At 37.7% G+C, this 57671-nt stretch carries 49 protein-coding genes and 2 tRNA genes (2 of these 51 only partly in view); 20 read left to right on the forward strand and 31 right to left on the reverse strand.

Translation table 11 applies throughout. The features are described 5' to 3' along the window. Positions 1-982 carry the 5' portion of a tetratricopeptide repeat-containing sensor histidine kinase gene (locus tag ASG38_RS13515; RefSeq protein WP_056072024.1) on the reverse strand. The gene continues 1007 nt to the left of window position 1, outside the view, so only the first 982 of its 1989 coding nucleotides appear in the window; its start codon is at positions 980-982; the stop codon falls past the left edge of the window. Then, a complete protein-coding gene (locus ASG38_RS13520) occupies positions 979-1686 on the reverse strand; it encodes a LytTR family DNA-binding domain-containing protein (RefSeq protein WP_056072027.1) in 708 nt (235 codons plus the stop codon). The genes ASG38_RS13515 and ASG38_RS13520 overlap by 4 nt, the downstream gene beginning before the upstream one ends. 169 nt (positions 1687-1855) lie before the next feature. Here ASG38_RS13520 and ASG38_RS13525 point away from each other — a divergent pair, with 169 nt between their 5' ends. The 3 genes from ASG38_RS13525 to ASG38_RS13535 all read left to right on the forward strand — a co-directional run bounded on the left by ASG38_RS13525 (position 1856) and on the right by ASG38_RS13535 (position 3738). Then, positions 1856-2434 carry a DUF4082 domain-containing protein gene (locus ASG38_RS13525; RefSeq protein WP_056072029.1) on the forward strand — a complete coding sequence of 193 codons (579 nt, stop codon included), beginning with the start codon at positions 1856-1858 and terminating at the stop codon, positions 2432-2434. Between the two features lie 217 nt (positions 2435-2651). After that, positions 2652-3578 carry a DUF58 domain-containing protein gene (locus ASG38_RS13530; RefSeq protein ID WP_056072031.1) on the forward strand — a complete coding sequence of 309 codons (927 nt, stop codon included), beginning with the start codon at positions 2652-2654 and terminating at the stop codon, positions 3576-3578. A gap of 86 nt (positions 3579-3664) precedes the next feature. Beyond that, positions 3665-3738, forward strand: a tRNA-Asp gene (locus tag ASG38_RS13535). Between the two features lie 168 nt (positions 3739-3906). On the opposite strand, the gene ASG38_RS13540 is transcribed toward ASG38_RS13535, so the two are convergent. Beyond that, positions 3907-4407, reverse strand: a complete 501-nt coding sequence (locus ASG38_RS13540; RefSeq protein ID WP_056072034.1) for a DUF456 domain-containing protein — start codon at positions 4405-4407, stop codon at positions 3907-3909. A gap of 58 nt (positions 4408-4465) precedes the next feature. Between ASG38_RS13540 and ASG38_RS13545 the strand changes: the two genes are divergently transcribed. Beyond that, a complete protein-coding gene (locus ASG38_RS13545) occupies positions 4466-4942 on the forward strand; it encodes a hypothetical protein (protein ID WP_056072527.1) in 477 nt (158 codons plus the stop codon). Between the two features lie 5 nt (positions 4943-4947). Here ASG38_RS13545 and ASG38_RS13550 read toward each other — a convergent pair whose 3' ends face one another. Together ASG38_RS13550 and ASG38_RS13555 are read right to left on the reverse strand one after the other, a co-directional pair. Continuing rightward, positions 4948-6069 (reverse strand): glycosyltransferase, encoded by a 1122-nt coding sequence (locus tag ASG38_RS13550; RefSeq protein ID WP_235498595.1) that lies wholly within the window; start codon positions 6067-6069, stop codon positions 4948-4950. Then, positions 6057-7001, reverse strand: a complete 945-nt coding sequence (locus ASG38_RS13555) for a lysylphosphatidylglycerol synthase domain-containing protein (RefSeq protein WP_056072037.1) — start codon at positions 6999-7001, stop codon at positions 6057-6059. Before ASG38_RS13555 ends, ASG38_RS13550 begins: the two co-directional genes overlap by 13 nt. A 22-nt stretch (positions 7002-7023) precedes the next feature. On the opposite strand from ASG38_RS13555, the gene ruvC reads away from it, so the two are divergent. The 8 genes from ruvC to ASG38_RS13595 are packed head-to-tail and all read left to right on the forward strand — an operon-like array spanning position 7024 to position 13108. After that, positions 7024-7578, forward strand: a complete 555-nt coding sequence (gene ruvC / locus ASG38_RS13560) for a crossover junction endodeoxyribonuclease RuvC (protein ID WP_056072040.1) — start codon at positions 7024-7026, stop codon at positions 7576-7578. Positions 7579-7602: 24 nt separating this feature from the next. After that, the gene (gene hemW, locus ASG38_RS13565; protein WP_056072043.1) at positions 7603-8739 is read left to right on the forward strand and encodes a radical SAM family heme chaperone HemW; all 1137 of its coding nucleotides are present in this window, start codon (positions 7603-7605) and stop codon (positions 8737-8739) included. A gap of 44 nt (positions 8740-8783) precedes the next feature. Continuing rightward, on the forward strand, positions 8784-9548 hold the full coding sequence (locus ASG38_RS13570; protein WP_056072049.1) for a cyclase family protein: 765 nt from the start codon (positions 8784-8786) through the stop codon (positions 9546-9548). Beyond that, complete coding sequence (locus ASG38_RS13575) at positions 9545-9946, forward strand: GNAT family N-acetyltransferase (RefSeq protein WP_056072051.1); 402 nt, start codon at positions 9545-9547, stop codon at positions 9944-9946. The genes ASG38_RS13570 and ASG38_RS13575 overlap by 4 nt, the downstream gene beginning before the upstream one ends. A gap of 5 nt (positions 9947-9951) precedes the next feature. Next, a complete protein-coding gene (locus ASG38_RS13580; RefSeq protein ID WP_056072053.1) occupies positions 9952-11481 on the forward strand; it encodes a hypothetical protein in 1530 nt (509 codons plus the stop codon). Between the two features lie 34 nt (positions 11482-11515). Next, complete coding sequence (locus ASG38_RS13585) at positions 11516-11887, forward strand: MmcQ/YjbR family DNA-binding protein (RefSeq protein ID WP_056072056.1); 372 nt, start codon at positions 11516-11518, stop codon at positions 11885-11887. A 45-nt stretch (positions 11888-11932) separates the two neighbouring features. Beyond that, positions 11933-12679 carry a PH domain-containing protein gene (locus tag ASG38_RS13590; RefSeq protein ID WP_056072059.1) on the forward strand — a complete coding sequence of 249 codons (747 nt, stop codon included), beginning with the start codon at positions 11933-11935 and terminating at the stop codon, positions 12677-12679. 6 nt (positions 12680-12685) lie between these two features. After that, positions 12686-13108: a 3-hydroxyacyl-ACP dehydratase FabZ family protein gene (locus tag ASG38_RS13595; RefSeq protein ID WP_056072062.1), complete on the forward strand. Its 423-nt coding sequence runs from the start codon at positions 12686-12688 to the stop codon at positions 13106-13108. A 74-nt stretch (positions 13109-13182) separates the two neighbouring features. Here the strand turns inward: ASG38_RS13595 and ASG38_RS13600 are convergent, their stop codons facing one another. The 7 genes from ASG38_RS13600 to ASG38_RS13630 all read right to left on the reverse strand — a co-directional run bounded on the left by ASG38_RS13600 (position 13183) and on the right by ASG38_RS13630 (position 20033). Then, positions 13183-14283, reverse strand: a complete 1101-nt coding sequence (locus tag ASG38_RS13600) for a DUF4407 domain-containing protein (protein ID WP_056072065.1) — start codon at positions 14281-14283, stop codon at positions 13183-13185. Between the two features lie 218 nt (positions 14284-14501). Continuing rightward, on the reverse strand, positions 14502-15971 hold the full coding sequence (locus ASG38_RS13605; RefSeq protein ID WP_056072067.1) for a M56 family metallopeptidase: 1470 nt from the start codon (positions 15969-15971) through the stop codon (positions 14502-14504). Positions 15972-15996: 25 nt separating this feature from the next. Continuing rightward, positions 15997-17259: a M56 family metallopeptidase gene (locus ASG38_RS13610; protein ID WP_056072071.1), complete on the reverse strand. Its 1263-nt coding sequence runs from the start codon at positions 17257-17259 to the stop codon at positions 15997-15999. Then, positions 17256-17627 (reverse strand): BlaI/MecI/CopY family transcriptional regulator, encoded by a 372-nt coding sequence (locus ASG38_RS13615; protein WP_056072074.1) that lies wholly within the window; start codon positions 17625-17627, stop codon positions 17256-17258. Before ASG38_RS13615 ends, ASG38_RS13610 begins: the two co-directional genes overlap by 4 nt. Before the next feature lie 6 nt (positions 17628-17633). Then, the gene (locus tag ASG38_RS13620) at positions 17634-18065 is read right to left on the reverse strand and encodes a toxin-antitoxin system YwqK family antitoxin (RefSeq protein ID WP_056072077.1); all 432 of its coding nucleotides are present in this window, start codon (positions 18063-18065) and stop codon (positions 17634-17636) included. 109 nt (positions 18066-18174) lie between these two features. After that, positions 18175-18639 carry an energy transducer TonB gene (locus ASG38_RS13625; RefSeq protein WP_056072080.1) on the reverse strand — a complete coding sequence of 155 codons (465 nt, stop codon included), beginning with the start codon at positions 18637-18639 and terminating at the stop codon, positions 18175-18177. 2 nt (positions 18640-18641) lie between these two features. Continuing rightward, positions 18642-20033 (reverse strand): dipeptidase, encoded by a 1392-nt coding sequence (locus ASG38_RS13630; protein WP_056072082.1) that lies wholly within the window; start codon positions 20031-20033, stop codon positions 18642-18644. Positions 20034-20172: 139 nt separating this feature from the next. Between ASG38_RS13630 and ASG38_RS13635 the strand changes: the two genes are divergently transcribed. Together ASG38_RS13635 and ASG38_RS13640 are read left to right on the forward strand one after the other, a co-directional pair. Further along, positions 20173-20254: transfer RNA gene (locus ASG38_RS13635), tRNA-Leu, on the forward strand. A 185-nt stretch (positions 20255-20439) separates the two neighbouring features. Further along, a complete protein-coding gene (locus ASG38_RS13640; RefSeq protein WP_056072084.1) occupies positions 20440-22581 on the forward strand; it encodes a M3 family metallopeptidase in 2142 nt (713 codons plus the stop codon). Positions 22582-22619: 38 nt separating this feature from the next. On the opposite strand, the gene ASG38_RS13645 is transcribed toward ASG38_RS13640, so the two are convergent. From ASG38_RS13645 to ASG38_RS13665, 5 genes are all read right to left on the reverse strand, one after another. Further along, positions 22620-22982 (reverse strand): nuclear transport factor 2 family protein, encoded by a 363-nt coding sequence (locus ASG38_RS13645; RefSeq protein WP_056072088.1) that lies wholly within the window; start codon positions 22980-22982, stop codon positions 22620-22622. Between the two features lie 71 nt (positions 22983-23053). Continuing rightward, a complete protein-coding gene (locus ASG38_RS13650) occupies positions 23054-23965 on the reverse strand; it encodes a pseudouridine synthase (RefSeq protein ID WP_056072092.1) in 912 nt (303 codons plus the stop codon). Between the two features lie 62 nt (positions 23966-24027). Beyond that, on the reverse strand, positions 24028-24987 hold the full coding sequence (locus ASG38_RS13655; protein ID WP_056072095.1) for a geranylgeranylglycerol-phosphate geranylgeranyltransferase: 960 nt from the start codon (positions 24985-24987) through the stop codon (positions 24028-24030). A gap of 89 nt (positions 24988-25076) precedes the next feature. Beyond that, a complete protein-coding gene (locus ASG38_RS13660; protein WP_056072098.1) occupies positions 25077-26015 on the reverse strand; it encodes a mevalonate kinase in 939 nt (312 codons plus the stop codon). Positions 26016-26039: 24 nt separating this feature from the next. Further along, on the reverse strand, positions 26040-27122 hold the full coding sequence (locus tag ASG38_RS13665) for a diphosphomevalonate/mevalonate 3,5-bisphosphate decarboxylase family protein (RefSeq protein WP_056072100.1): 1083 nt from the start codon (positions 27120-27122) through the stop codon (positions 26040-26042). A 97-nt stretch (positions 27123-27219) separates the two neighbouring features. Here ASG38_RS13665 and ASG38_RS13670 point away from each other — a divergent pair, with 97 nt between their 5' ends. Then, the gene (locus tag ASG38_RS13670; protein WP_056072534.1) at positions 27220-27699 is read left to right on the forward strand and encodes a TspO/MBR family protein; all 480 of its coding nucleotides are present in this window, start codon (positions 27220-27222) and stop codon (positions 27697-27699) included. Between the two features lie 16 nt (positions 27700-27715). Here the strand turns inward: ASG38_RS13670 and ASG38_RS13675 are convergent, their stop codons facing one another. The 9 genes from ASG38_RS13675 to ASG38_RS13715 all read right to left on the reverse strand — a co-directional run bounded on the left by ASG38_RS13675 (position 27716) and on the right by ASG38_RS13715 (position 39774). Further along, the gene (locus tag ASG38_RS13675) at positions 27716-28942 is read right to left on the reverse strand and encodes an NAD(P)/FAD-dependent oxidoreductase (RefSeq protein ID WP_056072103.1); all 1227 of its coding nucleotides are present in this window, start codon (positions 28940-28942) and stop codon (positions 27716-27718) included. Further along, positions 28939-29625 carry a glycerophosphodiester phosphodiesterase family protein gene (locus ASG38_RS13680; protein WP_056072106.1) on the reverse strand — a complete coding sequence of 229 codons (687 nt, stop codon included), beginning with the start codon at positions 29623-29625 and terminating at the stop codon, positions 28939-28941. Before ASG38_RS13680 ends, ASG38_RS13675 begins: the two co-directional genes overlap by 4 nt. 235 nt (positions 29626-29860) lie before the next feature. Continuing rightward, positions 29861-30727: a cupin-like domain-containing protein gene (locus tag ASG38_RS13685; RefSeq protein WP_056072108.1), complete on the reverse strand. Its 867-nt coding sequence runs from the start codon at positions 30725-30727 to the stop codon at positions 29861-29863. A 77-nt stretch (positions 30728-30804) separates the two neighbouring features. Next, positions 30805-32241, reverse strand: coding sequence for an alpha-amylase family glycosyl hydrolase (locus tag ASG38_RS13690; RefSeq protein ID WP_056072115.1), 1437 nt, complete (start codon positions 32239-32241; stop codon positions 30805-30807). A 79-nt stretch (positions 32242-32320) separates the two neighbouring features. After that, positions 32321-34165, reverse strand: a complete 1845-nt coding sequence (locus ASG38_RS13695) for a glycoside hydrolase family 13 protein (RefSeq protein WP_056072119.1) — start codon at positions 34163-34165, stop codon at positions 32321-32323. 60 nt (positions 34166-34225) lie between these two features. Further along, complete coding sequence (locus ASG38_RS13700; RefSeq protein WP_056072122.1) at positions 34226-36535, reverse strand: glycoside hydrolase family 65 protein; 2310 nt, start codon at positions 36533-36535, stop codon at positions 34226-34228. 1 nt (position 36536) lies between these two features. After that, positions 36537-37193, reverse strand: coding sequence for a beta-phosphoglucomutase (gene pgmB, locus ASG38_RS13705; RefSeq protein WP_056072125.1), 657 nt, complete (start codon positions 37191-37193; stop codon positions 36537-36539). A 4-nt stretch (positions 37194-37197) separates the two neighbouring features. Further along, entirely contained in the window at positions 37198-38544 is a 1347-nt protein-coding gene (locus ASG38_RS13710) for an MFS transporter (protein WP_056072127.1), read from the reverse strand. 204 nt (positions 38545-38748) lie between these two features. Continuing rightward, positions 38749-39774, reverse strand: a complete 1026-nt coding sequence (locus ASG38_RS13715; protein ID WP_056072130.1) for a LacI family DNA-binding transcriptional regulator — start codon at positions 39772-39774, stop codon at positions 38749-38751. Between the two features lie 226 nt (positions 39775-40000). Here ASG38_RS13715 and ASG38_RS13720 point away from each other — a divergent pair, with 226 nt between their 5' ends. The 5 genes from ASG38_RS13720 (at position 40001) to ASG38_RS13740 (ending at position 51554) form a co-directional block, all read left to right on the forward strand. Next, positions 40001-42949 carry a TonB-dependent receptor gene (locus ASG38_RS13720; protein ID WP_056072132.1) on the forward strand — a complete coding sequence of 983 codons (2949 nt, stop codon included), beginning with the start codon at positions 40001-40003 and terminating at the stop codon, positions 42947-42949. Between the two features lie 12 nt (positions 42950-42961). Further along, entirely contained in the window at positions 42962-44563 is a 1602-nt protein-coding gene (locus ASG38_RS13725) for a RagB/SusD family nutrient uptake outer membrane protein (protein WP_056072537.1), read from the forward strand. A 22-nt stretch (positions 44564-44585) separates the two neighbouring features. Continuing rightward, positions 44586-45710 carry a SusE domain-containing protein gene (locus ASG38_RS13730; protein ID WP_056072134.1) on the forward strand — a complete coding sequence of 375 codons (1125 nt, stop codon included), beginning with the start codon at positions 44586-44588 and terminating at the stop codon, positions 45708-45710. Positions 45711-45768: 58 nt separating this feature from the next. After that, complete coding sequence (locus ASG38_RS13735; RefSeq protein ID WP_056072137.1) at positions 45769-48672, forward strand: alpha-amylase family glycosyl hydrolase; 2904 nt, start codon at positions 45769-45771, stop codon at positions 48670-48672. A gap of 125 nt (positions 48673-48797) precedes the next feature. After that, a complete protein-coding gene (locus tag ASG38_RS13740) occupies positions 48798-51554 on the forward strand; it encodes an AsmA-like C-terminal region-containing protein (RefSeq protein ID WP_056072540.1) in 2757 nt (918 codons plus the stop codon). Between the two features lie 100 nt (positions 51555-51654). Here ASG38_RS13740 and ASG38_RS13745 read toward each other — a convergent pair whose 3' ends face one another. The 5 genes from ASG38_RS13745 to ASG38_RS13765 form a co-directional block, all read right to left on the reverse strand. After that, entirely contained in the window at positions 51655-53217 is a 1563-nt protein-coding gene (locus ASG38_RS13745; RefSeq protein WP_056072139.1) for a hypothetical protein, read from the reverse strand. A gap of 198 nt (positions 53218-53415) precedes the next feature. Then, the gene (locus tag ASG38_RS13750) at positions 53416-54303 is read right to left on the reverse strand and encodes a hypothetical protein (protein WP_056072142.1); all 888 of its coding nucleotides are present in this window, start codon (positions 54301-54303) and stop codon (positions 53416-53418) included. Further along, positions 54290-55381, reverse strand: a complete 1092-nt coding sequence (locus tag ASG38_RS13755) for an RNA polymerase sigma factor (protein WP_056072145.1) — start codon at positions 55379-55381, stop codon at positions 54290-54292. Before ASG38_RS13755 ends, ASG38_RS13750 begins: the two co-directional genes overlap by 14 nt. Positions 55382-55384: 3 nt before the next feature. After that, complete coding sequence (locus ASG38_RS13760) at positions 55385-56386, reverse strand: hypothetical protein (RefSeq protein ID WP_056072147.1); 1002 nt, start codon at positions 56384-56386, stop codon at positions 55385-55387. Positions 56387-56858: 472 nt separating this feature from the next. Next, positions 56859-57671, reverse strand: partial view of a sacsin N-terminal ATP-binding-like domain-containing protein gene (locus ASG38_RS13765; RefSeq protein WP_056072149.1) — the 3' portion only. The gene runs 2508 nt beyond the window's last position; the window shows 813 of its 3321 coding nt (coding positions 2509-3321); its start codon lies off the right edge, out of view; it ends in the stop codon at positions 56859-56861.

The raw sequence follows: 57671 nt of genomic DNA on the forward strand, positions 1-57671 counted from the left end.
TGTCGTTGCTTTCCTGGTCATAAATAACTGCCTCCTTCAACATCAGTAAAGAAGTATCTGCCACGGGTCTGCTTTTATAAAAGGAGTTGTTTTTGGGGTCTGCATACTTGTCCATGTAAATCATGGAAAGATTTTGCAGGTTGTAGGACATGACTCTGCGAATTTTTAACTCCTTGCTGATTTTTAATGCTTCCTTGATATGGCTTTCGGCCAGGTCATATTTTTTCAATTCCAAATAGGAACTTCCTAACGTCCCGAGATTTGTAGCTACAAAATTCAGGTTGTTGTTTTTTCGGTTGATTTCCAGTGCCTGATTGAGGTAGGAAACCGCCAGTTCATTTTTACCTTCGTTATTGTATAATACGCCAATATTTTCAAGAATCACGGCTTTCATCGTCGGATTGTTAAACTTCTTGTTTATATCCAATGCCTTTTTGAAATATTCCAGTGCCTTTTTCCGGTCTTTCAGGTCGTTGTATATAAACCCGATGTTGATATAGGTTCCTGCAATTTCTTCGTTTTTGCCTAATTCCTCACTTAGTTTAAGCGATTTGAAACTGTAGTCGAGTCCGTTTTTGTAATCATTTCTATAGATATAATAAACGGCTATATTCCGGTACAAAACACTCAATACCTGCTTGTCTTTAGTTTCTTTGGCAAATACAAGACCTTTTCGGTAAAAATTAATCGCTGTTGAGTCGGTTGTGTTAATTCCCAGGCAACGGTAGCCTTCGGCCAGACCATTTTTAAAATCAATAGTCTCTGCCATTTCAATGGCGCTTTTTGCCAGTTGCTTTCCTTTTTCAGGATCCACCCTAGAATATTCCTGGCTCAGCTTGTTTTTGATAATGACAATTGTTTTTTTGTCTTTGGTGTTTTTTAGGGCTGTTTCCAACGAATCAATCAGCATCTGTCCTTGCTTTTGGGCAGATAGTGCTGTAGAGAACAAGCAGAATACTAAAAATAAGAATGCCTTTTTCATGATAGCAGTATATTGATGTTTTCTTTAAAGCTCCTTCCCACAGGAATCATGGCCCCATTGCTGAGCAGGATTTCCTGGGTGTTGATTTTTTCTATGAATTGTTTTTGTACGGCAAAACTCCTGTGAATTCTTATAAAAGATTGAAAATGGGATTCTTTAAGCAGCATTCCTATGCTTGACAGTACACAATGCCTTTTTTTAGAAGTAATAATCAGCGTGTAGTCTTTTAGGGCTTCAAGATATAAGATGTCATGTAGCTTAACTTTGGTCTGGTCGTGTCCTTCTTTTATATAAATCACATCACCACCTATGCTCGATTCAAATAAGGAGGCTTTATGCTTTATTTCCATGAATTCTTCAATGCGGCGCATGGTCTGTGCAAAGCGGTCAAATTTTAAAGGCTTGACGATAAAATCTAAAGTGTCAAGTTCAAAGCTTTCAACGGCAAATTCCGGGTGTGAAGTGATGAAAATACAGGCGGAAACTTCTAAAGCTTTTTTTCGCAATTCCACACCATTCATGCCGGGCATATCAATATCCAGAAACAAAATGTCCGGTTTGTTGTTTTCCATAAAAGCGAGTGCCTCGTCGGCGTTATCAAAAACGCCCAAAATGGAAAGGTTTTCAAACCGTTTCGCAAACGAAAGCACCGTAAGTCTGTCTATTTCGTCATCATCGACTATGATGCATTTTAACTTTTCCATATCCGGTAGGATTTACTCAAATATAGATAAAAAATTTAACATTTATTAAGAAAAATGTTATTGGTCTATTTAAAATGTTATTGGTCTATTTCCTGTTTTTTTAGCCTGATGATGTCTGCAACTTTGTCCCAACCATATGAGTAAAAAATAACAACAAAAAATTAGAGAAATGAAAACGATTAAAATCTTATCAGGAGCATTATTGGCAATTTTAGCAATCTCTTGTAGTAGTGATGACAGCAAGCCCGGATCTTCTTATCCTGTTGAAAATCCTTTAGAATCTTATTATACACAAACGGGATTTACAACAACAACAAACTTTATTAATTCAGGCAGTTATGAGTTTGGTTTGGCTTTTTCTCCAAATGTAAAAGGGGTTATGAAAGCGATAACAGTAAAATTACCGGATGCAAATCCAGCATTAAGGGTTACGATTTGGGATTATACTACAAAAGAGGTTATAAAAACAGAAACTGTAAATGTGGCGAGTGCTAATACATTGGTTTCTCATCCTATTTCTGACTTGGCATTAGAAAAAGACAAAAAGTATATGATTACGATGAATTCTAATGATTGGTACAAAAGGAATAAGGCTGATAATACCAATGCAACTTATCCGGTTACAGCGGGAAATATCAATTTTTTAGAATACAGATGGCTTAGTGGAACAACTCAAACATTCCCAACCACTGTGTCTGCAAATTACAATGCGGGTGACTTAAGTTTTGACTTCAAAAGGACAGAATAATTTCTGGGGTTAGTTAGAAAAAGACCTGGTGTTTTACGGCCAGGTCTTTTTTTTACAGCAAGAAATAGATGAACAGTTGAACAATGCGGTAATGAATATATAGATGTTTTTAGGATTAGTTGAAAAAGGTCTGGAGAATAATAATCCGGGCCTTTTTTGTTTAGCAAAGTCTTGGGATAAATTTTTAAATCAGTCAATCTTTCAATATATTTGAAGAATGAAGATTGAATCGCAAATAGAAAAAATTTCCAGTTTCCAGCATTTGGAGCTGTTAGCCAATCAGGTTGTCGAGGGTTTTATTTCGGGAATGCACAAAAGTCCATTTCATGGGTTTTCTGCCGAATTTGCAGAACATAAGGTATATAATTCCGGTGAAAGCACAAAACATATCGATTGGAAACTGTTCGCAAAAACTGACAGGCTCTATACTAAACGTTTTGAGGAAGAAACCAATCTCCGTTGCCACCTGATTATTGACAATTCATCTTCCATGCATTACCCAAAATTACAGGATGGGCAACAATTTTTCGAAAGCAAGATTGGATTTGCTGTACTCGCATCGGCAGTATTGATGAATCTGCTCAAAAAACAACGGGATGCTGTCGGGTTGAGTGTCTATTCAGACAGTTATGAATATTATGCTCCAGAAAAAGGAAGCGAGCGCCATCACCGGATGCTTCTCAACAAACTGGAACAATTGCTGGCAGAATCAAAACAGTCTAAAAACACTGATACGGTTACTTTCCTGCATCAGATTGCCGAAAAGATGCACCGCCGTTCCATGATTATATTGTTTACGGACATGTTTCAACCCGGAAATGAAGAAGCGTTGCTGAATGCGTTACAGCATTTAAAACACAACAAGCATAAAGTCGTATTGTTTCATGTTATCGATAACAAAACGGAACTAAACTTTGATTTTGACAATACTCCAAGAAAATTTATAGACCTTGAATCGGGAGAAGAGGTCAATCTTTTTGCAGATAACATAAAAGAAGAGTATGAAAAACGTGCTGAAAGCTATTTTAAGCGATTGTCATTGACCTGCGCACAGAACAGAATCAAGTATGTTCCTGTGTCGGCGGGCAAAAATTTTGAAAAAATACTCACTACATATTTGGTTGAAAAACAAATGTTTGGGTAAAACGATAAAAAAAGTTTTGATTTTTTTTGCAAAAATGCTTGCAGAAGTAAAAAACTGTGGTATATTTGCACTCGCAATTAAGCGCTGGTTTGGTAGTTCAGTTGGTTAGAATACATGCCTGTCACGCATGGGGTCGCGGGTTCGAGTCCCGTCCAGACCGCTAAATTGGGGGAAGCCTTTCGAAAGAAAGGCTTTTTTGCCCAAAAAGGTTTTTAAGATTAGTTGTGTTGTTTAGGTACGAAAGTACCAGGTTTAGTAGTTAGACCAATGAAAAGCTTTCCATTTACTTGGAGGGCTTTTTTGATTTACATAACGCCTCCTTTTATCATTAAAACCACACTTCCCTAAATTCCCATACTTTATACAGAAAAAGTCCCAGGAATCCCATACACACAACAAATTTTATAAAGGTTGAAGCTAAAAATCCGATAAATGATCCGGTTGCTGCTTTTAGCGCACGGGAATGGTCTTTGGAATCGTATAACATTTCGCCAATAAAAGCACCCAGAAAAGGACCTATAACAAACCCAAAAGGAATAGGGGCAATCAGTCCGACAACCAATCCTATGTTGGTGCCCCAGATTCCATAAGAACTGCCGCCAAAATGTTTGGTTCCCTTAGCCGGAATAATATAGTCGAGAATGCCGGAAACGATGGCTATGAACAGCGTAATGCCCAACACCCAGTATTCGGTTTCAATTCCGTCGCAGAAGTAAAGGAGCAGTAAACCTATCCAGGAAAGCGGAGCATCTGGGAGCACAGGCAGAAAGCTGCCAACGATTCCTCCAATCACGCACAAAAATCCGGCAACCAATAAAAAATATTCCATAAATTAAATTTATTATTTTTGAATTATGTAATATTACAAAATGCCTGCCAATCATCACATGAGAAAACTAACAGCAATTCTTTTTTTAGGACTTTTGTGTTCTTGCCAGAATCTTCAGAATCAGAAGATTTCTGAAGAAGAACTGCTCAAACAGGAGCTCCAGAAAGTAAACTGGAATCAGGTAGATGAATTTCCTTCTGTGGCAACTTGTGATTCCATTAAGGATGAAACCACCAGAAAGCAGTGTTTTTTTGACTTCCTGACGGTTACCATCCAACAGAAACTGGATTTGGATACGTTGTCAATTTTATATCCGCAGATTGATACAATACAGGTTAAGGTTACCGTATATCCGGATTCAAGAATTGAGTTCGAACCACAGTTCCCGTCGGATAGCCTGGCCTATGATAAAGTGAAAATTGACAGCATACTCCATAGCCGTCTAACCGATTTTCCAAAAATAAATCCTGCCCTAAAAAGAGGCATCCCGGTAAAGACACAGTTTATTTTACCGGTAATCCTTAACGTAGAATAATAACCTTAGAATTTTCTGCCTTTCCATTCGTATTTTCCAAAAAGAGAATACAGGGCAACCGCTGTACTGAAAAAAGGATAAAACAGATTGCTGATTAGAAAAAACCGGACCTGTTCCGGCTTTAGAAACTTTCCGGTTGGATTTAGCAACAGGAAATCGGCAAAGATTTTTACAGCAAACAGCAGATACCAGCCCCAAAAAGAAAACAGTCCCAAAAATGTCAAAAGCAATCCGACAACAATAGCCAGATTTCCTCCAAAAACAATAAGGGCAAGAATTTTCCCGAAAGCATTCTGATAGGATGCCGTTTTTGAAGCCCAACGTACCCGTTGATGGAAAACCGCTTTCCAGCTATCCAAAGGTTCCGTCAGGACAATATTGCTTTCAGATTTTAGGTAGTGTACTTTTTCAGGATATTTAGCCACGGCTTTTTGCAATACAAAAACATCATCACCGCTGGCAAGGTCATCATTTCCTTCAAAGCCACCAAGTTCAAAAAATAAATCCTTTTTATAAGCGAGATTGGCTCCGTTACACATAAAAGCCTTTTGCAGCCCGAAACTTCCTATAGTGGCTCCCTGCAGGCTAATCATATCCAATTGCTGGAATTGCTGTAGGAAAGATTCATCCGCAGAAAAAGATACTGCCCCGGCAATCATTACAGGATTATGGTTTTGAATGTAGCTGTCGATTGTTTTTAACCAGTCTGGGCTAACAAAACAGTCGGCATCGGTAGTTATAACCCATTCGTTTTCTAAGAGGTTTATTGCTGTTACAATTGCGTCTTTTTTTGGGGAAGCGGATTTTCGGACGGAGTCAATTATCCGGTAGTCGTAACTCAAAGCTTGGAAGTTTTGGATAATGTTAACGGAATCGTCTGTTGAGCCATCGTTTACAAAGATAACCTCGAATTTTGACCTTGGGTAGTCCATCTGCGAGAAAGAATACAGCAATTGGGGAAGATGTTGGGCCTCATTTCTGAAAGGAACAATAATCGAAAAGGTAGATTTTGGTTCAGAGCTGTTGTTTTTGAAAACAGCCACCTTGCGGAATCCGTAAGCCAGTCCGATGATAAAAATGGAATAGACACTTACGATTCCAAAAAACAGAAAGGTTATGATTTCCATTTTGACTTAAAATTAAAGACATAATAGCTTCCAATAACTACAGGAAGCACCACATTTAAAAACCACATCAAGGTACTGATAAAAACAACAATCCATTCGTTTACGCCAAGCAATCCGAAAAAAAAGACGGCAACACTTCCTTTGACAGCAAAATCTAAAAACTGGAATGTGGGTAAGGAGGAAGCCAGGAAATAGACACTCGTAATAGTTGCCATAAGTAATACATAAGGCAGCTTGACATCAAAAGCAAGAAACAGGAAATAATACTGATGCGAAAAGATGAGGTAGCGGACAACCGCCAGAAGTATATTCTTTTGATGAATTTGCTTTGGAATCTCGTTTATCTTTTCAAATAGCAGATGAAGAGAGTAGCCTTTAACCGTAATTTTTTTCAAGCCAAAGAGTAGGCCGACTATAAGCAGTACTATTCCAAAGACAAGCAAAAGGCTTTTATTGGAAACAATTGGAAATTTATAATTGAAATAAAGCAATCCGACCGTACCAAAAATGATGGTCAGAATCATTTGGATTCCATTGCAAATCAGGTTTAGGAATACAATTCTTTTGGCTTCTTTTTTTTTGAAATATAATGTTTTAGCACCATATTCTCCAATTCCGTTTGGTGTGAAAATGGAGGCAGTCAATGCGCCTAAGACCTGCTCTGTGGCGCTGCCAATAGAAATTTTTTCAACGACCTGAGCAAGATTCTGCCATTTTAAGATTTCAAAATAGCGATTGAAAAAGCTGAATGATAGCAAGAAAATAATGCCCCAGAAAGATTTTTTCCTGTCCAGCAAATCAAGAAATTTTTGCCAATCCAACTGTTCATTATGTGCCAATTGATTCCAGATAAAATAAAATGCGCCGCCAACAATCAAAAGTTTGACCAGAAACACGAGGAATTGTTTAGCTTTGTGAGGAATTGCAATCATTCGGCAAAATAACAAATTAAAATTGGCAAACGAACGTATCATATTAGGAATTGATCCCGGAACTACCATCATGGGTTTCGGATTGATAAGAGTCATCAATAAAAAAATGGAGTTTTTACAATTGAATGAACTTATATTGAGCAAATATGACGATCATTATACCAAGCTAAAAGTCATTTTTGAAAGAACCATCGAATTAATTGAAACCCACCATCCGGATGAAATTGCCATCGAAGCGCCCTTTTTTGGAAAAAACGTACAATCGATGCTGAAATTGGGACGTGCACAAGGTGTTGCCATGGCAGCAGGTCTTTCGCGACAGATTCCTATTACGGAATACGAACCTAAAAAGATAAAAATGGCCATTACAGGAAACGGTAATGCGTCTAAAGAACAGGTAGCTAAAATGCTTCAGCAACTTCTGGCATTAAAAGAATTACCAAAAAATCTCGACAGTACAGACGGTTTGGCAGCAGCAGTATGCCACTTTTTTAATTCCGGAAAAGCAACCGGTACCAAAAGCTATTCGGGTTGGGATGCTTTTGTAAAACAAAATGAAGAAAGAGTAAGGAAATAATATATTTCTGCACGATACTAAAAAATGAGCGGTATTTACATCCATATCCCTTTTTGCAAACAGGCTTGCCATTATTGCGACTTTCATTTTTCAACTTCTATGAAAAAGAAAGAAGAAATGGTACAGGCATTGGTGAAAGAAATGCAAATGCGGAAATCGGAATTTGAAAACGAAACCGTAGAAACTATTTATTTTGGCGGCGGTACACCTTCGGTTTTGTCTGATGAGGAACTGGCTTTTTTAATTGATGCCGTATATGCCAATTTTAAAGTGGCAGAAAATCCGGAAATTACTCTGGAAGCCAATCCTGATGACCTTTCAGATGAACGAATTGTTGAGTTGGCGGGCAGTCGGATTAACCGTTTAAGTATCGGTATTCAGTCTTTTTTTGAGAATGATTTGAAGATGATGAATCGTGCGCATAATGCCGAAGAAGCCAAAAAATCACTGGAAACGGCAACACGTTATTTCGACAATATTTCCATCGACCTCATTTATGGTATTCCGGGAATGACAAATGAAATGTGGAAACAGAATATAGAAACAGCCCTGAGTTTTGGCATTCCGCATATTTCAAGCTACGCCTTAACGGTAGAGCCCAAAACAGCCCTAAAGAAATTAATCCAGACCGGAAAAGTTTCCGAACCCAAAGATGAAGTGGCTCAGGAACATTTTATGATTCTGGTAGAAATGCTTCAGCAACACGGATTCATTCATTATGAACTGTCCAATTTTGGCAAGCCGGATTATTTCTCCAAAAACAATTCGGCCTATTGGCTGGGCAAAAAATATATTGGTATTGGTCCTTCTGCCCATAGTTATGACGGTATTTCCAGAAGCTGGAATATTGCCAACAATCCCATCTATCTGAAAGAAATCGAAGCCGGAAAATTACCCGGTGAAGTCGAGATTTTGACCTCAAATGACCGCTATAATGAATATATCATGACCGGTCTTCGCACTATTTGGGGCGTTTCGCTTAATCGCATTCAAAAAGAATTTGGGAAAGAAGTATTGCAATATTTACAAAAGCAATCGGAAAAGTTTATTGCTGACGGATTGCTTGCCGTCGAAAAAAATATCTTGAAAACAACACCAAAAGGAAAGTTTTTGGCAGATGGAATTGCAAGTGATTTGTTTTTGATAAATTTGGATGATTAAATGCAAAAGCCAGGTGGTTTTTGTACTAATTAAAACATCTGACAATGATTGCTACAATCCAGCATAATAGCCAAAATTTTGAAGTTGACTTTTCAAAACCGATAGACATTTCCATTACCCTGACCAATACTGATGAAAATCCTATTGCCTGGTATATAGAAAAACCCGTTATTGAACCTGTCCGTTTTGGTCATTGGGTAGGAAAGGTTTCTGAAGGAAGTTCCTCTACCAATTTTAATAATATCTTTTTTAATCCGCACGGACACGGGACACACACGGAATGTTTGGGGCATATTACAAAAGAATTTTACAGTATCAACCGGCATCTGAAAACCTTTTTCTTTACGGCAGAGTTAGTTTCTGTTGAACCGGAACTGCGTGGTGAAGACCTGGTAATCACCAAAAACCAGATAGAAAAGGCTTTGGAAGGAAAATTTACTGAAGCCATTGTCATCAGAACGTTGCCAAATCCGGAAGAAAAGCTTTCGAGAAAATATTCCGATACCAATCCGCCTTATCTGGATGAAAAAGCAGCAGTTTTTATCAGAGAAAGAGGAATCAAACACCTGCTGATTGATTTGCCAAGCGTTGATAAGGAAAGAGACCATGGGAAATTGTTGGCTCATAAGGCATTCTGGAATGTTAAAAACACCCATGATTTGAACGATGATGCCCGATTTGATGCCACAATTACGGAACTAATCTTTGTGCCTGACCATGTAGAAGACGGGAGTTATCTGCTTAACCTGCAAATAGCTTCTTTTGAAAATGATGCCAGTCCAAGCAAACCTGTTCTATATAAGATATGATTAGGATTTCTACAGATAAAGACAAATTGGATGTTTCGTTTATCCATAAATTCATCACCAACACCTATTGGGCAAAAGGAAGAACTATGGAAGAAGTGAAGACGACCATTGAGAATTCTTACTGTTTTGGGATTTACAGTAATGGAAAGCAGATAGGATTTGCAAGAGTAGTGACAGATTATGTTGTTTTTGCGTATATTATGGATGTTTTTATAGCGGAAGAACAGCAAGGCAAAGGATATTCGTCACTGTTGATGGACAGATTATTAACCGAGCCGGCTTTTAGCAAGGTAAAGACATGGCGACTGGCAACAGCAGATGCCCACTTTTTATATGAGAAATTTGGATTTGGAGCATTGGCCAATCCGGAAAAACAAATGGAAAAAATAATAAAATAATTTCTATGGAATATACCTCAGTACCACCTCAAAAGCTATTGACGTATTGGAGGCACGGTGGCCAGCATTTAACTCGGATATTTGATAAAGATACGGAGGCTTTTGAGTATATTGAGGTTACAGACCCATTAGAGATAGGGGGTAGTTTTCCCGAATCATTGAGAATTACTGATTCAAAATTTGATTCAGTCCACACAGTGAATTGTACATTTGAAAAAAGCATAACTTTTAGAGATTGTATTTTTGAAGGAGATTTTATAATTAACGAAGGGAATTTTAAATCAAGATTGCATTTTTTAAATTGTGAATTTCACGGTAATTTTGTTATAAGAAATGGTTTTTTTAACACCTTGCTGTTTGACAATTCTAAAACATTAAAACAAGCCAAAATTGTTGGCGGATTATTTGAAAGGTTTGTGTATTCCTCTGTCGATGAAAAAACAATCTTTCAAATTGAGGGTCGTTTCACATTTATTAAAGAAATAAAACTAATATCTGTTTTAGGAATGACATTTTTTGCTAAACAAGGCGTAGTAAATTATTTATGGATTGAAGGGTATTACAATTTTTCATCGCGTATAAATTTTTCAGATATAAAATGTAATAGTGTTAAAATTGAAGGTGTAAACAATGATGGAAAAATTTATTTTTCAAATTTTAATTACTGCCAAGTAACTGCCTTGAATCCTGTACCTCTGACTTCAATTCAAACTTACCCTGATAAAAGTGATGAAGAAGAATCTCTTCATCATGAGATTCAAAAAAATTTAAAAATAAATGACAATATCTCACTTTATAATTATTTCTTTTTTAATTCATTAAGGAAGGAACTTTTGTATGAAAAGACAAGGGCTAATACATTTGTCTTTAATATGATGCCTAGAACAAAGCCATTATTTAGTATAATAAACTGCTCATTAGGAATTTTAGAGTTAAGAGATATCCCTTTGGTAAATATGGGAGTTGAAGTTCTGTCATCAGATTTATCCTTTATAAAACTTATTAATACTACGTTTCCATTACAAATTAAATCTTTCAACTCTTTGAATGAATTCTATGTTTATAACGATATATACACAAGTGCGAACAGGCAGAATAATTTTAGGGATAAGATAAATTATTATAGGGTATCTCAACAAGCACTTTTAAAGAATATAATTTCAGAGGGGAGGTTTACCGCATTTCCATCTTATATCAGCATTGTTGTTTCTAAATATGTCAGCAATCACGGGAGTAATTGGGGACGTGCATTAATTGTCACTCTTTTAATAGGAATAATAATGTATGGTCTTTTTGTTATCTCCTTTAGCGATATTTCATTTGATTTATCAATACACGGATTTATGTATTTTTCTCAGACAATTTTACCTTATCTCCCACAATTTTTTAATCCTTTGCATAAAATGGAATTTATGGAAAAAGTTAGCACTAATTCCGGAGCATTTACAGGGCTAACTGACATTTTAAGCAGGTTATTTATCAGTATTGGAATATTTGAATTGGTAAGGTCATTTAGAAAATTTGTTAGGACATAAAAATTGTAATTTGGTAATCTAAAAACTAAAAGAGATGAACATACAAGCCTATTTTGAGTATTGCCTTTCTAAAAAAGGCGTGACAGAACATTTTCCTTTTGATGAAGACACATTGGTTTTTAAAGTTGGTGGAAAAATGTTCGCGCTTTCCTCACTTAGTGGTTGGGAAAAAGGCACACCATCTATCAATTTAAAATGCGATCCGGAACGGGCCGAAGAGCTTCGTGCCGAGTTTGACGACATTAAGCCGGGCTATCATATGAGTAAAGTGCACTGGAATACGGTTTCCCTGCATGGTGATGTTACTGACAAGATGGTAAGGGAACTTATTGATCATTCCTATGATTTGGTTTTCAAAAGCTTAACAAAGAAAATCCAAACTGAAATTATTGAATTAAAAAATTAGGTATTACTTTTGTGGATATATGTCTACAAATTCAGCAACTGAAAGATGAAAGAACAAATTAAAAAGTTTTTAAACGAAGAACAAGACCCAAAAGCAATCGAAAAGATTACTTCAAAACTGACCGATCTGCTCATGAAAAATGAGGAAATAGGCTATATAGGAGTGCAAAAAAAACCTGCCATTACGGTTTTTCCGGACAGCATTGTGCTTACAAACAAAAGGATTATTATCTGCAAGCCTAAAAATTTAGGATTGTCGATGGATTTCACAGATTATACATGGGATGATATTGCTGGGACTTTTGTAAAAGAGAATATTTTAGGTTCCGAATTTTCATTTACAACTAAAACAGACCTGACCATTTCTATCGATTATATACCAAAAACACAGGCAAGAAAAATCTATACTTTTGCTAAAGAACAACTGGATGTATTAAAAAATGGGCCGGTTGCGCCTGCTTTTGCTGAAGAACCAAAAGTAGAAGAATTCGAAGAAAAAGAAATCGCTGCAGAAACATTTGCTGAAGTAGAAGAACCGGAAGTTATTGAAGAAATGGAAACTGAAGAAGTGACTGATTTTGCTGAAATCATTCCTGTTTCCCAATCCGGATACCGAGATGAAAAACAATATCCGGACGAAAAGCCTGAAGTTGCAAAGGAAAAAACTTTAGGAGAATTGTCGCAGGACGAACTGTTTGAAAAATTACAGAATTATAAAAAGCTATTGGACAACGGACTAATTATGCAGGGAGAATATGATGCCTTGAAAAAAGAAATTTTAAGCCATATGTAAAATGCCATGAGCAAGGATATTGAAAACCTGATACCGCACAGGGCACCTTTTTTATTTGTTGACGAAATTATTTCTGTAGATAAAGAACAAATCATAGGCGTTAAGAAGTTTGACGACACGAATTTTATCTTAAAAGGTAATTTCCCGGAATTTAATTATGTTCCCGGGACTATTCTGTTAGAATCAATGGCGCAATGTGGTGGAGCCGGTGTTCGGTTATTAGGAGTTACCAACGGAATCTTTGCTTTGGCTTATATTGAAACGGCAGAATTTTTAAAAGGCGTTTTGTTTGGCGAACAGGTCAAGTTTGTTATCCGGAATTTGCGACTGAGCGAAAAAATAATCAAGCAATCCGGAAAGGCTTATGTAGGTGACGACATTGTTATGGAAGGCTCCTGGATGAGTATCCGAATTGAAGAAGCGATTTAGAAATAAAATACTTTAATATAGAAAAGGCGAAGAGTGTCTGATACTCTTCGCCTTTTTATTTTTTATTATCGATATTATAAAGTACGTTTTTGCTTTTCTACAAAATTATGGGCCTGTAGTTCCAAAAGTTCTTTTGCCTTTTTGCGTTGGAGGTCAAATAATCCTTTATCAGTAGCGATGTCTTCATAAACTTTATCGTGCATTTGAGCGCTGGTTTTCACCAATAGCTCTCTCTGATATTTGTCCTGGCTGATAGTGGCTTTTAAGGCAGTTTCTATATCCTCTAACTTAAAGTCGTATTCTCCTTTTGGCGACAATAGTTTTGCAATAATTGGTGAAGTCTCAATCGCCAGAAACAATAACATGATAAAGAAAGAAGGCAGCCAAGGCAGTTTGTTCAATGCATTGATTCTTGCCATAAGTCCGTCAAATCCATCTATAATCGGCTGGGTTTCGGTTACTTTCTTATCCTGGTCGGCTTCCAGTTTTTTCGATAGTTTTTCTGTTTCGGCAATTTTGGCCAGATTGTTTTTTCTTAACGTGTCCAATTCTGATTTTGCCAAATCATGCTTTGCAATCTTTTCTTTAAAAACGGGACCTTTGCCAAGTTTCTTGGTTCCGGCTGTTCCTTCAGCTTCCGCAATATAAGTCTCATACAAAGTATTGACTTCTTTTTCCTTTTTCGTTATTTCAGATTTAAGACTATCGATTTTTGCCTTGTTTTTTTCAAGATCCGATTTGAAATAGTTGGCAACCTCTTTTTTGTTATTCAACGCCATTGCGTTCTTTTCTTTCAAAAGCACGGTGTCGATTTCTTTTTCAAAGATTTTGATTTCCAAAGGTTTTGAGATTACAATGGCAATAATAATAGCCAATGCAATCCTGGGTGTTGCCTGAATAAATTCGTTAGAAAAGCTGTCTCTTTTTCGAATTGTTGAAACGATAAAACGATCCAGATTAAAAATTAGCAATCCCCATACAAATCCAAAAAATACGGCGGTATAAACATTGTCAAAAACGGTATAGAGAGCATAACTGCTGGCGATAAATGCCATTACTGCTGTGAAAAATACGGTGGCTCCAATTCCGGCATATTTGTTTTGCTCGCCATTGGAGCAGCTTTCGATGATTTTTTTGTCAACTCCGGAGCAGACAATAAAGAAGTGTTTTAACATAATGATTGATGATTAGAATATTGGAAACGTGTCCAATAATATGATTGATGATGATGATGTCTGCAAAAGTAACGCCAAATTTCAATAAATGTTATAAAATGTTGATATGTTTTGGCTTAGGGATAAAAAAAATCCGCCAGAAGGCGGATTTATAATGGAGGTTATAACTAACTACAAATTTTTCCCTTTTGTATTTATGAGACTCCCATTTTTCGTATTTAATTCTTGATTATCTTATCAAAAATTTCAACCTTATCCAGCGGATATTTCTCAGGAGTCTTACCCATCTGTTTTTTGTCAAAATAATTATGTGTATAAAAATGGAATTGAAACGGCTGCGGATGTTTTTGGGTTCTGGCGTTTTTCATAACAGAACTTCCAAGGACGTAGGCAATGTCTGACGGACTGTAGTTGTTCAGTTCAGTGTTCTTTACGTTTACATCGTCAATCCAAACAGCATATTTTTTTGAATCCTTGTAATCTTCTAATTCTGCCGCAGTTGGTGATTTCTTGACATGACCTTTAGGAATCCTCAGATAGGGTTTAAAGCGGTCTTTTTCTTCTGCTGTTAATTCTTCGTAGGTTTTGTCTAAAATAATGTCTTTGCCTTGCACTCTGTCCTTTGTCCAGGTTCCGGTTTTATAAATAATAAATCTTACGCCAGCGAAATAAGCAGCCTCATTGGTTTGATTGTTTTCGTTGGGTTGCTTTTTTTTCCAATTGGAAATTGGCTGATTCATTTCGCTTTCTTTGACACGCTCCCCGTTTATCCAAACTTCCGGCTCTTTGTCTTTTGCGGCTGTTTTTTCTATGCAGGAAGCAAATACCAGTCCTGCTAAAACAGGTACTAAGGCTATTTTTTTAAGAAAAGCTCTTGATTTTGATGTGGTTTTAGTCATCATAATTAATCTTTTTTTAGTTACTGAAAAATTCAAATTACTGGCCAAGTAAAAGTTGCTGTTCCATGATGCCTTTTCGACAAGCAGATTTTGGTAAAATGAAACATTTTTATGCGATTCTACCACGTTTTCGTCTGCCAGGAATTCATGGTTGAGTTGTATTGCTTTTTTATAGAAGACCAGTATGGGGTTGAACCAGAACAGGGTCTTCAATATTTCGATAAATAGGACATCGTAAGTGTGTTTCTGTCTTACGTGTGTCAATTCATGTGTATACAGTTCTTGCTGTATGTTGTGGCTGTTAAAATCATCTTCGTTTATGAAAATGTATTGTAGGAACGTATGCGGCAACTGCTCTTCTTTGGATAGGACCAGTGTGGAACAATTGAAGGCTACCTTTCTGCTTTTTTTGGCTTTCAGAATTAAGCTGTAAATGTTTTTTCCAAACCGGATAACCAGAAATAATGTTGCCATGGCATACAAACTCCAAAGTATTATTGGAATATAATTTGTCTCGCTTTCCAGGACTTGGGCAACATCTACAGCTATAGTCTGGTTCTGGGTTTGCGTCAGAACCTGATTCGGAGCCGATTGGGATAATAGTAAAGGTTTCGGCAAGGATTCAACCGCTACTTCAATTGTAATAAAGGGAATTGTAAAAGAAATTATGAGACTGAATAAAAGGTAAAACCTATTAAACGTGTGCATTTTTTCTTTTTCCAAAAAAAGATGATAAATACCTAATAGTACAATCAGGCTAGCGGTTGATTTTAATAAATAGATTTCCATTTTTTATTGAAAAACAGATTAGTTTTTAGACTTCATTTAAATGTATTGGCACGTTGTATTTAACTCTTACTGCCTTTCCGTTTAAAGTACCAGGCTGCCATTTTGGAGAGGTTTTTAACAATCTCAAAAATTCTTCAGCTGTTCCCTTTCCTAAATCTTTTACGATTTTGATATCGGATAAGCTTCCGTCTGTTTCAACTATAAAAGAAGCAATTAGATTTCCTTTTCCTTTAAAACCGGAAGGTATCTTATATTCTTTTTTAACATATTTGGAAAAAGCTTGTAAACCTCCTGGAAATTTTGGTACCGAGAGCCCATCATCTGATTTCCCTGGCGAAGCTTCGTAAACTTTCTGCGTTTCTTGCTCTCCCATTGTTGACTCCTCTGCTTTCATAATTTGCTTTTTAGCCACTACTTCAGTTACCTCTTTTTGATTATCTGTTTCAAAACATGAGAAGGAAATCAGGCCGGCTAAAATTGGCAGTACCGATAATTTTGTGAGCAGAGCTCTCGATTTTGATGTGGTTTTAGTCATCATAATTAATCTTTTTTTGGTTACTAAAAAATTCAAGTTACTGGCCAAGTAAGAGTTGCTGTTCCAAGATGCCTTTTCCAGAAGCAGGTTTTGGTAAAAAGGAACATTATTATAGGATTTCACGACTTTTGCATCTGCAAGAAATTCGTGGTTGAGTTGTATTGCTTTTTTGTAAAAAATCAGGATTGGATTGAACCAAAACAGGGTTTTCAAGATTTCAATTACTAAGACATCAATTGTATGTTTTTGCCGTACATGTGTTAATTCATGAGTATATAATTCTTCCTCAACATTTCGGTTTTCATAATCTTCTTTATTAATGAAGATGTAATTCAGAAAGGTGTGAGGCACTATTTTTTCTTTGACCAGAACCAAAGTTGAAATTTCAAATTTTTTCTTTGGATTGGACTGTATCTTTTTGGTAATTGACAATAGGTTTTTGATAAATCGAAAAAGGAAAAGTGAGGTTATTGTCCCATACAAAATCCATAAAACCCATACAGAATAATCGGATTGCTGTTCTATCGAAATAGCTTGTGCCTGTATTGTTTGAACGGCATACGGAATCAGATTTTGTTGTAATTCTTCATGTATAGTTTCAAATTTGATAAACGGGATTGCAAACGAAACCGCCAAACTGGCCAAAAGATAAACTCTGTTGAAAACGTTCATTTTCTCTTTTTCCAGAAAGAGAATATAAACGCCTAAAAGGATAGCCAGGCAAAGTGACGATTTGATTAGAAAGCCGATCATTTTTTCTTTTTTTGAATTTCCTTGTCGATAATCTTTTGGAGTTCTTCCAGTTCTTTTTGTGTCAGATTCGTTTCTTTGGTAAAGAAAGAAGCAAATTGCGAGGCTGAATTATTAAAAAAGTTTTTAATCAGCCCGTTTACATGTTTCGAAAAATAATCCGATTTTTCAACCAAAGGATAATATTCCCTTGAATTACCTATTTCGTTATATGCTATAAAATTTTTATCGGCCATCCTTTTTAGTAAGGTGGCAATGGTTGTTGTGGCTGGTTTTGGATCCGGATAACATTCAAGCAGGTCTTTCATAAAACCTTTTTCCAGTTTCCAAAGGTGCTGCATCAATTGTTCTTCTGAGTTGGATAGTTGCATGGTATTTTATTGTTGTATTTCTATTTCATTAATTACATTGCCGTTTTCATAGGTCCTGATTCCTAACAGCTGCCCGTTTTCATCATAAAATTTCCAGTCGCCGTTGTAAAACCAATGGATTTCTTCATCGGTTACGACCATTTTTGTATTTCCTTCTGTCATTATCTTGCCGTTATCATAATAGTATATAGTATGGCAAATGTCATTTTTATATTTTTCTTCCCGGACTAACTTTTTGTCGGAAAACTGTCGGTGGGTGCCTTTCCCTATTCCGTCGCGGAATCTTCCAACACTTTTATATATTTTACTATCTATGGTGTCATATTCAACCCATCTTCCAACGCGTTCATTGTTTCGAATCCGATTGGTTTTGCAACCTGATAACATTAAAATGAATAATAACGCTGAAATTGAGGGTGTTATTTTTATAATCCTCATTCTATAGTTTTGTAATTACTCTACAAATGTAGAAATAAAATTTAATTCTACAAGTGTAGAGTGAATTTTTTTTGAAATAAAAAAATCCGCTCAGAAATGAGCGGATGTGTTAAAAGTTTATAGGTAAAGTTAAAGCGGTTCTCACAGGAAGCCCGTCTTTTAATCCGGGCTTCCATTTAGGTGAAGCTTTTAGAACTCTAATCATCTCTTTGCTTGTTTCATGTCCTGCACTACGTATAATTTTTATATCTACAACACTTCCGTCCAAGTCAATAACAAAAGCCGCCAAAATTTTTATTGGGCCTTCCACATTGCGAGGGACTTTGTAGTTTGCACTAATATATGCAGCAAAAGCTTTCATCCCTCCCTCAAATTGAGCGGGAGTTTTGTCGGTTGCAGAATAAACTTTACTGTCATCCCAATTTACTTGTTCCAGAATTTCTTCTTTTTTAAGTTGAGGACTTACCGCTTTTATAGGCTGACTTGTTTCTTCTTGGGCATGAGCAAAACTATTACACAAAAGAAACAATAAAAATAGAGCCAATCCTTTTAGGGTATTATAGTGATGTGTCATGATTACTTTTTAGAAAGCTCTACAAAATACTTATAAAACAACGGGATTGTTTCAATTCCTTTCAAATAATTGAATACGCCAAAATGCTCGTTAGGCGAGTGGATGGCATCGCTATCCAAGCCGAATCCCATTAAAATAGTCTTGCTTTTTAATTCTTTTTCAAACAAGGCTACAATTGGAATACTTCCTCCGGAACGAACAGGAATTGGCTGTACGCCAAAGCTTTCGTTATAGGCTTTTGCCGCTGCCTGATAACCAATGCTGTCAATTGGAGTCACATAGCCCTGACCACCGTGATGCGGTTTCACTTTTACTTTTACACCGCTCGGAGCAATGTTCTCAAAGTGTTTTGTGAAGAGTTCAGTAATTTCATGCCAGTCCTGATTTGGAACCAGACGCATCGAAATTTTAGCATAGGCTTTGCTGGCAATAACCGTTTTTGCTCCTTCTCCGGTATAGCCTCCCCAGATTCCATTAACATCTAAAGTTGGACGGATGGAGTTTCTTTCATTGGTTGTATAGCCTTTTTCGCCATAAATGTCGTTAAGGTCAAGCGCTTTTTTATAGTCTTCTAAAGAGAAAGGCGCTTTTGCCATTTCTGCTCTTTCGGCATCAGAAAGTTCTTCAACCTTATCATAGAATCCCGGAATCGTGATGTGGTTGTTTTCATCATGAAGCGAGGCAATCATTTTGGCTAAAACATTGATAGGGTTGGCTACTGCACCACCATATAATCCGGAATGTAAATCGCGATTTGGTCCTGTAACTTCCACTTCTACGTAACTTAATCCACGTAATCCTGTTGTGATAGATGGTTGTGTATTGGAAATCATTCCCGTGTCAGAAATCAGGATTACGTCATTTTTAAGTTTTTCCTGGTTTCTTTCCACAAACCAGCTTAGACTTGCCGAACCAACTTCTTCTTCACCTTCAATCATGAATTTCACGTTACATGGCAGGTTATTGGTTTGCACCATATATTCCAATGCCTTTACGTGCATATACATCTGTCCTTTGTCGTCACAGGCACCTCTGGCGAAGATAGCGCCTTCCGGATGTAACTCTGTTTTTTTGATAACCGGTTCAAAAGGAGGCGAAGTCCATAAATCCAACGGATCTGGCGGCTGTACATCATAATGCCCGTAAACCAATACTGTTGGCAGGTTTTTGCCAATTATTTTTTCTCCGTAAACGATAGGGTATCCTGGGGTGTCGCAAATTTCAACAAAATCACAGCCTGCTTTTTCGAGGCTTGCTTTGACAGCGTTAGCGGTATCGATAACATCTTGTGAGTAGGCAGAATCTGCACTGACAGATGGAATCTTCAGTAAATCAATAAGTTCGTTGAGGAAACGTTCTTTGTTTTTCTGAACGTAATCTTTTAAAGTATCCATGAAAGGTAAAATTGATATGTTGTCTGCCAAAAATACAAAAAAAGAATTTTTAATTTTTTTTAATTTTTTATTTGAAAGTTCAAAACTATGACTATATTTGCACCTCGATTGAGACAATAGTCAAGATCAAATGTCTACTGCGGGTATGGTGAAATTGGTAGACACGCCAGACTTAGGATCTGGTGCCGCAAGGTGTGTAGGTTCGAGTCCTATTACCCGCACAAAAGGTTAGCCTGTTTACGTCAAGTAGACAGGCTTTTTTGTTTGTTTTAAACTGGAGTCTCAAATTCTTTTTGAAGGTTGTCTCTCTATAAGATAAAAAGGTATTTTTTGGGTTTAATTAACATTCTCAAGCCTGCTTAAAAAGCCATTTTGTGCTAAATTTACGCTTCAATAAATTTTTTAGATGAGAAAAAAATCCTTTTTCATTTTGTTGGCTATTGGAAATATGCTAACAATTGAAGCACAAGAAAACAAGCAAAATATGAATCCGTTTTTTCAGCCGTATAGTACACCATACGAAGTACCTCCTTTTGATAAGATTAAAAATGAACATTTCAAACCGGCTATTTTAGAAGGAATAAAAAGGCACGAAGCCGAAATTAATGCTATTGCAAACAATACGGCTGCTCCCACTTTTGAAAATACCATATTGGCTATGGAAAATGCAGGAGAACTATTAGCGAATGTGAACATCGTATTCTCTAACCTGAACGGAGCCAATACAAACGAGGAAATGCAAAAAATAGCCAAAGAGGTTTCTCCAAATCTCGCGGCTCATAGCGATAATATTTACCTGAATGAAAAATTGTTTGCCAGAGTAAAGGCAATCTGGGATAAAAAAGAATCTTTAGGATTGAATCCCGAACAGGCAAAAATTCTTGAAAACCTGCATAAGGCATTTGTTAGAAGTGGTGCGAATTTAGCCACTGTCGATAAAGAAAAGCTTCGTAAGATAAACGCAGAACTTTCGATGACCTCTTTAAAATACGGACAAAATATATTGGCCGAAACCAACAAATATGAACTGGTAATCACAGATAAAAAAGATTTGGCCGGACTGCCTCAGGAATTGATAAATACGGCGGCAGACGATGCAAAGGCAAAAGGTAAGGAGGGAAAATGGGTATTTACGCTTTCAAATTCCAGTGTGATGCCATTCCTTCAATACAGTTCGAACAGAAAGCTGCGTCAGGAAATATGGAATGCCTACCAAACGCGCGGTAATCACGATGATGCTCTCGATAACAAAGAAAACGCAATCAAGTTGGCCAATCTTAGGGGAGAAAAGGCAAGATTGTTGGGTTACAAATCGCATGCGGCTTATGTACTGGAAGAATCGATGGCCAAAAACCCGGAGAATGTAGCCAAACTTTTGAATGATTTATGGACACCTGCTTTGGCAATTGCTAAGACAGAAGCGTCAGATATTCAAAAGATGATGGATAAGGATGGAGTTAAAGATAAAGTAAAGCCTTACGACTGGAGATATTATACTGAAAAAATCAGAAAGCAGCGTTTTGATTTGGATGAGCAGGAACTGAAACCTTATTTTAGTCTTGATAACACCAGGAATGGTATTTTTCAGGTGACCGAAAAATTATACGGTTTAAAATTCAAGCAACTGAACGATGTGCCAAAATACCATGATGAGGTTACGGTTTGGGAAGTTACAGAAGCAGACGGAACGCATGTGGGAATACTGTATATGGATTTCTTTCCAAGAGCTTCGAAAAGAGGCGGTGCCTGGATGACATCTTACAGAAGCCAGAAAACAGTTGACGGGCAAAGAAAAGCTCCGGTGATTTCTATTGTATGTAATTTTACAAAACCATCAGGCGATACGCCGGCGTTGTTGACATTTGATGAGGTAACTACTTTTTTCCACGAATTTGGGCATGCGTTACATGGGTTACTTTCGAATGTTACCTATAAAAGCCTTGCCGGTACAAGCGTGCCAAGAGATTTTGTTGAGTTGCCATCACAAATTATGGAAAACTGGGCTGCGGAGCCGGAAGTTTTAAAAATGTATGCGAAACATTATAAGACAGGAGAAGTTATTCCGGATGCGCTGATTCAGAAATTACAGAAGTCAGGAACTTTTGACCAGGGATTTGCCACAGTAGAATATCTTGCGGCTTCTTTCCTGGATATGGATTACCATACACAAACAGCCGCAATCCAGTTGGATGCCAATTCGTTTGAGAAAAATTCCATGAAGAAAATCGGACTAATCGATGCGATTATTCCAAGATACAGAAGTACGTATTTCAGCCATATTTTTTCAGGAGGCTATTCTTCGGGTTATTACAGCTATATCTGGTCGGGAGTTTTGGATACGGATGCTTTTGAAGCCTTTAAGACGACCAATCTTTTCAATCCGGAAAAGGCCAAATTATTCCGAAAAAATGTACTTGAAAAAGGAGGAACCGAAGATCCAATGGTTTTGTACAAGCGATTCCGTGGTGCCGAACCAAGTGTGGAGCCGCTGTTAAGAAAACGCGGACTCGATAAAAAAGAAGAACCTGCTAAAAAGATTAGAGGTTAATACAAAGAAAAAGCCCTTGAACAACAAGGGCTTTTTCTTTATCCGTGATAGACTCGTGAAGCGATAATCTTTCCGTTTTTTACTTCCAGGACTTCGGCTACCAGCATATCGTCTTCTCCATCGACTGTTCTTATGTATTCCATAAAAACACGGTCGTTGTTGGCGGTCAGCGAAGTAACCTTATAATGCAAAGAAGGCAGACGCTCAAAAGCATCTTTCCACCATTCGCGAAGAGCCTGTTTTCCGGTCACGTATCCGTTGGTTTCAGGCTTCCTGATTTTTAACTTCGGACTGAAATGTTTTGCTTCGTCGTCATACAGGTCTAAAAGTTTTTCAAGTTGGTGTGAGTTGAACGCATCAAACCATTTAAATGCGATAGATTGCAATATTTCAGGTGTCATAGTGTTTTTTAATAGAAGAGCAAAGCTACAAAAACAAAAAGTCCCAAACTTGATTTTGGGACTTTGATGCATTATATATTTTTCAAATTGATAATTTCCTGTTCTGTCAGGAATCTCCAATTTCCTCTCGGTAGGTTTTTCTTGGTAAGTCCGGCAAATACGACACGGTCAATTCTAAGAACATCATAACCCAGGTGTTCGAAAATATGGCGTACTACTTTTACATTGGCTGTGCGTAGTTTTAGTCCGATTTCGCTTTTTGGTTCGTCGTCAATATAGCTGATTTCCTCAACATTGACACGATGGTTTTCTATCATCATGCCTTTTCCGATTTTTTCCAAATCCTCAAACTTCAGGTTTTTATCTAAGGATACCTGATAGATTTTTGACGATTTTTGATTCGGAATTGTGAATTTTCGAATCATGTCTGTATCGTTTGTAAACAATAGCAGGCCTGTTGTGTTTTTATCCATGCGGCCTACAGGCGACAAGACAGATTTTGTGGCGCCTCTAACCAGTTCCGAAACATTTCTGTGTTCAAAACCTTCGTCTAAAGAGGTTGTGAAGTTTTTCGGCTTGTTTAGGAGGATGTATTCTTTCTTTTCCGGAGTTAGTAAGGCGCCGTCAAAGTTTACTACATCAGTAGCTTTGACAAGATATCCCATTTCGGTAACGGTAACTCCGTTTACCTTTACGTTTCCGGATTTTATGTAGATATCAGCATCGCGACGCGAACATACTCCGGAATTGGAGATGTATTTGTTCAAGCGCATTTCATCTGATGCTTTCTGTCTTTTTGGAGCCTGATTTGGTTTCTTATCCGTTTTTTCAGTAGCTGAATCAGCAGCTTTAAAAGAAGCAGGCTTATTTTTTTTAGGTCCCTGGGCTCTTTTTGGCAATGGCGGTTTTGATTTTCCAAAACTGCTTTTTCCTCCTGTTCGGTTTGAGGCATTGCGTCTGTTGCCTCCTTCATTCTTGTTCATTCGCGTCTAAATTTGTGCAAAGATAGCGAATTGGAGGCTTTAAAAGCCCATAGAAGTGAAAGTTAGCGAAAATTGATAGCCAAAAGTATTTTCTTTCCGTGCCAAAGTACGGCCGGTTCGATTAATACGATGCAAAAAACGCCTGCTACAATAATGAATTTTAATAGATTGTGGAGTTTTAAGAACTCATTACGGGTATTTGATTTCCAAAGTTTCAACAGAAAAAAAATCAGAGCCATGAGGCAGAGATAGAAATAAATAACCATATAGCCTACTTCGTAAACATCTACTAAAATATAGACGGGAATAATGGTTAGCAGGGTGAGTACGGTAATGGCTTTTTTTGATACGGATTCACCATACACTACGGGAATGGTTTTGTAATCGCTTACAAAATCGCCTTTCATGTTTTCGAGGTCCTTAACCATTTCCCGAATCAGGATTAGTAAGAACAGGAAACTTGCGTGGCTGAATATGATTCCTATTTTCTGCCAGTCATATTCCTGATATTGTCCTTTGAAGAAATACAAAAGAATTCCGAAGAACGGAAAGATAGCCAATAGTGAGGCGGTAAGATTTCCAATTATAGGATATTTTTTCAGCTTATGGGAATAGAACCAGATCAGGAAAATATAAGACGAATAGAAAATGCTGACTCTCCAGGAAACGAAATAGGCAAGGAATACCGCAAGGAAGTTTAATCCGAAATAGACGTATAGCTTGGTTTTCTGGCTTACCAATCTATCCAGCATTGATTTGTTAGGCCTGTTGATTAAATCTTTCTGTGCATCATAAAAGTTATTGATGATATAGCCTGAAGCAATACAGAAACTGGAAACCAGAACAAGGATAAAGAGGTTAAAATCCAGAATAATATCTAAGGCTCTTGTGTTTTCCGGAGCCAATATAAATATAGCTGAAAGATACTGGGCAAGAACAATGACAGGAATATTATAGCCGCGTACTACAGAAAACAAACTGATAATTTTCATTACTAGAAGTTTGTTTTTTCTGCTTAACATTTCAGGTGCGCTATTTAAGTTTAAGGTAAAAAATACTATGCCATATCCTGACGGCTTGTTTGTTTTTGCTGCTTGATTGGGAGTTTTGGTTAAAACTGATAGACTACTTCTAATTTATAATCTTTCAGTGCTTCTTTTGCTTTTTCATAATCGTGCGTAAATCCAAGGATATAGCCTCCTCCACCTGAGCCGCATAATTTCAGGTAGTAGTCATTCGAATCCAATCCTTTTTGCCAGATTCCGTGGAATTGCTCCGGAATCATTGGCTTGAAATTGTTCAGGACAACTTTGGAAAGCTTTTTTGTATTGGAAAGCAATGATTTGATATCACCATGAAGGAAATCATCAATGCTGGCATCAGTGTATTTTACGAACTGGTTTTTCACCATAGCCCTAAAGCCTTTGTCTTTCAGGCTTTCCATGAAAATGCTTACCATTGGAGCAGTTTCTTTTACCATTCCGGAATCCAATAAAAATACGGCTCCTTTTCCTTCCAGACTTTGGGTAGGAATTCCGGTAGCTTCAATATTGTCGTGTGAATTGATTAATATAGGAATGCTCAAATAGCTGTTTAACGGGTCCAGTCCGGAGCTCGTACCATGGAAAAAGGATTCCATTTTTGAGAAAATCTGCTTCAGTTTCAGCAGCTTTTCACGTGTCAGGTTTTCCAGAACCGTGATTTTATTTTCGGCATACTGGTCGTAAATAGCAGCAACTAAAGCACCGCTGCTTCCAATTCCATAACCTTGCGGAATACTGGAATCAAAATACATTCCGGCTTCAACATTGCGCTTTAGCAGTTCAATATTAAATGTCACCAATTCCGGATTTTCCTGCTGCATGGTCTCAAGATAAGCCACGAAGCGTTTCAGGCTGGCATTGGATTTTTGGGCTTCATCCGAAAGATTGTTATCTACTTTCAGTCCGCCATTGAAAAAATTATAGGGAATGGACAAACCCCGGGAACCTTTGTTAATAGCGTGTTCACCGAAGAGTAATATTTTGGAGTAAAATAATGGTCCTTTCATGTCTGCTCTTGAATTTTGTTAAAATTACAATTTTTTTGCGCCAAATCCAATTTCATCGCAAATATATTGCGAGTTTTGGCAAAAGCCAACTAATTCATTCTTAATTAATTCTAAAACTTCTTCTCTAACGTTTTCGGGATACAGAATATGGACATTGGCTCCTGCATCTAACGTAAAACAAACCGGAATATTGGTTTCATTTCTAAATTTCCAGATACGGTTTATGATTTCCAGTGTATTAGGTTTCATCAGTATATAATACGGCATAGAAGTCAGCATCATCGCATGCAAGGTTAAGGCCTCACTTTCTACTATCCGGATGAATTCCTGCAAATCGCCGGATTCCAATAGTGTTTTTATTTTAGACAGGTTTATATGTGCCTGCTCAAATCGTTTTTCGGCATACGGATGATTGTGCATCAGGTCATGCCCAACCGTGCTTGACACCTGTTTTTCACCTTTGTCAACTAATAATATAGTATCCTGATAGTTTTTAAAAATAGGATGGATATTGCGAGAGAACTCTACCCCAAATAAATCTGAACTTCCTTCGGTTTCTTCATGATTTCCCCAAATAACAATACTTCCTTTTACACTTCGGCAAGCGCTACCTGAACCTAATCTTGCCAGGAAAGAAGCTTTTTGATTGAAGTAATCTTCTGTCATTTCAGGATTCAATTCCTTTTCAATACTCATCAGGTTTACAGCAAGAGCTGCCATTCCCGATGCAGAAGAAGCAATTCCGGAACTATGGGGAAACGTATTTTCTGTATTGATAGTGAAATGATATTTTTTAAGAAACGGCAGGTAGGATTCAATTCTTTCGAAGAACTTCCGGATTTTAGGTTTGAAATCTTCTTTTGGTTTTCCTTCAAACAGTAAATCAAATGAAAAGTCTCCATCCGGCTCTCTTTTTTCAAAAGCCAGTGAGGTAATGGTTTTGCAATTGTTGAGCGTAAAACTTATGGATGGATTGGCAGGAATCTGGTTGTCCTTTTTCCCCCAATATTTTACCAGAGCGATATTGCTTGGTGCGCTCCATTTGAAATTTCCTTTTTCTATTGAACGGGTATATTCTGACGGAATAAAATCCTTTTTCAAAATCATAATTTATGAATTTGTGCAAAGATACTTTTTTTGCCCAAATCGCAGTCTGCATTAGGGCTAATCTGTGAAAATAACTAAATTTGTTAAAAAAGCAAAAATGAACAGATACACGCGAATTTTAGTTTTGACAGCAACCTGTCTCGCAGTAGGTTATTTTTCAAGTCTGGTAACAAGACCGGCAGTAGAAAGCTGGTATCCTTTGATCGAAAAACCAGTTTTTAATCCGCCCAATTGGATTTTTGCTCCTGTCTGGACTATTCTTTACGTTATGATGGGAATTGCAGGCGGACTGGTTTGGCATGAAATTGATACTCCCCGGAAAGAAGAAGTCAAAAAGGGAATGCTGTTTTTTGCTATTCAATTAGCATTAAATGCCTTGTGGTCGTATTTGTTCTTTGGACTCAAAAATCCATTGCTTGCGTTGTTTGAAATTGTGCTGCTTTGGCTGATGATTTATGAAACCTATGCCAAATTCGCCAAAATCAACCGGTTTGCAGGCTATCTGTTTATCCCGTATTTGTCTTGGGTAGGTTTTGCCATGGTGTTGAATGCCAGTATCTGGTGGCTGAACCAATAAAGGTTGTTTTACACTGCTATTGGCTAATAGAGTTTGCCACAATAAATCCGCTGGTCCAGGCATTTTGAAAATTAAATCCGCCGGTGATTGCATCAATATTGGTAATTTCTCCCGCAAAGAATAAATTGGGATGGATTTTGCTTTCCATTGTTTTGAAATTGATTTCTTTAAGGTCAATTCCTCCGGCTGTAACAAATTCTTCTTTAAAAGTACTTTTTCCATTGACCTGGAATTGTGCTTTTGTCAATTGATTGGCCAGATTCTGTAATTGGTTTTTGGATAAATCAGCCCATTTTGTTTCTTCCGAAATTCCTGAAGCCATAACCAGACTTTCCCATAAACGGTTTGGAAAATCAAAAGGTGATTTTTTTGAGACAGCTTTTTTGGAATGTTCCAGTTTCAATTCTTTTAAAATAGATTCGGCTTCTTCAGTATCGACATCGTTAAGCCAATTGACAAAAATGGTGAACTGATAGTTTTTCTCAAATAAGATTCGTGCTCCCCAGGCTGATAGTTTTAAGATAGCAGGGCCGCTCATTCCCCAATGTGTTACGAGTAAGGGGCCTGTAGAAGTCAGTTTAGTATCTTTAACTTTTACAGAAACCTGTGCTGAAACGCCAGGCAGTTCTTTGATGCGTGGGTCTTTTATATTAAATGTAAACAGGGATGGTACCGGACTTACAATAGTATGTCCAAATTCCTGAAGCATGTCCCACATTTTTGGATTGCTTCCGGTGGCCAATACTAATTTTTCGCAGAAATACTGTTGGTTTTGGGTTTCGATTTTCCAGAAACTCCCTTCATCTGCATTTGATTTGTAGATAGATTGTACGCTTTGCCCTGTCAAGACCTGAATTCCTAATTTTTTTGTGGCAGCCGTAAAGCAGTCGATAATGGTTTGCGAGGAATTGGAAACAGGAAACATGCGTCCGTCGTCTTCAATTTTTAATTCAACACCGTGCTTTTCAAACCACTCAATGGTATCACCCGAGCAAAATTGGTGAAACGGACCACGAAGTTCTTTTTCACCACGCGGATAAAACTTTACCAATTCATTCGGAACAAAACAAGCGTGTGTTACATTGCATCGTCCGCCACCGGAAATACGGACTTTTGTCAGGACTTCCTTGCCGCGTTCCAATATAGCGATTTTCAATTTCGGATTTTTCTCCGCACAGTTTATGGCTGTAAAAAAACCTCCGGCTCCTCCGCCAACGATGATTATGTCGAAATTAGTGTTCATATTTTTTCCGGGAAATCGGTAATGATTCCATCAACATTATACGTTTTTACTCTCTCAATATCCTCAATTTCATTAACTGTCCAGGTGTAGACTTTGAAACCCTGTTTTTGTGCCTGTTGTACGTTTTCTTCTGTCAGGAGGCTGAAATGGGGATGTATTGCTTTGGCAGAAAAAGCAGTGGCCCATTCCAAGGCTTGTGCTACGCTAGCCTGTGACAATACACCCAAATGTATTTTCGGATTGATGATGTGCATCATTTCGAGTTCTTCCCTTTGAAAGCTGGAAACAATAAAGTTTTCGTAGCTGTAGTCATTTTCAAGAATATACTTTTCAACAAGATGCGAAACGGGTTTTGCCGTATGACGGCCTTTTAGTTCAATATTGATAAGGCAGTTTTTACCGGCTAATTCAATCACTTCTTCTAAAGTGGGGACTTCAATATGTCCGTTAATACGCAATGCTTTTATTTCGGAAAGTGTCAACTCAGAAATGGCACCGGAACCATTAGTGGTACGGTCTGCCGTAAAATCATGGATAACGACAAGTTCGCCAGTCTTGCAGATATGGACATCCAATTCGATTCCGTCAGCATGCAGGTCGAAAGCTTTTTGGAATGAAGGAAGCGTGTTTTCAGGTTCATGGCCTTTGGCACCACGATGTCCGATGTTGAGTGTTTTTTTCAAGACTGACTTTTAATTGGTAAAAGTAAAGTTTTTGGATTTGCCTGACAAAAGTTTAAGCCATTATAGGAAATTTTAAGTTATCTATATCCCATGCTTTGTGACTCTGTGCCTTTGCGTGAAATAATTGCTCGCAAAGGCGCAGAGCCGCAAAGTTTATAAAGGAAATTGTGCTGATTGAGAATGTATTTCCTGTGTCTTAAAAAAAGAAATGCCCTGCGTGATACAGGGCATTTTATTATTTTTTCAGCAGTTCGTTGGTTCTGCGTATGGCTTCGGCATCTTTATAATCCAGCCAGGCTTGCCCTTTGCGTTTTCGCATCCAGTTGTCATAATGACGTATAACGGCAACGTTCGCCAAACCTTTGAGCAGGTTAGTTGGTCTTCCTGCCAATGAACGCAAACTTAACGAAAAGCCAGGCGTTAGGTATTTCATATAATGCCACCAGCCTTCAGGCATATAAAGCATTTCGCCATGTTGCAGATTGGTGATGTATGGCTTTACCATTTTAAGTGCCGGGAATTTTTCAAAATCGGGGTTGTCAAAATCAATGTCTTCATTGCAAATCCAGGAATAAGGAAGTCTGTACATGTATTTCGTTTCTTTTGGGTCAACGAGAACGCATTGTTTTTTTCCTTCAAAATGGATATGGAAAATATTAGGGAAATCGATATCATAATGCATAAAGACTTTGGCGTCTTCGCCTCCAAAGAAAACCAAGGGAAGGCTTTTTATCAATCGAAGTCCTAACTGGGGCCATCTCATATCCGCTTTCAAAGAAGGCACATCTTTCATCAGATTGTATAGAAAAATACGCAAATCGGTTGGGCCTTTTTCCAGAATATCGATATATTCTGACATGGTCATTTTGAAATCCGGCTCGTTTACTTTTTTAGTATAATCCGTTTTCCTGCTGTCATAAAGAGGAACTGTCTTATCGCCGGCTACTTCTCTGAGAAATTTGAAATTCCATTTGGAAAAAGCGGGCCAGTCTTCAATCTGATTTGTAATTACTACAGGTTTTTGAGGCTTATAATAGTTTTCGATAAACTCTTTCTTTGTAAGTCTTTCAACCCTTTCTATTTCTATATATTCAAAGGCCATGTTTAAAAATGCTAAGTTGTTCTACGGAAGTACTAAATTAGCATTTTTAAACATTCTAAATAATAATTATTACTTTTTTATTTAACCAAAATATAATATTGCCAAGGCTTGAAACTGAATTTCTGGTCTTTTGCCAATGTTATTTTCTCGCCGGTCATATAATTGGTAAATGTGCCTTCAACCGGAGCCGTGAATTGCTGGTCTTTTTTAGATAGGTTTCCAATAAAGAAAACTTTCTGATTTTCTTTTTCTCTTTCAAAAGCAAGAACATTCGTATCGTTTGAAGTTGCCAAACGTTTGAAAGAAGCCGCATTTTTACCGCCATTCAAGGCAATATTGTTGTTTTTTAATTCACCCAATTTTTCATAGATAGGGAACATTTTTGCCTTTGTTTTAGGGATTGAGTCTTTTTCGAAGAATTTCAATCGGTGTTTCAGGTCATATTCCTGACCTGTATAGATAAGCGGCATTCCCGGCATCAGGTAGGTTAGTGCCGTAAAAGCTTCTACGCCGTCACCCATTCTTTCATATTCGGTTCCGTTCCATGAATTTTCGTCATGATTGGAAGTGAAGTTCATGAAAATATCATTCTTCTCATATTCTTTAGCAATTTTATCAAATACGTTATCCAGGTCTTTGACTGTTTTTGTGCCTTTGTTAATGTCGTTCATTACGTGGTGCGCTTCCCAGCCATATCCCATATCAAAAAGTCCATCTTTTAAAAGATAATTTTTGTTGGATTCCATCAGCATGAATACAGGTTTCACTTTTCGCAGTTCAGGAATTGCCTTTTGCCAGAATTCGGTAGGAACATTGTCTGCAACATCACAACGGAAACCGTCGATGTTTTCTTCTTTTACCCAATATAACATTTCGTTTTCCATGGCTTTGTGAAGTTCCTTGTTGGCATAATTCAAATGAGCAACATCTGTCCAACCCCATGATTTCCCTGTTTCCGGATTAAGCGGGTCGGTTACTTCACCTTTTGCATTTTTATGGTAGTATTCCGGATGTTCAGTAATCCATTTATGGTCCCATCCGGTGTGGTTTGCTACCCAGTCAAGAATGACATACATACCATTTTCATGGGCTGTTTTTACCAGATTCCTGAAATCTTCTTTGGTTCCGTAATCCGGATTGATAGCCGTATAGTCTGATATGGCATAAGCACTTCCTAAGTATTTGGCCTTTTCTTTCGGGTCTTTAATGTCTTCTACAGAAAGTTCTCCGGTAGCTTTCCTGTTTTTCATCGAAATAGGATAGATAGGCATCAGCCAGATGATTTTTACACCCAATTTTTTCAATTCCGGAATGTCTTTCGTAAAAGCATTAAAAGTTCCTTCTGGTGAATATTGACGAATGTTGGCTTCATAAATAACCGCATTTTCTGCTGTTGCATCCGTTATTGGGGCAATAGTTTCTGTTTTTGCAGCGGTTGTCCCTTCTGTTTTTTGGTCTTCTTTGCAGCTGATAAAAGCCGCTAATGCTACAGCTAATAAGATTGTTTTTTTCATAAATATTTATTTTAGAGCTGCTGAGGTGCTAAGTTACTAATAGAAAAACTTTGCGTCTCTGCGCCTTTGCGAGATTAATTTATTTTAACTCCAATATCAGGACTGATTTTTCTTCTATACTTATATCTTCTTTTACATTAATAGATTTTCCTGTCAGCACATCTTTTCCTGACGTAAAGTCTTTGATGTTTTCCTGAAAACGTGCGGTCTTAAATGTTTTTGGCTGAGCAGCATTGTTGATGATTACCATCACGGTTTCATTGTCATTATATCTGAAATAAACATACACATTATCCTCCGGGATGTAATGTGTCATTTTACCGGAATGAATAACGGATTTCCCTTTTCTCCATTGGAATAATTTTGAAGAGAAGTCAAAAAACTTAGCTTGCTCTTCCGTTCTTCCGGCTTTGGTGAAAGCGTTGTTTTTATCACCTGTCCATCCACCCGGAAAATCCTGACGGATATCGGCATCTCCTTTTCCTTTGTCTCCCGCCATTCCTATTTCGGAACCATAATAGATTTGCGGAATTCCGCGCACGGTAGCGATTAACGCCATAGCCATCTGGTATTTCCTGAAATCGTTTTTGTAGATGTGGTTAAATCTTCCGGTATCGTGGTTTTCTACAAAAGTCAGAAGGTTGTTTACGTTAGGATATAAAAAATCATTGGCGAAATTATCGTATACCTTAATCATCCCATCATTCCATGTGGCTTTGTCTTCGTTGAATACATTCCCGAAAGCATCATGCAATGTAAAATCCATAACACTTGGTAGATAAGAATTATAACTCTGTATGGCACTGATTGGACTGTCTTTTTGCCAATATGACATCTGAGCCTGGTCATGCATCCAGACTTCACCTACAATATTAAAATACGGATATTCGTCGGTGATGGCTTTCGTCCATTTTGCGATCCCGATTTTGTCATTATAAGAATAGGTGTCGACTCTAAATCCATCCAAATCAGCATATTCAATCCACCAGATAGCATTTTGTATCAGGTAATTCAAGACTAACGGATTGGATTGATTCAAATCGGGCATGGAAGGAACAAACCAGCCGTCCATACAATTTTTGGCATCAATAGCAGAAGCATTGGTGTCAAATTGTGTTGTCATTCTATAATTAGATTGTGAAAATCCTGGGAATTGGTGAATCCAATCATAGGTGGGCAGGTCTTTATACATCCAGTGTTCTGCACCCCAATGATTGGTCACATAATCCTTGATGAGTTTCATGTTACGTTTTTTCAATTCTGCCGAAAGGCGAACATATTCTTCATTGGTTCCATAACGCGGGTCAATTTTATACACATCAGACTGTCCGTAGGTATGGTACGAATGAACTTTGTCATTATCTTCACATAGCGGAGTACTCCAAATTGCTGTTACGCCTAATTCTTCCAAATAATCGAGGTGTTTTATGATTCCTTCGATATCTCCGCCATGACGACCTCCCGGAAGGCTGCGGTCTGCTTTTTCATTCAACGATTTATCGGTATCGTTGTTTGGATTACCATTGGCGAAACGGTCCGGCATGATAAGATAGATTAGGTCTGACGAATCGAAACTTTTTCGCTGAGCCGAATTTTTACGTCTAGCTTTCAGCGTATATTTTTTTGTAAAGGCTACCTTGTTTTTGTTCTTGAATGAAAAGACAAAATCAGAAGCAGGAATATTTTTTGTGTCGATTGTAATGAAAATGTAGTTAGGATTTTCAGTTTTTACCACGTTTTTGATAACCACATTGTTAGAAACGGAGGCTTCGTACTGTGCTATGTTTTTTCCGTAAAACATAATCTGAAGTTCAGGGTTATGCATTCCGGCGTACCAGAAAGGAGGCTCTATCTTATCAATTTGGGCGAAAGCCGAAACCGATAAAAGGAGCACTAACAGGTTTAGTTTTTTTGTAAAATTCATTGTTTAGTTTTTAAGAACCCTTTCAGAGCATTTACCTCTGAAAGGGTTGGGTGGTGGTATTTATACGGTTACCAAAGTATTGGGTTCTACAAGTACTGCTTTCCCGTTGACATAAACGGTGAGTTCCTGAGTTCCTTCTAAGGTAAATTTAGTTTCGCTGGCATTTACGAAAACTTGCAATATCTGATTTCTGAAATTGATTTTGAAGGAATAGCCTTGCCATTGCTCCGGGATTTTTGGTTCAAAATGCAAGGTGTCATTTTTGACACGCAAACCTCCAAAACCTTCAACAATGCTCATCCAGGTTCCGGCCATACTTGTAATATGGCAGCCTTCCTCCACTTCTTTGTTATAATCGTCAAGGTCCAGACGCGAAGTTCTTAAGTAGAACGTATAGGCCTGTTCCATGCGTCCTAAAGTGGCTGCCTGAATGGAGTGCACACAAGGAGAAAGCGAAGATTCATGTACTGTAAAAGGCTCGTAAAAATCGAAATGCCTTTCCAGCTGCTCTTTTGAGAAATGGTCTTCAAAGAAATAAAATCCTTGCAAAACGTCGGCCTGTTTGATGTATGGAGAACGCAGGATTCTGTCCCATGACCATTTTTGGTTGATAGGTCTTTGGCTTTTATCCAAATCATGAACTTTAACCAGTTCCTTGTCCAGGAATCCGTCCTGTTGCAGATAAACGTCGTGTTCTTCAGAATATGGAAGGTACATTTTATCGGCAACTTTTTTCCAATTGATTATTTCTCCGGCTTCCAGCTTTGTTTTCGAAACAATTCGGGAATAATCAGCGGCATATTCTTTCTGTACTTTTTCAATTTGCTCTACAGCATAATCAATACACCATTTTGCCAGATAGTTGGTATAGAAATTATTGTTTACGTTGTTTTCATATTCGTTCGGGCCGGTAACTCCCAAAATTACGAACTGGTCTTTGACGGTTGAAAGCGTTGCTCTCTGGTGCCAAAAACGGGCAATAGCAATTAATACTTCCAGTCCTTTTTCAGGAATATAGCTGTAATCTCCGGTGAATCTGTAATAGTTGTAGATGGCAAAGGCAATAGCTCCGTTTCTGTGGATTTCCTCAAAGGTAATTTCCCATTCGTTATGGCATTCTTCTCCGTTCATGGTGACCATCGGGAAAAGGGCAGCACCGTTTGTAAAGCCTAATTTTTCAGCATTTTCGATTGCCTTATCCAGTTGGTTGTATCGGTAGGTCAGCAAATTTCGGGCTACCTGCTGGTCTTTAGTCGCCATATAAAACGGAATGCAATAGGCTTCAGTATCCCAATAGGTTGAACCGCCGTATTTTTCTCCTGTAAAACCTTTTGGACCGATGTTCAATCGGGAATCTTTTCCGGAATAGGTTTGGTTCAGTTGGAAAATATTAAAACGAATACCTTGTTGTGCCTTTACGTCGCCATCGATAGTGATGTCTGACATTTCCCAGATTTTTGCCCAGGCTTCAATCTGTTCCTGCAATAAGGTTTCATAACCTTTTACGTTTGCCTTGGCAATAACGTTTTGGGCAGCCGTAATTAACTGAGAGTTCTCATGGTTCAGAGAAACCGTATAGCCACCAAATTTTTGGATGGATAATTTTTCTCCTTTTGCAGCTTCTGTTTCATAGACGAAAAGAATCTTTTCTGCAGAAGCTTCAACATTCACAGGAGTAGTGTTGAGGTTCTGTCCATTTAAAAAGATGCTGTTTGACATGTAGGTGGCTACATTAAAATGGGTTTTGAATGTTCTGGCAACAACAAAGGCTTCGTTGCCGGAATGTTTTGTTTCCAAAGGTTCCCAGAATTTTTCTTCCCAGTTGGCATCCTCATTTTTTACTCCTGCATCAATGTACGGTTTGTAAACGATTTTTGCGTCTTTATTTAATGGTGTAATTTCATAATTAATAACACCTAATTCATCAGAATTGAGCGAAAGGAAACGACGGACATCTACTTTTATTTGGGTTCCGTTTTTTAATGTGGCTTCAAAAGAACGGTGGTACCATCCTTCTTTCATATTTAATTCGCGCTGGAAATTCGTGACTTCTGTGCAGGTATTTAAATCGAGGTTTTCGCCATTAATTTCAATGTCTATTCCTATCCAGTTGGGTGCGTTGAGCACTTTGGCAAAATATTCCGGGTAGCCATTTTTCCACCAACCCACTTTTGTTTTGTCCGGATAGTAGATTCCGGCAATATAGCTTCCCTGAAAAGTTTCTCCGGAATAGCTTTCTTCGAAATTGGCACGCTGTCCCATGGCACCGTTTCCAATACTAAATAAACTTTCGGAAGATTTTATTCTTTCTGCATCAAATCCTTCTTCTATGATTGACCAATTATTTGGTACTATATAATCTTGATTCATTTTATTTATTCACTAAAGTTTCTATGAAATTTGTTTCTATATGGGTAAAGTCAGGGAAAATATAATCGGCTTCGTGCAGAATTTTTGCTTCTCCGATTCCTACGCTTGTCATATTTGCAATGTTAGCAGCCTGTATGCCGGCTACAGAATCTTCAAAAATGATAGCATTTTCAGGAGCGGTGTTTAATAATTCTGCTGCCCTAAGGAAAACTTCCGGGTCGGGTTTGGCATTGGAAACATCATTGCCATCGACTATAGCATCAAAATAGTGGATAATGCCTGTTTTTTCCAGGATTGGTCTGGCATTTTTGCTGGCAGAGCCCAAAGCAATCAGTTGTTTTCTTTCTTTCAGATAACGCAGAACTGGCAGTACTCCCGGCAACAATTCGCTATTATCCATATCTACCAGATAAGACAGGTAATCCTCATTTTTTTGCGTAAGCCATTTGTCTTTGTCTTCCTGACTCGCTTCTATTTTTCCTAATTGAAGTATAAGTTCTAACGAACGTACACGACTTACCCCTTTTAGTTCTTCATTGTGTTCCGGAGTAAATTCAATACCCAGCTGGTTGGCTATTTTTTGCCAGGCCAGATAATGATATTTGGCGGTATCGACGATTACTCCGTCTAAATCGAATATAAATGCTTTTGTTTTCAATGGTTTATTGTTTTACGGTGTCGTCAGTATCTTTTACCCGCAACACAAAAAAGGAAGCGATGATGAAAGCGACTCCGCTGGTTACAATGGCATAGATTGGGTTACCGCCATAAATGTATTTAACGATAGGTCCGCCAATGATGGCGTTGATGATTTGGGGAACTACAATGAAGAAATTAAAAATTCCCATGTAGACACCCATCTTTTTGGCCGGAATAGAGCCTGAAAGGATGGCATAAGGCATAGCAAGAATGCTTGCCCATGCAATACCAACTCCAATCATTGAGACGATTAGCCAGTTTGGGCTTGGTGCAAAATAAACTGAAATCAGCCCGATTCCTCCCACGATTAATGAAAAAGCATGTGTAGATTTTCGTCCTATTTTTTTAGCGATTGCCGGTAAAAAGAAGGCAAACACAGCCGAAACGGCATTGTAAACTCCAAAGATGATTCCCACCCAGTCGCCAGCTTCCTGATAGGTCTTGCTGTTCGTGTCTTCTAATGGAAGTCCATAGATGTGGTGTGCTATAGCCGGAGTCGTAAAAACCCACATTCCAAATAACGCAAACCAGGAAAAGAATTGTACCCATCCGAGTTGTCTCATGGTTTGAGGCATGTTTCCAAAGTCACTGAAAATATTCAACAGGCTTCCTTTTTCTTCTTCCTCATGGACGATTCCTTCTGCCTTATCAAAAGCTTCCAGTTCTTCCGGCGAATACTCTTTGGTAGTAGAAATGGTCCATAATACGGCTCCAACCAAAACGGCGGCACCAATAATAAAGGATAGGATTAAATGATAAGGAACTTCACCCGGTTGAGCTTCACTGGAAACTCCAAACCATTTGTTTAAGGCATACGGAAGCCACGAACCTATTACGGCACCAAACCCTATCAGGGCGGTTTGCACGCTAAAACCCAATGTTCTCTGGTCGGCAGGAAGCAGGTCGGCTACTAAGGCACGGAAAGGCTCCATTGCAATGTTGAATGAAGCATCCATAATCATGAGCATTCCTGCACCTACCCAAAGAGCAGGCATAAAAGCAGTGAGCATTGCAGATTGTGGCATGAGTATTAATCCCAGTGCTGCCAAAACCGAACCGATTAAAAAATAAGGTTTTCTTCTGCCAAAACGTGTCCAGGTTCTGTCGCTGTAGTGGCCTATAATTGGCTGGACAATCAATCCCATTAGTGGGGCAACAATCCAAAACCATGACAGGCTGTGTACGTCGGCGCCGAAGATTTGTAGAATTCTACTGGCATTTGCATTTTGCAAGGCAAATCCCATTTGTATTCCCAGATAGCCAAAACTCATGTTCCAGATATCCAGAAAACTTAATTTACGCTTTTTCATTATCGTAATTTGTTGATTGATATACGATAAGCGTTAATGGCTTATCAAGACTTAATCTTTCGTTCGAAGTAAAAATATAAGCATTGATAATCGTTACAAATATATAATTTTTTTATACCCGAAATTAAAAATGGAATATTTAACAATCGGCAAAAGAGGAAAAATATATTTTTATTTATTTGATATTCAGCATTTTGATTGCAACTACAACGATGGCGTAGATTCTCGTAATACGAGGTGAGTTTCTATAACTTCCGTTCTGTAATGTTCGTCTTCTTCCTGTTCTGATTCTAATCTTTCAATAAGCATCTTGGCCGCTTTGCCACCCATTTTTATTCCATTCTGGCTTACTGTAGTAATGCTTGGTGAAGAATATTTGGAAATAATGCCATCTGTGAATCCGATAACCGAAATATCTTCCGGAACCTTAAGGTTTATTTTCTTTGCGGCTTTAATGGCCGTTACGGCAAATAATTCGTTTACAGCAAAAACAGCATCGATTTCATTATTATTAATGAGTTCTTCAATTTGATGTTCGCAGATGTCAATATCTTCTATTTTCAATATGAGTTTTGGGTCAACAGGGATATTGTTTGTTTTAAGTGCCTTGATGTATCCGTCTGTACGAAGCTTTCCAACACTGACATAATCAACGGTAGTAATGAGTGCAATTTTTTTGAATCCTTTGTCGATTAAATCCTGAACCGCTTCATAGGCAGCCAGATTATCGTCAATAATAACCTTGTCACATAAAATATCGTTTGTCACACGGTCAAACATAACCACAGGCATTCCCTGATTGATAACCTCGGTAATATGGTGGAAATCTTTTTTGTGCTGAGTTTCTTTGGAAAGCGACATGATAAAACCGTCAATGCTTCCGTTGGCAAGCATTTCCATGTTGATTACTTCCTTGTCAAAAGATTCGTCAGATAACGTTACGATAACATTATAGCCGTGTTCATTAGCCACATGTTCAATACCGCTAATGACGGTGGCAAAAAAGTGGTGTACAATTTCAGGAATAATGACGCCGATTGTCTTGGTTTTTTTATTTTTTAAACTTAGGGCAATCAGGTTGGGTTTGTAGTTGTATAATTTGGCAAAAGCCTGGACTTTTTGGCGGGTGTCTTCACTAATTTCAGGACTGTCTCTTAACGATTTTGAAACAGTTGAAATCGATACGTCTAATTCTTTGGCAATTTGCTTTAGCGTGACTTTTTTTCGCATAGTATTTAATGTCAGGTAAATATTTCTGAATAAAGATAAATTTAATTTTTATTAATAGCGATTTTCGGGTAAAAAATCTGAGTATTTGCTAAAGTTTTCAACACGCAAACGTTTTCGGTTGGTGCTTTTACGAAAACGATTTTTTTGTCTAAAATATTTACATAGATTTAACATTCGAAGTAAAAATATAAGGTAAACAAACTCATTTTTAACCTAAACAAAATGTATGAAAACAATTTACAAAAAGTTGTTGCTTTTATTACTGATGCTTCCGTTTAGTGTGCTGGCACAGAACACGTTAAATGGAAATGTCAGAGATGAGGTTTCAGGATTGCCCTTGCCGGGAGTCAGTGTGACTGTCCAGGGCAGTACCAATGGAGCCACAACCGATTTTGATGGAAACTTTTCGCTTTCCGGAGTAAAATCGGGGGACGTAATTACGTTCTCTTTTTTGGGCTATAAACCTACCACTATCACTTATTCTTCACAAAATACTATTAGTGTTATTTTACAGGAAGATGCTTCGCAATTGGATGAGGTTGTTGTAGTAGGATATGGTTCTGTTAAAAAGAAGGATGCTACCGGAGCCGTAGAGGTAATTTCTCAAAAAGATTTTAACCGTGGCTTAAATGCAACTGCAGAAAACCTGTTAAATGGTAGAGTAGCAGGTTTGAACATTACAACCAGCGGAGCGCCGGGTTCAGGGTCTACAATCAGAATTCGTGGAGGCTCTTCTTTGAACGCCAAAAATGATCCGTTAATTGTAATTGACGGTCTTCCTTTAGATAATGAAGCAAGTGGGGGTTCTACAAGCGTATTGGCTTCTATAAACCCGAATGACATCGAGTCTTTCTCTATTTTGAAAGATGCTTCTGCTACGGCAATCTACGGTTCCAGAGCTTCGAACGGTGTCATCATCATTACAACTAAAAAAGGAAGCCAGGGCGATATGCAGGTTAGTTTCAATTCTGTGACTACCGTAAATACATTGGCTAAAAAAGTAGACGTATTGTCTGCCGACCAATTCAGAGCATTAGTAAACCAGGTAGGTTCGCCAACACAAATAGGATTGCTTGGAAATGCAAAAACAGATTGGCAGGATGAAATTTTCCAGACCAGTATGTCTGTAGATAATAACCTATCTATCAGAGGAAACTTATTTGGGGTTATGCCGGCCAGATTGTCTGTTGGTTATACTCAAATTCCAGGTTTATTAAAAACAGGAGAATTTAAAAGGACTACAACTTCATTGGCGTTAAACCCATCATTTTTTGATGACCATTTGAAAATTAACCTGAATGCTAATATTTCATGGCAGGACAACCGTTTTGCAGATGAAGGAGCTATTGGTAATGCTTTAAGCTTTGACCCTACACAATCGGTTTATGATCCTTCTTCTTATTTTGGAGGTTATTTCGAATGGCTTGAGCCAGATGGAGACAGAGTAGTTACCGGAGCACAACAGAACCCGGTATCGCTGCTAAATCAAAGAAGAAACATTACAGACAACCGTAAAATGTATGGTAATTTCCAGGTTGACTATAAACTGCATTTCTTTGAAGACATCAGAGCGGTTGTGAATGTTGGTTTTGATAAACAGGACGGTAACGGGACTAACACATTGGCGCCGTTTAGCCCTGCCGGTTTCCAAACAGGAAGCTACAGTGGCGGAACGTACCAGAATTATGGTGCCTATAGCTATTTTAATGAAAATAAAGAAAACAAATTGTTAGATGCTTACCTTGTATATTCTAAAGAAATTGGAAAATTCAATTTGGATGTAACAGGAGGTTATTCGTACCAAAACTTCAAATGGGTAGGTTTCTCAACAGGAAACGTTTATGATCCAAATGCGCAACCAGACGTATTTACAAGACCTACAGTCAACTTGCAGTCCTATTTTGGAAGAATGAATTTAGGATTTGATGACAAGTATTTATTGACCTTAAACTACAGAAGAGACGGTACTTCCCGATTCTCTAAAGAAAACAGATGGGGTAACTTCCCTGGAGCTGCTTTCGCATGGAAAATATCACAAGAAGGTTTCATGAAAAATGTGAGATTTGTTTCTGATCTTAAATTAAGATTAGGATGGGGTATCACAGGACAGCAGGATATTAATGACGGTTTCGCTTATATCGAAAGATATACTACAGGAACAACTCAGGCACAATACCAATTTGGAAACGTTTTTGTTCCGGTAGGAAGACCTGAAGGTTATAACAAAGGACTGAAATGGGAAGAAACCGAAACCAGAAACATTGGTATTGATTATGGCTTTTTCGACAACAGATTAAGAGGGTCTTTGGATTTATATGAGAAAAAATCATCTGATCTGTTAGCGATTGTTCCTTTTCCTGACGGAGCCAACCTGGCCAACCAGGGATTCAGAAACTACGGGAACTTTACTTCTAAAGGTGTCGAATTCAGCGTAAGCTATGACATTTTCCGTGGAGAAGGATTTAACTGGACTACAACATTCAATGCAACATACAACAATCAGGAAATTACAGACATCCCGTCTGATAACCCTGTAGGCGATATTGACGGTGGTGGTGGAAACAAAATCCAAATCAACTCTGTTGGATACAGCCCTAATGCATTTTACGTATATGAACAAGTATATGATGCAAACGGAAAACCGGTTGAAGGTGTATATGTTGACAGAAACCAGGATGGTGTTATTTCAACAGCCGACCAATACAGATACAAAAAACCAAATGCAGATTACACTTTTGGTATGATGAACAATATGAGCTATAAGCAATTTGACCTTTCATTTGCATGGAGAGCCAGCTTAGGGAACTATATGTATAATAACGTTGCTTCAAACAAAGGTGTGTTGCAGGCTGGTGTTCGTTATAATGACGTAATCAGCAACATTAATTCCGATTATTTGAACTCAGGTTTCCAATTGGAAGGAAACAACAGACTTTTCTCTGATTATTATATTCAGGATGCATCATGGTTCAAATTAGATAACATCACGTTAGGATATACCATCCAAAATCCTTTTGCTACAAAGAAATCCAAATTCAGAGTCTATGGAGCCGTTCAGAACGTATTTACAATTACGGACTATGACGGAGTAGATCCTGAAATTTATGGCGGTATTGATAAGACTATCTATCCAAGACCAAGAATGTTCATGCTAGGATTTAATATAGATTTTTAAAAAAATATGAAAATGAAAAAAATGTTAGACATACTAGGGAAGAAAGCGCTGCTATTGCTTGTCATTATGGCAATAGGCGTTTCCTGTACGGACGATTTAGATGTAATGCCACAGGATGATGATGACTTTACAGCTGAAAAATTCTACGAAAACCCTCAAGCTTACAGAATGTTTTTGGCAAAACTTTACCTTGGATTGGCAAAAGCCGGAAATGGGGAAGGTGATGGAGGTGAAGATTTGCAAGGAATCAGAAATGACTTCAGTCCTTATTTGAGAGCATTCTATACGTTGCAACAGTTACCAACGGATGAGTCGGTAATAGCGTGGCAGGATGGTAACTTGCCATCCATGAACTCTCATACATGGACAAGCAACAACGAGTTCATTTATGTAATGTATTCCAGAACCTTTTACCAAATCAGTTTGGCAAATGAGTTTCTGAGACAATCGACTCCGGATAAAGTAGGTAGCAGAAATGTTGATCCGGCTATCCTGAACGATATGAAATCGTACAGAGCAGAAGCCAGATTTTTGAGAGCATTGTCACTCTACCATGCAATGGATTTGTTTGGACGTGTGCCTATTGTTACAGAAAATGATCCTGTTGGATTCTTTTATCCGCAACAGAGAGAGAAAATCGATGTTTTCAATTACATAAAAGATGAATTGATTGCTATTGATGCTGATTTGAAAGAGTCAAGAACGAATGAATACGGAAGAGTTGACAAGATTGCCGCAAAAATGCTTTTGTCAAAACTGTATTTGAATGCTGAGGTATACATAGGGCAGCCTAAATATGCGGAAGCTGCAGATGCATTACAGGCAGTTTTAAACTCAACTTACCAGATTGCCAACGTTCCTTACAAATATTTGTTTATGGCAGATAACGATGTGAATGGTGCGCAAAATGAATTTATTTTCCCGGTACGTTTTGATGGTCAATACACAACCAGTGGAGGAACCAATTATTTAGTTCACGCTTCTATTTTGAGTTCAATGAACGCGAGCGACTTTGGAGTTGATGGTGGTTGGAAAGGACTAAGAGCAAGAAGAGAATTTGTAAACAAATTTGCCGATGTAACAGGAGCTTCAGATAACAGAGCGATGTTCCATACAACAGGACAGACTTTGGATATTGCCAGTATTGCTGACGAAACGCAAGGATATGCAGTAACTAAATGGACTAACAAAAGATCCGATGGTTCTAACGGTTCAAATCCAACAGGAGCATTTGTCGATACAGACTTCCCGTTATTCCGTTTGGCTGATGCTTATCTGATGTATGCTGAATTGGCAGTCAGAGGTCAAGGTTCACTTTCGCAAGCGGTAACTTATGTAAACGCTTTAAGAACCAGAGCGAATGCAGGTACTATATCTCAGGGAGATCTTAACCTGGATTTTATCCTGGCAGAAAGATCCAGAGAATTATATTGGGAATGCCACAGACGCCAGGATTTGATTCGCTTTGGAAAATTCACAGGCGGTTCTTACCTATGGCAATGGAAAGGCAACTCTGCTAACGGAGCACCAATTTCAGATCATTTGAAATTGTTCCCGATTCCGGACAGAGCAAAAGCTGCCAACCCAACTTTACAACAAAATACAGGATATTAATAAAAGTAAAAATCATATAGATATGAAAAATATAGCAAAATCATTAATTGCATTATTCGCAGTCCTGGCTGTTTCATGTAGCTCGGACGATGTTGAAGACAGACCGATAATTAGAGCCATTGATGGACCGGCCTTGATTGCACCAGACGGAGGTTCATATGTGTTGAATATTGAGAGCGCTAATAACCTGGCAGAAAGATTCATGTGGACTTCCGCCAATTTTGGACAGGATGTTGCCATAAATTATGAAATACAACTTGATGCAGCAGATGGAGTAGATGAATTTGCAGAGCCACGTTCATTGGGTTCAGTAATTGGGGCAAATCAGTTGGCTGTTTCAGTCGTAACTTTAAATACGGCTGCCATTGCTTTAGGCGGTGTACCATTGGAAGAAAAGCAATATGTAGTTAGAGTTAAAGCTAGTGTAAATGATACTTTTGAGCCAATATACAGTAACCCTGTAACAATTTCAATAACTCCATACCAGGCTTTTGTCCCTTTACAGAACTTGTATTTGGTTGGGAACGCTACTGAATATGGATATAACAATAATGCAGGCAATTCACCTTTGTTTAGAGATCCCGGAAATCAATATAAGTTTTATTATACAGGTTATTTCACAGGAGGAAATGGAGAAGGAATAAAAATATTGTCGGCTCTTGGAAATTGGCATCCACAATATGGTTCGGCAGGAGCTGGAATCTTGGCCGTAAGTGGTGCTGATGGAAGTAATGAGCCAAGTCCTATATTTGTTCCGTCTTCAGGATATTATGAGTTAACTATTGATATTCAGGAAATGACATATTCACTAGAGCCATTTACTTATAATCCTGCTACTATGCCAACTTTCGGAAGTGTAGGAATTATTGGTGCTGCTACACCAGGTGGCTGGGATGCTGATACTGATATGACTAATAGTACTGCAAACCCTCATTTATGGAAAATTGATAATATTGCTCTTACTCAGGATGTACTAAAATTCAGAGCTAATGATAGCTGGGATACACCTGGAAACTGGGGTGGAGGAACACCTATTTCAGGTCAGATGAGCATTAATGGAGGTGACTTTGTGGGTGTTGCCGCTGAAGGAAACTACTCTGTCTGGTTTAATGATCTTGATAGACGTTATATTTTTATTCCTAGATAATTTAAAAAAATAAAAAAGCTATCTGAATTTTTCAGGTAGCTTTTTTAAATAATACAATATGAAAAAAATTACCCTATTATTTTTATTGATTGCTTCTTATGCCTGGTCGCAACAACAAACCGTAACCTATTCGGTAACGCCGGCGACTTTTGAAGAGAACCAGTCAATTACACTAACTTTCAACGGAAGCAGTATTAATGAAGCGACCTGGGGAGTTGCAGGCAATGCCCTTTATATTTGGGCATGGTCTTTCGATTTGAATGACCAAAACAATGCCGACTGCCCAACTAATGGCGATTGGGGGAACTCTAACGAAGCCAACCGTCTGACCTATAATTCTGCCAATGATACCTATTCGATAAGTTTTGTTCCAACTGCTTTTTATAATAGGACAGGAATAGGAAGAATAGGTTTTCTTATTAAGGCTAAGAATGGAAATGGAGATAAAAAATCTCAGGATATACTGCTTAGAGTCGGAACTTTTCAGGTGAACCTGACAGCACCTGCTCAAAACAGCAGCACCATGCTTGCTTCGGGTTCTAACTTTACGATAACGGCAAACAATACCGGTGGGAATGCCAGTTATGTTTTAAAATCAAATGGTTCAACCATCAACACGAATGCCAGTACCGCAAGTTATTCGTATGTTCACACAGGAATTACTTCAAACCAGAATTATTCGCTTGAAGTGACTCAGGGAGCAACTACAATTACAAAAAACTTTGCAGTGGTTATAAATCCGGGTGTTATTAGCGCAGCCATGCCGGCCGGAATGGGTGATGGAATCAATTACAACCCGTCAGATCCAACTAAGGCAACATTGGTGTTAAATGTACCTAATAAAGATTTTGTATATGTAGCAGGAAGCTTTAACAACTGGCAGCCTACGGGAGCCTATGCAATGAAAAAAGACCCGGCTACAGGGAAATTTTGGTTAGAACTGTCAGGATTGACTTCCGGAACAGCTTATACCTACCAATATTGGGTTTGCGACCAGACCAATCTTCCGGCTAATTCGCCTGCCTTGGTTAAAACAGCAGATCCGTTCTCCACATTGGTTTTAAGTCCGTATGACGATCCGGAAATTGCTTCATTGGGTGTTTATCCTAACTTGCCAACTTATCCGGCTGGCCAGGAAAGGGAAGTTACAGTACTTCAAACCGGACCCAACGCATTTTACAATTACAATTGGAGTGCAGCGACAACTAACTTTGTAAAACCAAGCAAAAAGGACCTTGTAATTTATGAAGTCCTGGTAAGAGATTTCGATGCGAACAGAACCTACCAGAATCTGATTGACCGTATAGATTATTTTAAAAACCTTAAAATAAATGCAATCCAGCTTATGCCGGTTATGGAATTTGAAGGCAATGAAAGCTGGGGCTACAATACCGTCTACCATTTGGCTTTAGACAAAAGATATGGCACAGAGGCAAAGCTGAAAGAATTTATCGACCTGTGCCACCAAAATGGCATAGCCGTTATTTTTGACATTGCATTAAACCACGTTTACGGTCGTTCGCCATTGGAAAGAATGTGGATGACAGATACTGATAACGACGGTTGGGCAAATGGTGTTACTACAGAAAACCCGTATTGCAATCAAAATGCAATGCACTCTTACAGTGTAGGGAGAGACCTTAATCATTTCAACGAACCGAATAACCTTACGGGTTATTATGTACAAAGAACCATACAGCGTTGGATGAACGATTTTAAAATCGATGGTTTCCGTTGGGATTTAACCAAAGGATTTACGCAAAATTGTCCTTACACAGGAAGTAGTTCTGCCCAGGAGAGTTGTACTAATAATTATCAGGCAGATCGTGTTGCCAAGCTAAAATATTATGCCGATATGCAATGGGCCATAGACCCTAATTTCTACGTGATTTTTGAACATTTAGGTGCAGGCGGTTCGTATAACGAAGAAGTAGAATGGGCAAATTACAGAAAAACAGGTGATGCTGACGGAATTTCTAAAGGTATCATGCAGTGGAGAAAAATGACAGACGCCTATGCAAACTTCTTAAAAGGGAACAGTGCCAATTTAGCAGGAGTTGCTGATGCGACAGACCGATTTATTGGTTATGCAGAAAGCCATGACGAAGAAAGAGTAATCTATAAGGCACTTACTGAATCTGGTCAGACTAATGGCAATCTTCCAAAAGCTTTGGCAAGAATGTCGGCTATGGGAGCGTTGCATTTATTGGTTCCCGGTCCAAAGATGATTTATCATTTTGGAGATTTGGGTTACAACAGTTCTATTTTTACCTGTAACAACGGAACTGTCAATACACCCAATGATGCTACTTCCGGTGACTGTAAGTTAGATACAAAACCACAACCACAATGGGCAAACAATTGGCTTGGAGATGTAGCCAGAAAAAAAATATATGACGATTGGGCCAAGATGATTGAATTCAAAAAACGTGAAAATGTTTTTGAAAACGGAACTCACGCCTGGAATTTTTCGCAAACCGGAAGACCAAGGCTCGATATCTGGACAAGCACATCACAAACGGCAGAATTGAGTTATGTTTTTGTGTTGACCAATGCTACCAATACGGTTTACAACGCTACAGCAGGTTTTCCATATACAGGAACCTGGTATAATTTGATGGACGGTACGCCAATCACCGTTACAGATGCAAACATGACTATTCCTATTGAAGTTGACGGTTTCAGGGTTTTTGGAAACAAGCAGGCGTTATTGGAAAGAAACGACTTCAATACAACGGCTATAGCCTTATATCCAAATCCGTCCAAAGGAATTTTCAATATCAGCAAGGATACCAAACAAGTCTCCATCTATTCAATTACCGGACAGCTGGTAAAAGAATTCAAAGGAGAATTTAGCAACGAACACCAATATTCAGTAGAAAATCTGAATCAGGGAATGTACATCGTTAAAGTGATAGATTCAGAAGATAAAGAAGCTACACTGAAATTGATGAAACAATAGTTTTTTGAGTTAGTTTTAAAATTAGATTTTTAAAAATGCCTTTTCGAGAAATTGAAAAGGCATTTTTGTTTGAAACAGGAAAATTCTTGTTAGGAAATAAAGTTTCATCCCATTATTTTTGCACTATGAAAACGTCGCTAAAAAAAATAGGGATTAAAGTCCTCAAAATTACAGGAGTAACCATCGCAAGCATCTTGTTGTTGATGTTTCTTTTGCCAATGCTTTTTCCGGGAAGGATTGCAGAACAGGTAAAAGCTTTTGCCAATAAAAAGCTGGATGGCGAATTGAGCTTTTCAGAATCCAACCTGTCTTTCTTTAAACACTTCCCATCTCTGACGGTAACCCTGGACGATTTCGCATTGAAAGGCTCGGCACCTTATAAAAACGATACGCTGGTAGCGGCAAAAGACGTTTCGTTTGGAATCAATCTTAAAAATCTGATTTTTGACGGTAACATAAATATTGATGAAATCTACGTTTCCAAAGGGCTTATCAATGTCAAGGTAAATGAAAAAGGACAGGCCAATTACAACGTATATATTTCAGACAAAGAAGAAACTTCAAAAGATACGACAGGAACCTCAATTCGCCTTGAAAGAATTGATATCAGGAATGTAGCGCTGAAATATGAGGATATTTCGGCAAAAGTAAATCTCCAGGCTCGGGGATTTAATTATCTGGGTAAAGGTAATCTCGACAAATCAATTTTTGACCTGTACACCGAAGCAAAAATCGAATCACTGGATTTCACTTTTGATGGTGAAAAATACCTCGAAAACAAAAAGATTGATGCCGACCTTATTACCAAAATCAATACCAACTCGCTGTCTTTTGTTTTTCAGCAAAACGACCTGAAAATTAATAAGCTTCCTATAAGTTTTATCGGGAAAATGAACTTCCTGAAAGACGGCTATGATATTGATATAAAAATTGAATCCCAAGACAGTAGGCTAAATGACCTTTTCACGGCATTGCCTCCTAAATATGTTACCTGGTTGGAAAAAACAAAAGTAAAAGGAAGAACAGACCTTTTGCTTACTTTCAAAGGAAATTACAATGCATCGCTCAACCGCAAACCTGATTTGGCATTTGGAATGAACATCAGGGAAGGAAATATTTCCTATAAAGATGCTCCGTTTGAAACCTCAAATATTTCCCTGAAGTTTTACACCAAACTACCTTCATTAGAAACAGAACAACTGGAGGTAAAACTCGACACATTGCATTTTAATGTTGGAAACGATTATCTGAGTGCTAAAATAAATTCTAAAGGCCTTAAAAATATTGACCTGACGGCTAAAATAAAATCAAAACTGGATTTGGGAAAAGCTATTGGTGCCATGGGAATAAACAATCTCGAAATGAAAGGTGTGCTTTTGGCAGATATCAATTCAAAAGGACAATACAATAGTGAGAAAAGGCTGTTCCCGATTACCGATGGAAAAATTAACCTTCAGAACGGTTTCCTGAAAACAGAATATTACCCGAACCCGATTACCGATATCAAGTTTGTTGCCGCAGTCAAAAATACAACCGGCCAATACAAAGACCTTAAAATTGACGTGGCCCCGGCTTCTTTCGTATTTGAACAAAATCCGGTTTATGTAAAAGCACTACTGTCCAATTTTGACGATGTGAATTATGATGTCGTGGCAAAAGGAACGCTTGATATTGCAAAAATATATAAGGTTTTCAGGCAAAAAGGTCTTGATATTACCGGATATGCAAAAGCAGACCTGTCACTAAAAGGAAAGCAGAGCTATGCAACAACCGGACAATACAGTAAACTAAACAACAAAGGCAGTTTATTGCTGCGTGATATAAAAACAACTTCAGAATTATTTCCGAAACCATTTTTTATCAGAGAAGGGCTCTTTACCTTCCATCAGGACAAGATGAATTTTGACAAATTCAGCGCTAACTATGGAAAATCTGATTTTGCAATGAAAGGCCGACTTGAAAACGTCATCAATTTCGTTTTTGAGAAAAATGCCACACTCAAAGGAAACTTTGAAGTAAATTCCGGATTGGTGGTTGCCGATGAGTTTATGGCTCAGGAACCGGTTGCTGAAAAAGGAAAAGGAGTTGAGAAAAAAACGGTTCCGGATACTAAAACAGCAGCAGCTTCGGGAGTAATTCTCCTGCCTGAAAACTTGAAACTATCGCTGTTGGCGAATGTGAAAAAACTGGAATACGACGGACTCATCCTGGACAATGTTACCGGAAGCACGTCTTTAGACAGGGGCAAGCTCCTTTTCCAGAAAATCGGATTTGGAATTATTGGATGCCGTGTTGGTATTAATGGTTTTTACGATGATATTACTGCTAAAAAGGCAAATTTCGATATCCACTTCGTAGCTAAAAATTTCAACGTTAAAAAAGCCTATAACGAAATTGAAATGTTTAGAAATTTGGCTACAGCGGCAGAAAAAGCTGAAGGAATCATTTCTTTGGATTATACCGTAAAAGGCCAGTTAAATGAAGAAATGAAACCGGTTTATCCTTCATTGGAAGGAAAGGGAGTGGTGTCATTGAGCAAAGTAAAAGTCAACGGACTGAAACTGTTTAACCAGCTAAGCAGCAAAACTGATTTTGAAAGCATTGACAATCCGGATTTGAGTCAGGTAGACATCAAATCAAGGATTAAAAACAATATTATTACAATAGAGCAGACCAAAATGAAAGTGGCACTTTTCAGACTGCGCCTGCAAGGAGAAACAAGCTTTGACGGAAAGCTGAATCTCAGAATACGTGTAGGATTGCCACCATTCGGATTAATCGGTATTCCTGTCGTGGTTGCCGGAACACAAGACAATCCTAAAATCAAAGTATTCAGCAAAACAGGCGAAGCAATAGAAGAAACCAAGCCGGAAGGTCAATAAATAAGATTTAAATTTTACATCAAATAAATTTGCGCCTTAGCGTCTCTGCGAGAAATAGTTGCTCGCAAAGACGCTAAGGCGCAAAACACTATATATAAAACTATAAAAGCGTCTTTTTCAATCCTTCGCCAATATTCCTCCAAAAGAAATTATAGAATGATTTTTCCGGGATTCTCTCAACTTCGACTTCTGCTTCCACAACCTTTTCATCAGAATCGTTTTTTACGAACAGATTACCCACGGCAGAAAGAAATTTGTTCTTTTTCTTCGGGTTCTTTTTCTGGTAAAGAGTCACTTTTATATCGTCATATTTAATGGCAAAATCTCCTTTGGATTTTACGTCGTTCCCTGAAAAATTAAAATATACCTCATTAAGCATTCCTTCAACAGATGCGTTCATATAAGGCTTCGTAAAAGGTTTTAGCCGGTTTGCAGGAAATTGGAATATGCTTCCTTTGATGTTGAAGCCGTCAGATACATCCATTACGTTAAATCGCCAGTTTACCTTCATAGGCGAAACATTCATAAATCTGCAATTGACAGTAATTTTTACATCAGGCAGTTTTTTATGCCCGTAACCGCTATTAATATCGGTTACAAACATGTTGAACTTGTTGAAAGAAAGTAATCCTGCTCCTTTTTCAAAAGTTTTTTCCTCTTCATATTCCAGCGTAGATTCGCGAACGGCAAGCGTATCTACATGAAGCGGGAATTTAATATCACGTAGCAGCTTGTTATACAAATGTTTTTTTGAAAGGTCATCCGGCGGCATTTTTGGGCGATAGATATTGGCAAAAACCTTTTCCAAAAAGACGTTCGTAGAATTGAAATAAAAAACACTGTCTTTAAATCCCCAGTTCATATTATTTATTTTTATTTCCTGGGCATTGATAGTATAAATGTCTTTTTCTTTGGGAATCCTTCTCACAAATTCACCACGATCGTATTCCGGAATCATACGGAAATCGGCTATTTTTAAGTCAGATTTGTCAGTATGTATTTTTTTAGCTGTCAGATGGTAAAACTCGTTGGCACGATAATAAATACTATCACAGGCAATTTCAAAATTTTTATAAGTAAAAGGAATTTTCTCTTTTAATGTAGTGTCGTCCAGCAGAATGCCGTCAAGCTGCATCGATAAATTATGCACAATCAGTGACGCCTTATTATCGGTCGTGGAAATAATCTGTAGACTGGAATTTAAAAGATAGATGTCAGATACGGAAATCGTATTTTTAAAAGGAGCGACCACCTTATCCCGAATACTGTTCGGGTCATTTAAAGCCCGGTCATTATCTTTAAAAAGGATAATTTCAGGCTTGTTGATTATAATCTTTTTGGCAACAATCCTTTTGCTGAACAAAATAGACCAGGCGCTGATTCCCTCTATTTTTATACTTTGGATAGTAGTATAGATTCCTGCTTTAACATCTGTTTTCTTTAAGGATGATTTTGGAACAACGGTAATTTCTTTGGCAATAGCATTTCCATCAAACAGAGCAACCTCAAGAGTTTTGTAAGTAATCTGATAGGGCGAATTGTTGTTTTCGTTGATAATGACAGGTAGCTGTTTGCGTATCCAATAGTTCAGGCCAATATTCAAAATCAAGGCCAGTACTATAAGAATCCCGATTCCAATCAATGTCTTTTTCCACCAAACCATAAAGTTTTCTTTTTGTTACGCACTTAAATATAAAAATAAAAAAGCGGGTTCAGAAACCCCAAAGGATTTATTATAAGAAAATTATGATTTGTCCAAAAGACTATCCACTACCAACTCCCAACTATCCACTATCCACTATCCACTATCCACTACCAACTATCCACTACCAACTATCCACTACCAACTATCCACTACCAACTACCACCTATAAACTAACTGTAAACCGAATCTCTTTTCCGAAAACTCATTCCCGGTCTTAAAAGACTGACTCCTATCCTGCTTATTGGTAAAAAGCAAATTGTTGGCTTTTCCGGAACTAAAATGCAGGGCAACAGAAAGATGTTCTGAAAAGGCATACTGCACTTCGGCCAGGTAGCCTATTTGTAAAGCCTCGGCTCTAAATGTTTGTGTTTCGTCTAAAGTTCGGGGCAATCTGCCGGACGAACCTAAAAATTGTGACTTATAACTGCTGGTGCTGACAAACCCACCAACGGAAGGCATAAACTTATTTATTTTATAGTACAATTGAACTGGGATTTGCAATTGAAAATGTTTGCTCTCAAGAGATTGAAACAACTTGGGCTCATTGTTTTGTGTGAAATAGTAGCCATTAAGGCGGCTGTCTTTTTTGGAAGCATTAAACGAAAATGGACTCATCCAATAAAAGGCATCAATTCCAATACCCAAAGAAAACCTGGATTGGAATAGTTCCTTTCGGGTCCAAAAGCCCAAACCCAATCCTATAGGACTGGGAGCATTAACTTCCTTGAACAGGCTGTTGCTGGCCAAACCGAGATGTAATCGGCCTCCAAAAAACCAACTTTTTTCGTTTTTTGCAACCCTTTTTTTGCTCTTAATGATAAGCGTATCAACAGTGATTTTCTTTCCGTTTTGGGTCAGTTCCAACAGGTCTTTCTTATCGGTTTCTGTAAAAATGGCCTTGTCTATTTTTAAAGGTTTTTCGATAAAAACAGTATCATGAATAATAATCTCCTCATAAACATAAATAGTATCTACTTTCTTCTCTTGTGAAAAAGTATAGGTTGTAAAGGCTAAAAAAAAGAGTAGAATTTTATTCTGAAACATAAACGGTATCTTTTTTTACAATTTGTCTTTTGATGATAACCACTTTCTGAGGCTCATTTTTTACAGAATCCTTAGTAACAATACTATTTGCTTCTTCTGTTGTTTTTTGAGAATTTTTATTGGTAACGGTTGCTTTTTCCTGGCTAAAATGAGTTTTGATACTCTTTGGTTCTGCGGTTGGTTCTTCACTTTTTGCAGTATCTTCAACAGCTACGGGCAATTGGTTTTCAGGAATATCAACAGACTCCAAATCAGGCTTAGGATGTTTTTGTGGAATATCTTTTACCTCAAAAAAACAGGCATAAAAAGCAACTCCCAATACACCTAAGAAACAAATGCCTATGGTCATAAATTTTGGGACAGGATTTATTTTAGCCAGGCCAATAAACTGGCTTGGAAAAGCTCCTTTATTTGTAACCGATTCAAAAGTTTCTAATGGTTCTATTTCAAAATCCTTGAATTGTTTTTTGCAGAAATTAGCGAACATCTGATTTCCAAAACCTAAAAAAATCAGGAAAGCAATACGGCGTTTCTTCTTTTCATCAACAGGTTTTTCTTTTATTCTTTCCAATAGAAAAAGCTGGATTGCTTTTCGTGCCCTTGACAAATGCGATTTTGAAGTACCTGTTGAAATATGGAGTATTTTGCCAATTTCGCTATGAGAAAACCGGTCAATAACATACATATTGAAAACAGATTTATGATGTTCCGGCAAACGGTCTATCGCCTCTAATATATCATCCCTTTCCAAATCGGCAGACAGGAGCAAGCTTTTGGCGTCTATTGCAATGGTATTCATGACAGTAGTTGAATCAACAATTTCATAATCTTGTTGCGTTGAAAAGTTTATTTTTTTTACCTCTTTTAAATGATGGATAGCCATATTTATCACAATCCGGCTTAACCAGCCCTGCAAAGCACTTTTATCTTTTAAAGTTTCTTCTTTTTGCATGGCTACAATAAAAGAATCCTGAACAATATCCTCAGCAGTCGCGATATCTTTTATATATCTGCGACAAATCCCCAAGAGTTTTGGGGATGTCTTCGTGTAAATTTCATGCCAGTTAATGCTATTCATAATTTAGTTTTGGACTACAAAAAGCGATAAAAATGTGCCTTCAGAATCGGGTATTTGTGCTGCCTCAACCCCGTTTATCGTCAGGTGGCTAATATATCCGGGAGCAACACCTTCCTGAGTAATTTTGTAAGTATTATTATTTAAAATCTTAAAATCCATAATTCCGCCCAGCTGAGGTTGCCCCGCATCAAACATAGTCCCATTTTTATAGATGCTGGCTACATCTGTAAGATACAGATTGTTATTGTCAAAAAGCATAGAGGTAACTGTAGCTACGGCTGGGAAAGAAGTTTCTGAACCGGTAGTTATGTTTTTATAATAACCACCATTATTTGCCGTTCCATAAGTATATACTTCGTTATTGTTTACAGCCAGCCCATTAAGTGTAGAAAGTGGAATCTCGTTAAAAACAGTGTTTACATAATAGCCATTAATACTTGAATCGCGATTATTAGTGCCGGTTATATAAACAGTATTGTTTACGACTTTTATTTTTGAATAGTTCTGAACATAACCGCCATAATTGTGTACTGTGGTCTTAATGCCGTTTTTCCAATAAACAAGACTGTAATCTTCAAAAGTTATGACCCTTCTTTTCGTATAACCCACAAAATAAACATCATTGCCAACCACTTCAAAATCAGTAACAGTCACAACTTCATCATCTGCAGAGCTAAGGCTTGTTTTTAAATTAGTCAAAACGCCATTTTTCCAGAACATAGGGAATGTTTCCGTAGTTGTAGTTCCAACACCAATTCCAAGAACATATACATCGTTATTTACTACCATAATCTTGTTGGCAGTAGGAGCATTGATTCCGCCGGAATTCAATAACACAAGCTGGTTGTTTTTCCAGTAACAAGCCTGGCTGTTTTTCTGACCGGCAACATAAACATCAACAGAGTTATTAGTTGGCACATTTGACGAATCCACAACCGAATCCTCACTACAGGAAATTTGCAACAACCCGGTAAATAGAATCAGAGAAAGTAAAATCTTTTTCATAAGTAAAATAAATTGGAGTTAATATACTTTAATTTTATGATAAGAGTGAAAAAAGTAAAAGGGTTGCAGTAAAAAAGTAAAATAAATACAAAAAAAATAAAATTTTTGCTTGCGATGCGATTGCTTCTAGTCAAAGGTTACTAAGGAGCAAAGGCTTTGAGAGGTTAAGTCTGCGTATTTTGCAGCTAATAGAAAAGAGTTATTAAAAGTGAATTTTGAGTCTCTTTATCGTTGTGGTATATATTTCCAGATAATCATCAAAGATTAAAAATAAAAGATAGTAGAGAATTATAGCAATAAAAAAAGCCTAAACAAATTGATGTTTAGGCTTTCTGTGGTACCTCCAGTATCTAAAAGTAGTGCTATTGTGAACTACAATAAACTCTTAAAAGCACCAAAGTAGTGGAATTTATAGTTTTCAAAACACTTCTAAAAGTCTATAAACACTTATGAATATTTGACCTTTTTCCGCTTATGGCTCTACTCGATATGTAAAGTTTTTTAATACAAAATCTTCAATGCTCAAAACGTTTATATTATTCCATATAGAAGAGTCAATTTTAAATTTAACGCTTTGTTCTTCTATTTCAACAGATATTCCATTTTGTCCTTGAAATAATCCTTCTTTTTGAAATTTAATTTTTTTATAGTCACTATGAATTACATGTAAAAGCGTTCCGATATTAGTAATAACCTTAGCATTTGATTTTATTAAATCCGAATCAATTTCGTCCCCCTCAAGCGGAACAACAACTAATGCGTAATTTTGGTTTGGTATTACTGCTGTTTTAGCTTGTAATTCCGTCATGTAAGCAAATTCTTTGCCAGTTGCTTTGAGTTCTATTAACCAATTACCAATTTCAAATGCTTCTCTTTGACCACTTTCGTTAACTAAATCTGACGAATTTTCGCTTAAAATATAATCACTGCCAAATGGTTTACGATCAATATGAATATTTACCCCATCTGCATTATACTTTTTAATAAGTTCTTTGAAAAGCTTCTCGATTTTTGCACCTATATCTTGATTTCTTTGGATTAGTTTTCTTTGATTTAATCTGCTTTCATATTCTTTTCTTATGTTAGGGTCGCTAAAAATAGCTTGAACTAATTGAGGGCTGATATTACTTGTAATTATGTTTGTAATAGCTCTGTCCCAATCTATCTTTTCATCTTGTGGTAATGTATTTCTAATCAAATCAGAAACTCCAATACCTAATCTCGATAAAAACTTCTGCTTCTTCTCTTCTCTTAATAAGTTCATGATTGAATCTTCATTCTTTAT

It is taken from the genome of Flavobacterium sp. Leaf359 (genome assembly GCF_001423985.1).
Taxonomy (GTDB): domain Bacteria; phylum Bacteroidota; class Bacteroidia; order Flavobacteriales; family Flavobacteriaceae; genus Flavobacterium; species Flavobacterium lindanitolerans.

What these genes read in the sequence shown, in the direction of transcription:
- ASG38_RS13520 (WP_056072027.1), bottom strand. Translation starts at nt 1,686, where the DNA reads ATGGAAAAGTTAAAATGCATCATAGTCGATGATGACGAAATAGACAGA.
- ASG38_RS13525 (WP_056072029.1), top strand. Translation starts at nt 1,856, where the DNA reads ATGAAAACGATTAAAATCTTATCAGGAGCATTATTGGCAATTTTAGCA.
- ASG38_RS13530 (WP_056072031.1), top strand. Translation starts at nt 2,652, where the DNA reads ATGAAGATTGAATCGCAAATAGAAAAAATTTCCAGTTTCCAGCATTTG.
- ASG38_RS13540 (WP_056072034.1), bottom strand. Translation starts at nt 4,407, where the DNA reads ATGGAATATTTTTTATTGGTTGCCGGATTTTTGTGCGTGATTGGAGGA.
- ASG38_RS13545 (WP_056072527.1), top strand. Translation starts at nt 4,466, where the DNA reads ATGAGAAAACTAACAGCAATTCTTTTTTTAGGACTTTTGTGTTCTTGC.
- ASG38_RS13550 (WP_235498595.1), bottom strand. Translation starts at nt 6,069, where the DNA reads ATGGAAATCATAACCTTTCTGTTTTTTGGAATCGTAAGTGTCTATTCC.
- ASG38_RS13555 (WP_056072037.1), bottom strand. Translation starts at nt 7,001, where the DNA reads ATGATTGCAATTCCTCACAAAGCTAAACAATTCCTCGTGTTTCTGGTC.
- hemW (WP_056072043.1), top strand. Translation starts at nt 7,603, where the DNA reads ATGAGCGGTATTTACATCCATATCCCTTTTTGCAAACAGGCTTGCCAT.
- ASG38_RS13570 (WP_056072049.1), top strand. Translation starts at nt 8,784, where the DNA reads ATGATTGCTACAATCCAGCATAATAGCCAAAATTTTGAAGTTGACTTT.
- ASG38_RS13575 (WP_056072051.1), top strand. Translation starts at nt 9,545, where the DNA reads ATGATTAGGATTTCTACAGATAAAGACAAATTGGATGTTTCGTTTATC.
- ASG38_RS13580 (WP_056072053.1), top strand. Translation starts at nt 9,952, where the DNA reads ATGGAATATACCTCAGTACCACCTCAAAAGCTATTGACGTATTGGAGG.
- ASG38_RS13585 (WP_056072056.1), top strand. Translation starts at nt 11,516, where the DNA reads ATGAACATACAAGCCTATTTTGAGTATTGCCTTTCTAAAAAAGGCGTG.
- ASG38_RS13590 (WP_056072059.1), top strand. Translation starts at nt 11,933, where the DNA reads ATGAAAGAACAAATTAAAAAGTTTTTAAACGAAGAACAAGACCCAAAA.
- ASG38_RS13595 (WP_056072062.1), top strand. Translation starts at nt 12,686, where the DNA reads ATGAGCAAGGATATTGAAAACCTGATACCGCACAGGGCACCTTTTTTA.
- ASG38_RS13600 (WP_056072065.1), bottom strand. Translation starts at nt 14,283, where the DNA reads ATGTTAAAACACTTCTTTATTGTCTGCTCCGGAGTTGACAAAAAAATC.
- ASG38_RS13605 (WP_056072067.1), bottom strand. Translation starts at nt 15,971, where the DNA reads ATGGAAATCTATTTATTAAAATCAACCGCTAGCCTGATTGTACTATTA.
- ASG38_RS13610 (WP_056072071.1), bottom strand. Translation starts at nt 17,259, where the DNA reads ATGATCGGCTTTCTAATCAAATCGTCACTTTGCCTGGCTATCCTTTTA.
- ASG38_RS13615 (WP_056072074.1), bottom strand. Translation starts at nt 17,627, where the DNA reads ATGCAACTATCCAACTCAGAAGAACAATTGATGCAGCACCTTTGGAAA.
- ASG38_RS13620 (WP_056072077.1), bottom strand. Translation starts at nt 18,065, where the DNA reads ATGAGGATTATAAAAATAACACCCTCAATTTCAGCGTTATTATTCATT.
- ASG38_RS13625 (WP_056072080.1), bottom strand. Translation starts at nt 18,639, where the DNA reads ATGACACATCACTATAATACCCTAAAAGGATTGGCTCTATTTTTATTG.
- ASG38_RS13630 (WP_056072082.1), bottom strand. Translation starts at nt 20,033, where the DNA reads ATGGATACTTTAAAAGATTACGTTCAGAAAAACAAAGAACGTTTCCTC.
- ASG38_RS13640 (WP_056072084.1), top strand. Translation starts at nt 20,440, where the DNA reads ATGAGAAAAAAATCCTTTTTCATTTTGTTGGCTATTGGAAATATGCTA.
- ASG38_RS13645 (WP_056072088.1), bottom strand. Translation starts at nt 22,982, where the DNA reads ATGACACCTGAAATATTGCAATCTATCGCATTTAAATGGTTTGATGCG.
- ASG38_RS13650 (WP_056072092.1), bottom strand. Translation starts at nt 23,965, where the DNA reads ATGAACAAGAATGAAGGAGGCAACAGACGCAATGCCTCAAACCGAACA.
- ASG38_RS13655 (WP_056072095.1), bottom strand. Translation starts at nt 24,987, where the DNA reads ATGTTAAGCAGAAAAAACAAACTTCTAGTAATGAAAATTATCAGTTTG.
- ASG38_RS13660 (WP_056072098.1), bottom strand. Translation starts at nt 26,015, where the DNA reads ATGAAAGGACCATTATTTTACTCCAAAATATTACTCTTCGGTGAACAC.
- ASG38_RS13665 (WP_056072100.1), bottom strand. Translation starts at nt 27,122, where the DNA reads ATGATTTTGAAAAAGGATTTTATTCCGTCAGAATATACCCGTTCAATA.
- ASG38_RS13670 (WP_056072534.1), top strand. Translation starts at nt 27,220, where the DNA reads ATGAACAGATACACGCGAATTTTAGTTTTGACAGCAACCTGTCTCGCA.
- ASG38_RS13675 (WP_056072103.1), bottom strand. Translation starts at nt 28,942, where the DNA reads ATGAACACTAATTTCGACATAATCATCGTTGGCGGAGGAGCCGGAGGT.
- ASG38_RS13685 (WP_056072108.1), bottom strand. Translation starts at nt 30,727, where the DNA reads ATGGCCTTTGAATATATAGAAATAGAAAGGGTTGAAAGACTTACAAAG.
- ASG38_RS13690 (WP_056072115.1), bottom strand. Translation starts at nt 32,241, where the DNA reads ATGAAAAAAACAATCTTATTAGCTGTAGCATTAGCGGCTTTTATCAGC.
- ASG38_RS13695 (WP_056072119.1), bottom strand. Translation starts at nt 34,165, where the DNA reads ATGAATTTTACAAAAAAACTAAACCTGTTAGTGCTCCTTTTATCGGTT.
- ASG38_RS13700 (WP_056072122.1), bottom strand. Translation starts at nt 36,535, where the DNA reads ATGAATCAAGATTATATAGTACCAAATAATTGGTCAATCATAGAAGAA.
- ASG38_RS13710 (WP_056072127.1), bottom strand. Translation starts at nt 38,544, where the DNA reads ATGAAAAAGCGTAAATTAAGTTTTCTGGATATCTGGAACATGAGTTTT.
- ASG38_RS13715 (WP_056072130.1), bottom strand. Translation starts at nt 39,774, where the DNA reads ATGCGAAAAAAAGTCACGCTAAAGCAAATTGCCAAAGAATTAGACGTA.
- ASG38_RS13720 (WP_056072132.1), top strand. Translation starts at nt 40,001, where the DNA reads ATGAAAACAATTTACAAAAAGTTGTTGCTTTTATTACTGATGCTTCCG.
- ASG38_RS13725 (WP_056072537.1), top strand. Translation starts at nt 42,962, where the DNA reads ATGAAAAAAATGTTAGACATACTAGGGAAGAAAGCGCTGCTATTGCTT.
- ASG38_RS13730 (WP_056072134.1), top strand. Translation starts at nt 44,586, where the DNA reads ATGAAAAATATAGCAAAATCATTAATTGCATTATTCGCAGTCCTGGCT.
- ASG38_RS13735 (WP_056072137.1), top strand. Translation starts at nt 45,769, where the DNA reads ATGAAAAAAATTACCCTATTATTTTTATTGATTGCTTCTTATGCCTGG.
- ASG38_RS13740 (WP_056072540.1), top strand. Translation starts at nt 48,798, where the DNA reads ATGAAAACGTCGCTAAAAAAAATAGGGATTAAAGTCCTCAAAATTACA.
- ASG38_RS13745 (WP_056072139.1), bottom strand. Translation starts at nt 53,217, where the DNA reads ATGGTTTGGTGGAAAAAGACATTGATTGGAATCGGGATTCTTATAGTA.
- ASG38_RS13750 (WP_056072142.1), bottom strand. Translation starts at nt 54,303, where the DNA reads ATGTTTCAGAATAAAATTCTACTCTTTTTTTTAGCCTTTACAACCTAT.
- ASG38_RS13755 (WP_056072145.1), bottom strand. Translation starts at nt 55,381, where the DNA reads ATGAATAGCATTAACTGGCATGAAATTTACACGAAGACATCCCCAAAA.
- ASG38_RS13760 (WP_056072147.1), bottom strand. Translation starts at nt 56,386, where the DNA reads ATGAAAAAGATTTTACTTTCTCTGATTCTATTTACCGGGTTGTTGCAA.